Origin of the sequence: Streptomyces sp. CT34 (assembly GCF_000805335.1) — a bacterium.
Taxonomy (GTDB): Bacteria; Actinomycetota; Actinomycetes; order Streptomycetales; family Streptomycetaceae; genus Streptomyces.
Map to the genome: position 1 here is coordinate 6,704,589 of NZ_KN708638.1, position 57,540 is coordinate 6,762,128.

The window sequence follows — 57,540 nt, forward strand, 5'->3', positions numbered from 1 at the left end:
TCGCGGTGGCGGTCTCCGCGGGGGCCGGTTGCGTGCCGAGTTTTTCGGCGACGTATTCCTGCAGGTCATCGCGTAGCTCGTCGGGATTCCAACGGGCGCAGCTCAAGGGGTGCTGCAGCCCCGTCGGCGTGCGGTGACCGGCGTACTCGGCCAGTTGCCAGCCGTTCTTGCGCCCCACCGGCCCCAGCAGGCCGTGTACGTAGGCGTGCATCCGCCGCCGCAGGTCGGACCGAGAGAACTGGCGGCCGACCTGCATGAATAGCTCCTCCAGTTCCGCCGACCAGACGTCGGGGTGCACATCGTCTTGCGTGATCAGCGCAACGGCCCGCCGCACCCGAGGTCACGAACTACCCGAACCTGACGGGACGTCACCCAAGTGCACTCAGAAACACGGCTCTGGCCAGCAGTGGCAGCGAACTGCAACTGGGGTGTTAGAGGCAATGCCTGCAGGGGGAGAAAGTTGCAGACTTCGGCGCTCAAGTTGGTGTGCGCGCCCCTTACTTCAGGGATGAGCGCCCCTTCGCCGCGTCGTAAATCAAAGAACGACAAGGGGTTTTGGCCCGGAATTCTAGGCTTGGGTTTATACCCCTGGGGTCAGTGTGATTGAGAGTTGATTAATGATGTTCTGGTGCTGTTTCGATCAGGTGATCGGCGTCAGGGTCCGAGGTGGGAACGGAAGCAGGTGGCGGGCAATTGAAGAAATGTTCGAAGCGCATATCGGGTTGCGGTCTATATTCAGCCATGCATACTTAGGGCGGGCCTCATGCGCTTCTCAGCGTCTGCGAGGAGTTACAAGGGGAGGCGATGGAGAGTAATGGGCTGGTCTGGCTGACTCATATAGTGCAGCTCGATGTGGGCGCGGTGTTTCTTGTTTCGGGAGTGTCAAAAGTGACGTCTCCAAGGGCATTCGCGCACACGGTGAGGGAATATCGAATCGCGCCACGCTCGATCACGGACGTGGCGGCGGTCTCACTGATCGCCGCGGAACTCCTGATCGGAATGGCTGTGTCGACGGGTTGGATGCTGATGCTCGGACTTGGCGGCGCCGGGCTATGTCTGCTCGCCTTTGCCGTGGGCGTGACGGTCAATCTGCGCCGGGGACGGATCATCTCCTGCGGTTGCTTTGGCGCCCGGGGTGAGCGCATCGGATGGCGCATTCTCGCCAGGATCGGGCTGCTGGCGGTGGGGGTCGTCTTCGTGGCCGCGTCCAGTCTCTTGGCGGGGGTTCCACCACTACGGGTCGGGGAAATCCGGTCCGCCGAGTTGGTGGCGACGTTAGGACTGGCATGGGGCGTCGCGATGGTGGCCGGGTGGCTGCTGTATTTCCCTCAGCTCATTGCCGTGCTGCGCGGAGCGAAGCCGACGCATTGAGCGCGGTGTTTTCGGTCATCGTCATGCGATGTTCCTGGCCATCTGCCACATAGGCCATAGGTCATAGTGAATTCGGCATGAATCGAATCCGGAGGTGATCTGTGATGTCCACGGGGTTGCTGCTGTCATATCTGGCGCTGTGGCTGTTGGTCGTCTTCCAGGGGCTGGTGCTGCTGGGACTCACTCGCGCCGTCCACAAAACCCCGCAGACGGGCGCCGCGTCCGTCCCACCCAACGGATTCCCTTCTCCTGCCCCCGGGATGCGGACCGGACGGCCAATGCCGGATTTCTCTGCCGTGGATCTGTCCGGGCAGACGGTTGACGGCGGCGCTTTCACCGGACAGCGCCGGGTCATGTTGTTCACCAAGCCCGGATGTCTGCCCTGTTCGTCCGCGCTCGACCGACTGGATGCCCTGGCCGCCGAGGCCGGCGGCGAAGTGATCGTGGTCTGCGCGGCCGAGCACGAACCGTGCCGGCGCCTCGCCGAGCAACGCGGGCTGCGAACGCGGGTGCTCCTTGACCCCGACACCGCGCTGACGACGTTGTTCGGTGTGACCGCCACCCCGACCGCGGTATTCATCGCCGCCGACGACATCGTCGGAGGTTACCGGCACCTCGGCAGAGCTGAGGAGCTGACCCAGATCCAGTCGCTGTTGCAGCAGATGGTCCGGTTGGCGCCACCCCCTGGGCCGCCCTCGACCACAACCAAAGCGTGATGAACTCCAGCGGTCATCGTGACGAATCGACCGCCGGGAGCGGGGACCCGAACAACTGAGGAAAGGAGAGGCAGGCCAAGAACGACGTATCGAGCAAGCACCCACACCTCAAGAAGAGGACAGAAAAATGGAGAAGTTGACTGCAGGCATCGAACTGGCAGGGACGACCCTGCACCTGTTCTGCGGGCCAGCCACCGCCAACACCAACTACAAAGGCGGCGGGGTAACCGCAGTACCCGGGATCGTTCCCTTCGACGACGCGGCAAGCTATGTCGCCTGCGTCATCGACACAGGTATCACCGTCACCCGGACCTCGGACAGCGGAAACCTCACCACCAGCTGCGACTCGGTCACCGCCATCAACGCCACAGGCACCGTCGAATACGTGGGCACAAACAACACGTCCACCTACAAACTCGACACCATCACCGCGGTCAGTCTCTTCGGACAGCGAGGAGGGCTCGCATGTGGCACCGTCACAGGCGGCATGTTCGCGGGCGCGAACGTCTGTGAGCTCTTCATCCGCGCAAGCGACCAGATAGCGAACTGCATCACTCCTGGAGGATCCGTGACGCGGTCCTCTGGCGCGAACTACCTCCTCATCTACAGCACAGCGTAGGTAGGCGCCACCATTCATTGTCGGCGTGGTGGGCGGCCGATCACCACGCCGACAATCGACGAACAACTGGGCATTGGGTTCCGCATCTCCGGAAGTGGCGGACCATCGGCCAGGCCCGCAGGCCGTATGCCCCCGTGCCCGCCTCGGCCCCGCTCACGCCCGCTCAGGTGCCGGAAACACCTGTCGGCGTGGGCTGAACCTTGGTTCTGGATCACTTTCAGTGCCGGAGCCATCGTTTCGGCCGTCGTCGAGAACACCCTCCCGATGTGACGAACCCACGTCCGACACCGATGCTCTGTGATCACGAGAGACCTGTGCCCGCGCTGCCATCATGGCCGTCCGAACCGCTGTGCAACCAATTCGCCGTTCTGCTGCCGCAGCGGCCCGAGTTCGCTCCGGTCCACACGTTGAGATGCCACAGACGCCGCATCAGTGACCGGATCGTCGTCGACGACTGTTGCGAGTCCTTCGCTTCGGTTGCTTCTACCAGGCCATCGCGGACTCCGTTTGCTCGGCCGTCACCATCAGCAAACGCAGGGACGAGTGGATACGCCTGGGGCTGTTCGCCCGGCTAAAGCAGATCGCGCTCGACGCCTAGGACCGCGTCGTCGGTCTCGTACTGGACCGGATCGCCGTGGACGGCGCCATCACCAAGGCCCCCGGCGGCGGTGAAGCGGCCGGACGTTCACCGGTCGATCGGGGCAAGCCGGGGCATGAAGCGGTCGGGCATGACCGAGGGCTACGGTATCCGGCTCGGCCGCGTCGCGGTGGTGCACGCACAGGGCGGCGGGGCCGGGTCGCCGCCCGGCCCCGCGACGTCCAGCCGTCATACGGCGGTCAGCCGGCGCGCGGCACGGCCCGCCGAGCTCTCCTCAACAGGCGTATCCCATACGGCGCGAAAGCTCCTCACCAGCGGCGACGGTGCGCTTGACCACTTCGGGCAGCCGCTCGGCGTCGAGCCGGTACGCGGGCCCTGAGACACTGATCGCGCCGATGACCGAGCCGTCGTGCGCCCGCACCGGCGCCGCGACCGCGCGCAGCCCCAGTTCCAGCTCCTCGACCGCCACCGCGAAGCCCCGCTCCACCACCTCGGCCAGCTGATCGCGCAGTTCGCCCGGCGAGGTGACGGTCCGTTCGGTCAGACGCGGCAACTTCCGTGACAGCACGGCCTCTTGGACCGGCCGGGGCTGGTACGCGAGCAGCACCTTGCCGCTGGACGTGGCGTGCAGCGGGGTCCGGCGGCCGAGCCAGTTCTGCGCGGTGACCGACGCCGGTCCGCGCGTCTGCATGATGTTGACCGCCGCGTCGCTCTCCAGCACCGCGATGTTGACCGTCTCGCCCAGCTCGTCGGCGAGCGTCCGGCAGATCGCCGCACCCTCCTGCGAGATGTCCAGCCGTACGGCTGCGGCGCCGGCCAGCCGCAACACCCCTGCGCCGAGGTAGTACTTGCCGCGCTCCTGCTCCTGGGCGACCAGCCCGCGGTTCTCCAGCACACCCAGCAGCCGGAACGCGGTCGACTTGTGCACACCCAGCTCGTCGGCGATCTCGGTCACCCCGGCCTCGCCCAGCCTGGCCAGGATCTCCAGTACGGTGACCGCCCGGTCAACGGACTGCACCGCACTGACGGCACCTCTCGGAGGTCTCCCCGTCGGCTGCTTTCTCTCCCGCGCCTCCGTCTTTGCCGATTCCGTCATAGGTCGTTCTCACCACCCAGCTCGCTGCCACCGTCCAGCGACCCGATCAACGCCGACATTTCCGGGGACCGCTTGACGCGCTGGCCCCCGTCTGGATACTGCTGCGCATAACGCTCTGTCGTGTGGATTGCGAAACTCAATCATACGGAACGGTTACCGCTTTACCTTTCACTCCGCCAAGATCATTACTTGGAGCGTGCCCGGAAGATCGTGTAAGAACGGGCGCGGAATGGTGGTGTGAGAGGGCCGATGCTGGTGCAGGCACGGACCAGGCCCACACCCTCGTACGGCTCCGCGCCATCCAGGCCGCCCTGGTCTTCTGCGGCCTGTCGCACTGGCTGAAGGAGACCCCTCGGCTTCGGCTACACCACGCCCTCTCGACACCGCTCAGCTACACGAGCCGTACGGTGCCCGGCTGCTGGTACTGGTTGGCAGTGGCCGTACGGGGCCGGTGCTTGCGAGTTGCCGACGCAGGCGCTCGATCTCGTCGTGCTGGGCAACCAACCGGGATATAGCCAAGGTCTTGAACTCAGACAGCTCCGCCAGTTGCTCGTCGCGGGCAGTGATCCTCTCCTTCATCTCGGCGATCTCTCGTTTGAGCCGTTCGATCTGGGCGGCCCGAGGATCGACGATCTCTCCGGCGGCGTGGAGTTCGCGTAGCCGTCGCTCGAATTCCTCGGCGAGGTGCTGGTAGGGCCCGGGTCTGGGGGTGCCGTCGCGGTTCTTCTTCGGGTAGAAGCCGGTGCGGGTGATCCCGGCCATGGTGGCGAGCGTCTTGAGGTCGGCTTTGCCGCCGGGCGGGAGGCGGCCGGCCAGGATCCGTTCCATGGCGGCCCGGATCGCGGCCTCGTTGCGGGCCTTGTCCGTTTCGGTGAGCCGGGCCACGGTCACTCCTCCCCGGCCGGTGCGGCGGCGCTGGCGGCGTCGATTTCGGCGACGACCCGCAGGGCGCGGTCGCGTTCAGGAATCAGCCGCTGCTTCTCACCCCTGGCGATGCGTGGGCTGGCGATGAAGACGTCGATGGTCTGGGCCTGCCCGGCCCAGACAGGGCGGTGGCAGGGCTGGTGGGTCGCTTGCGGGCAGCGGGCCGAGTCGCACATGCCCACCAGCGGCTTCTTCACATCCGGGGTGCCGGCCATCCGCAGGCACAGTGCCTTGGCCGGGTCGCGGAACCAGCAGAAGTTCGCGGGTCCGACGTGGAGGGTCTTGGCCAGCTTGCGCAGGAGGTTCTCCAGGTGGCGGTCATCGTGGAGGATCTTCGGGTCGGTGCGGGCGGCGTCCTTGAGTGCCGTGTCGATGTGGGTGAAGGCGTCGATGAGGCTGCGGGCGCCGGGGCCTGCCGGCATGATTCCGGCCTGGGCGTCGCGGAATGCCTGGACAGTCAGCTTCAGGTGTTCTGCTTCCTCCGCGGCCTCGATCTCCGCGTGGAAGAGGCGCTGCGAGCCGCCGGGGCGCGAGGCGTAGCCCTCGGTGGTGGCCACGCTGATGTGTTTCAGCCCCACTTTGGCCGCCAGCAGACCGCCGGGCCGGTGCGCGATCGACAGGGCCAGCGTACGGCGCAGCATACGGGAACCACACGGCCCGCTGGGGATCACCGGCATCCCCCAGCGGGCGCGCAGCCCGGTGCGCTCCAACCAGGCCCGCAAGTTCCCCACCCGCACGGTGAAGTCGACGTTGCCGAACAGCGCGCATCCTCGAGGCCGGCTCACGAGTCGTTCTGCGAGCGCGATGGCGCCGTCGACTTCTTCGATGACCACCCACTCGTCCGGGACTCCGCCGAACCGCTTGTTCTTGATAACCTTGCCCGATAGCCGGAAACGGCGGCCTCCGCCGGTCACGGTCCGCGCGGGATTGCGGCAGCCCACCTCCAGCTCAAGCAACTCCGAGGAACGCATCCCCGAAAGCGCCGAGGTCACCACGGCGCAGGCGGTAAGAACGTGGCCCACCGCAGTGCGCAGGTCGTCACCGGCCAGCGGTGCGGTCCACGGGATCAGCTCGTTGTCGCCGTAGCGCGGAATGCTCGGTGCGTTGCGCGCCCACGGGCCGGCGAAGCCCACGGCCTCGGCCACGTCCAACAGGACGGGCCGCAGATGCGGCTTCGCCGAATCGGCGATCTTCCGGAAGCCTGCCAGACTCACCAAGTGTCCCCAGGCCAGGGGCCGCAGCGGATCGCCACTGCGGTCGGAGTGCCGGGCGAACTGGTTGGCGGCGACCTTCGGCAACGGCTCCGCCCGTTCGCGGAACTGCTCGCACAACACTCTCAGCGCGGGAACGTCAGCGATGCGCGCCACCGACATCCTCGCCCGGACTTCCTCGTGTGCGAGCCGTGCCTCCACCACATCGGCGAGGCGCGGGCCCACCACATTGACCAGGTACAGGCAGGTCGCCAGGAGCGGCTGCAGAAGCTCGTCGGGCACGGGCTGCACGGAGTTCTCGCCGCGGTTCTTCACGCCGGTCACCACCGAAGAGGGACGCCCGTCCCACGGGACGAACCCCTCCTGGTAGGCGTCGGTGGACAGCAGCTCGGCATAGAGGGTAATCACCTGCATCGCCTGAACGACGATGGTCACGGATTCGGGGTCCAGACGCCATCGCGACAGCCCCAGGGAGGGGGAGGACCAGGACTGCTCCTCCAGATGCCGTGCGCACATCTCCTGCGTCACCTCGTCCAGGCGGCGGATCCCGCAGCGGGTGAGGTAGTTGAACCACAAGGTCAAGTAGAGGAGATAGCGATAGCAGGTGCGCGGGCTGCGCATGGTTCGCGGCGCGTGCGGGCACTGAACGACCGCATCGTGCTGGGGTGCCAGGAGTGCGAGGAGGATCTCCTTGGCCGTCACGCGCCAGGCGGGGTTGAGGATCTGGGTGAAGTCCCAGTCCAGTTCGTACGGTTGGATCTGTCGGTGGGCGTCGGCCAGCTGCATGCGCCAACGGTCCTGGTCGAAGATGACGCGCGGGGCACCGGGCACCAGGCGCAAGCCGGCGACATGGCACACGTCGGCGCCGGCGAAGGCGGAGCGGGCCCGGCGCGGACCGGGAACAGTTATCGGTCGGGGCATCATGCGCTGATCTCCTCGGGGCGCAGGGGCAGCTCGGTGTCGTCGTCGGCCACCTCCAGGCGGGCTCGATCGACCGCGGTCTTGGACAACTGGGTGAGCTTGGGCAGGATCTCGTTGTCCAGACGGTCGGCGTACGGGCCGAAGCTTCGAAGGAACTGGTCGACGGGCATCTGCCGAAACTGCCGGGCGAAGAACGCCTTGAGCCGCAGCAGGTTCGCTCCGTGGCGGGGCAGGAACAGCGCGAGCGGGCACAGCAGGCACACCCAGGGCCGGGCCGGGCACGGCTTGCCCTTCGGGCCGTGCAGCCCGGCCAGTTGGTCAGCACAGGCAGCGGTGAACACGTCGTGTTCGCCGCCCAGCAGTTCGGCCAGTGCAGCCGCGTCCAGTTCCAGGCGCCGGACCGCTTCGGGGAAGGCGTTGGCCGCCTCGGCGGCCGTCTGGCTGGACAGCACGACCGGGGGCAGGGCCTTGCGCAGCACGTCCGCCTGCCCGTCCTCGATGATCGACTCCACGGCAGCCAACTGCGCGGGCGTTGTCGGCGTCACATAGTGGTCGCCCTCCGTCCGGGAGGTGTGATTGGGGTCGATCGTCGTCCGGCCAGTCCAGCCCCGTCGCGCCAGCCGCTCCTCGTAGGTGGTGCGGATCCGGCTGCGGTTGATCTCCAGCCGCTCGCACCGGTCATCGACCAAGTTCATGTCCCGGATGAAGGCACGCTGCGGCTGGTTATTCTTCTGCAACCCCAACACCCCGTTGACACCGTGCGGTTCGCAGGCAATCCACAGAGCCTGGCGCAACCCCTCGGGCGCGAACCGCCGCAGAGGTTCGGCGTGGGCCAGCCACCACTGAAGCAGCCGAGCCGCCTCGCGCGGCGGCGTGGCGCCCTCCGGTCCGCTGCGGCCCTTGTAGTAGCTCAGCAGGATCGTCGAGTCGCCGGCCCACTCGACATCGCCCAGCTCCAGATCAGCAATTCCATCCGGGACGATCCCGCTGTACATGCCGAACAGCAACCGATACGCCGTCTGCACCCGCGGAGTGGGGAACAGCGCCTCACGCACCCTGCGCAACGCCGCGTACGTCCCGTCGGGACCCTCGGCGCGTCTGCGCACGTAGCCCTTGATGTACTCCCGGTACGCCAACCCGGACATCGGGCCATCGCGCAGCAGGAGGTAAGCGATGTCGTCCTCGCTGTGCCGCCGGCTCTCGCGCGGGTCCTGTCCCGCCTCGGCCGCCTTGAGCATCTGGCTCTGCCGAGCCCGGCTGTCCTCGATGACCCTCCGGCAGGCGGAGTGCATCCGTTCCCACTCGCCGTCGCTGTACGCCTCGTACGACCCAACCGGCGGGTGCGGCAGGACCGCGTGCCCCTCCAACAGCGCCCTCACCTCTGGTCGCAGACAGTCATTCTCCTCATCCATGGCCTTCAGTACGATCCGGGTGCCGCACTCGCACTCGTGCGTCCCCGCCATCCAGTACCGCAGCAACAGCGCCTTCGTGAGGCCCGCCGCGGATCCGACGAAGCCCATCTTCGCCAGCTTCTTGACCATCTGCCGTACCGAAGCGGCATACCGCCGTGCGGTGTTCTCCGCTCCGATGCCGCCGTGCGGATGGGCGCATCCGGCCAGGCCCACCGCGAGGTCACGGGCGAGTTGCGGGTTCGGCAGCCCAGCCAAGTCGGCTGTCCACGTGCTGCCGTTGCGCAGCACGAACCGGACCGCCAGGGGCTCCTCGATCACGATCGCGGGCATCAGGAAGCCCCCTCGTCCGCTACCGCCTGCGGCACGTCGAGCCCCATGCGTTCTGCGGTCTCCCGATATGCTTCGCGGTAAATCCGGGTCACGTCCAGGCGCGCGATATAGACTTCCGTCGAAAGCACGCTGAAGTGGCCCAACAAGTCTCGCAGCACCAGCATCGGTTCGTGCTTGGACAGATACAGCGCGAGCGCGGCGTCCTCGTCGGCCGCAAGGACCAACTCGGCTGCCCGCTGGTAGTGGCCGGTAATCAGCTGCTGCAGCGTGGCCATCGCAAAGCAGTGCCTCAGCCGGTGCGGGGAGACCGTCGGGAACCGAGGCTCGAACCGCTCCCGGATCCGCGCCGCCGTACGGCGGAAGACCGTAGCCCAGTCCACGAACGGCTTGCCCGAGGACTGCAGGCCCACCAGCGGCGACTGGCCCTCCGGCGTGACCAGGCACAGCCGCTCGCGCAGCGTCAGCTTCCGCCACGATCGCCGCACCCCGTTGATCGTGGCGCCCTCCCAGTCCGGCGCCTCCACGAGCAGCGGCTCACCCAACCGCCACGGCGGCCGCCACACGAACCCCTCGGCCGACGCCGCCCGGTCCAGGTCGATGTACTGGTGCATGCGGGCCAGCGGGTCGTACTGGACCCACGTCGTCCGGTCCTTCTTGCCCTTCGTCAGCGCCCGGCCCAGCGGGAACAACACCGGTAGCGACGACCGGCGCCGCGGCAACGGCGGCACCTCGTAGATCGTCAGATGTGTGAACTCCTGCCGCCGGGGGCCGCTGGACAACACGAACTCGCCCATCGCGGCATTCCGCGCACACTCACGGCCCCGGAAGACCCGGTCCGGAGAACCGTCGGGCTCAAGGCCCGCCAGAGCGCGGACGAACAGGCCACAGAAGTCCTGCTCCATGTACTTGATCGAAGTGTGCGGCCGCGGGCTCCGCACCCGAGCGAGGTTCCGTTCGACGTCCACGAGGACGCCATCGGCGACGCGCTTCCCCATCCGGTAGGTGAACGGGATCGACTGCGCGAACCCTTCGGCTCGTGCCCACTTGTAGAAGGCGGACAGGTGACCGACATGGAGGTTCCAGGTGCTGCCGTCCCACCGCTTCTTCAGCGGACCGGCAAAGCGGTCCTCCGCATACATGCTCAGCGCGGCACGCAGCTCCCGCCGCCCGCCCAGCGGGTGAACTCCACGCTCCTGGAGGTAGGACATCCACTCGCACAACGTATTCGCGTGGTTCCGCCAAGTCCGTTCCGCCGGCGCTCCGTCGAGCGGGAGCTCCCGGAGCCACCGGTTCGCGACCATCGCTGGCCGAGGTACCCCCGGGGCGTCCTCGAAGCGAAGGTCGTCATCGACGATGACGGGCATCCGGTCACGGATCAGCGGCTGCCGATCAAGATCCCAGGACTCCCACCCTCTCGCAGAGAAGTTGATCAGGTGCATGACGTTGGACCCTAGGTATCCGACATGACCTGCTGCAACAGACTGCCGCGCTCTCTGCGAGAGGGGTGTACGGAGAATGGGACACGCTGATTAAGCAGCGACTTCGGCCTTGTTGGCGATCGGTGAGCCGGCCATGACCTGGAACGGTACGGCCCCGTCGAGGTGGTGGCGTAGGGTCTGGGCGAGCGCTTCGCGTTCGTCATCGGTGATGCGGTCTGCGGTGGTGTCGGCGACCATTTCGACCGTCGCGTGGAGCAGGTTGTCGCTCAGCGGGGTGATCGGGTAGGGCTTCATCGCCTCATGGCATGACCTGACGAGCTGCGCGAGGTCCTGGTCCACAGTGAGGTCCGGGACCAGGTAGGCATGCAGGACACGGGCGCCGTCACGCCAGGGTGATCCTTGGAACTGGGGTACGAATTTCCTCACGGCTGACTCCCTTCTGCCCGTGCGCCGACATGTTGCTCGGCGCCCTGGTGCCCCTGGCCGAGTGGTACCTCGGCGAGGACGGTCCAGGTGTATCGGTCCCGCCAGGTCTGCTGTTGGTCCACGAGGAAGACCCGCTTCACGGTCATCCTGGCACGGGGAGGTCGGAGTTTGGTGAGTGCTCGGGAGAGTTCGTCGTGGTCCCATTGGGCGCCGCTGTACGCGAGGCTCATGTGTGGCCAGAAGCTGTCGTCCGGGGCTGCCGGCATCGCCTCCGGGCCGACGACGCCTTCGGTGGCGCGTCGCAGGCCCCAGAACAGTGCGGAGATCCGGTCTTCGGGATAGATCGCGAGGGTGACGCCGTTGTGGATGGCCTGAGTTGGCCCGATTTCGATGTCGAACGGATCAAAGCCGCGCAGCGCCGACTGGCCGGCAGCGGCGACCGCGGCAGCTTGGGCCGGAGTGAGTGAGCCGATGGAAAGCAGGGTCGAGTGCAGCCACTCGACGGGCACCGGGCTCAGTTCGGGGTGGCGGCTGAGGAGCTCGGCGTGAGCGCGAGCGTAGCTGTGCATGGCGGGCTGGTCGTCGAACAGCAGATGCCAGTGTGCGCGACGCTCGCCTGCCGGCCAGTGATGCGTTGCCCAGAAGTCCCTCATCACGCACCACCCTCCACCTTGCTGGGGTCCACGTCCACCCAGATCGGGAGATGGTCCGACCCCGCTTCCGCGGCTTTGCTGCGGTGGACTCCGTAGCGCACGAGTGCGGGAGCTGTGGGGCGGGTGGCGAGGATGAGATCGATGCGGCGCGGCCCCCAAGGGTCCGGGTCGCCCGTGCCGTCTTTCCAGTGGCCGACGGTCGGGTGCGGGGGGACTCCCAGGTGAACTGCAGCGTCGACCATGAAGCCGCGGCGGAGGAGGGCGTGGGTCTGTTCCCGGTCGGCCAGCTGTTCGCCACCGATCGTGTCAGGGATTACCTGGTATTCGAGATCGTCGTGGTCCTGGTCGAGGTAGGGCTCGGCGTCGTAGTAACGCCGCACCCCACCCTCGACGACCGTTGCTGCAGAGGGGGCGTTGAAGTCACCGATGGCGAACCCTGGCTTCGCCCCGCCGGTTCGCCGGTAGATGCCTTTCACCCGCAGAGCCTCATTGGCGCGGAAGTCAGGACGGAAGGGGTCACCGTGGTAGGAGCCCACCGTGACCGGTTCGCACGCTCCAATGTCGAAGCGCGCGGTGGCAAATCCGTGCCAGAAATCGGGTGCCCCGTAAGGCCGGTAGCTGCCCGGCACGACACTTACCGCATCCGCGTTCCACAAGAGCGCCGTATACCAGGGGCGATGGGAGTTCGCGGCCATGGCGGTGCCGTACGGGTACCCGGGCGTGCTTTCGACGGTCGCGGTCAGTCCGCAGTCGGCAGCGAATGCCTTGATGGTCTCAGCGGCCGTCTCGTCCCACTCGTGCTTGGCGGTCGCGCTTTCGTCGACCACTACCTCCTGAAGGCCGAGGATGTGCGGGCCGATCTCGTGGACTGCGGCGACGCGTGCCTGCCAGGCGGCGCTGCCACGCGCATCGAGGTTGAGTTTGTAAGCGTTCAGGTTCGCGATACGGATCAAGGTTATGCCCCTCGTGCGTTGTTGGGGTCTGGTGTGGTGCGAGGTCTGCGTTCGCCGGATGCGGGTGTGTGCCTTGTGCGGTGAGCACCATGTCCTGCTGGCCCAGGGGCCGGTAGGGCTCGCCGCCGACGCTCTCAGACGGCTTGGCGCCCGACGAATTGCTTAGGGCCAGCCGGTGTCTAATGTCACGAGCCACATGAGGCCAGCAATCCACCGGCAAACAGTAGGAGGATCAGAAACAGGAGCATGAATGTCGCGGTACGCATCGGCGGGTCCGGCTTGGGCGGGTCCGGCGGGACATGGCCGTGAATGTGGTCCGCGCGCAGGCAATCAGGGCAGTTGGGATGGTGCAGCATCGCAAATTCACCTCCCTATGCCGAGGAGGGCCATCTGTTGTGCCCCGAGCGTGAGTTCCTCCGCGGTGGTGCGCGGTACCGAAAGAGCGAAGAGGAGGTTGTAACTGCCGTGTCTGGTCATTGGTCTTCCTGGTCGGTGGTCATGCGCGGGTGAGCCAGCGGTGGCGTTCGGCATCGGTGACGATGCGTTGGTGGTGGTCGATTTCCAGGCGGGCGAGATGGGCGTAGTGATCGACGACCTCGGCACTGAGGGCCTCGCGCACGATGGGGCTGTGCCGGAACGCCACCTGGGCCTGCTTGAGGGTGGAGGGCAGGGGGGTGCCGCCTGCGCCGTAGGCGTTGCCGGTGTGGGCAGGTCCGGGGGTGAGTTCTTCGGTGATGCCGTGGTTGATCGCTGCGATGGCCGCGGTCACGGCGAGGTACGGGTTGGCGTCCGCACCGGGCACTCGCACCTCCAAGTGCAGGTTTTCACCGTGGCCGACGACTCGGATCGCGCAGGTGCGGTTGTCGTATCCCCAGGTGAAGGCGGTGGGCGCGAACGAGTCGGGCACGTAGCGCTTGTAGGAGTTGATGTTCGGCGCGTACAGCGGGCCGAGTTGGGGGAGAGCGTCGAGGAGGCCGGCGACGGCGTGCTCGGCGAGTGTGGACAGGGCGCCGTCCGGATCGGTGAGCACGCTGGTGTCGTTCTTCCACAGCGAGAGGTGCAGGTGCAATCCGCTGCCGATCCCGGTCTGCGGCGCAGCCATGAACGTGGGGGTGAGCCCCATTCGCGTTGCCAGGGCGCGTGCGGCGTGCTTGAAGACCAGGTGCCCGTCGCAGGCTGCGATCGGCTCGCCGTAGGGGAAGGTGACTTCGACCTGTCCGCCGGCGCCTTCCGTTTTGACCGCCTCCACCGGTAGCCCGGCCCCGGCGAGCTCGGCTTCTAGGCGGCGGAAGAACCGGAGTGCTACCGGGGTGTGGTCCAGGGCGTAATCGAGGTTCTCGGCGGTCAACGGCGTCATGTCCTGGTCGCCGGTGCCCCGGTAGAGCACGAACTCGGTCTCCAAACCGGTCTTGACGTGCAGGCCGTGGGCGGCGAGGCGGGTCAGTTGCCGGCGCAGCATCTGCCGCGGCGCTACCTCGATGCGTTCCCCGTGGCGGTCGGCGACGTCACCAAGGACCAGCGCGGTGCCCGGCATCCACGGCACGAGCCGGAGGGTCGAGATGGCCGGGGTGACCGCAATGTCCTGGTAGCCGGTTTCCCACGAGGCCAGCGTGAAACCATCCAGCGGCGTCATGTCGACGTCGGTGGCCAGCACGTACGCGCACATCTCGGCGCCCTGGCGGGCAACACGTTCGCAGAAATGCCGCGCGTTGTACCGCTTGCCCTTCAGCCGGCCCTGCAGATCGGGGACGGCCACCATCACCGTGTCGATCCGCCCTGAGCTGACCAGGGCCCGCAGACGTTCGAGGGTCAGGCGCGCATCGGCACCGTTGTCGGAGTTGGCTGCCGGCATCACACGATCTCCTGATCGAAGCGGTCGGTGGAGCGGTCGAAACTGCGGGAGGGCACGTCATAGGCACGCTTGCCCGCGGCCCGCCACCAGGCCCAGGCCAGCACCAGTACGGCGATCAGGGCGACCGGGGCATAGTTGAAGGTGCCGACGGAGACCGGGCTCGTCTGGGGCAGGCAGAACAGCACGGTGACGAACACGACCCAGGCCACGGCGACGACGCCGACCGTCACACCCCACCGGCCCAGGTTCCAGGGGCCGGGCCGGAAGCGGGCGCGGTGCTTGACGCGCAGGTAGATCGGGATGGCATAGGCGGGGGTGATCCCGATGACGTTGATGCTGGTGATCGCCGCGTACGCGCTCGGGCTGTACAGACTTGGCGCGGCGAGCAGGGCCGCGGCGCCGACGGCCAGCCAGACCGCGTTGCGGGGCGTGCCGGTGCGCTCGTGCACCCGCCGCCACAGCCCCGAGCCTGGCAGGGCCCCGTCCCGGCTGAACGCGAACACCATCCGGCTCGCCGCGGCCGTCTCGGCGTTCCCGCAGAACAGCTGGGCGACGATGACGACCAGCAGCAGCGCTTTTGCGCCGGCCACGCCGAGGGCGTCTAGAAAGATCTGGGCGGGCGGCACCCCGGTCGCGGTGGCGCGGGTTGCCGCGTAGTCCTGGATCGCGAACGTCAGACCGGCCAGCAGCGCGAACCCGGCCGCCCAGGACCAGGTGATGGCTCGCATGATGCCGCGCGAGGCGCTGACTTGGGCGTTGGTGGTCTCCTCCGACAGGTGCGCGGAGGCGTCGTAACCGCTGAAGGTGTACTGGGCGAGCAGCAGACCGATGGCCGTGACGTACAGGGGGCTGGACCAGCCGGTGTGGTTGGCGAATGAGCCGAAGACGAAGCCGGGGGACTGGTGGTGCGCGGGCACGAGGGCAAGGACGCCGACGATTAGCGCGACGCCGGCCAGGTGCCACCAGACGCTGATCGAGTTCAGGATGCTGACCAGCCGGACCCCGAACAGGTTCAACGAGGCGTGCAGGGCAAGGATGATCAGGTAGATCGCCATCGTCTTGCCCGCGGTTGGCTCGAAGCCGAACTGCAGGTTCAGCAGCGCTGCGGTGAACTGCGCGGCGCCGTAGTCGATGCCGGCGATCGCGCCCAGCAGCCCGAGGAGGTTCAGCCAGCCGGTGTACCAGCCAGCCTTGCGCCCGCCGAGCTTCTCCGCCTGGAAGTACAGGGCGCCCGAGGTGGGGTAGGCGGACGTCACCTCCGCCAGGCCGGCCCCCACGAACATCACCATTACACCGACTGCGATCCAGCCCCACATCATCACCGCCGGGCCGCCGGTGGTCAGGCCGAAGCCGTACAGCGTCATGCAGCCGGACAGCACGCTGATGACGGAGAAGCTGATCGCAAAGTTGCCGAAGGGACCCATGCGGCGGGTGAGCACCGGCTCGTAGCCGAGTTCGCGCAAGTACGCGTCATCCGGGGCGCGATGGGAGCGTGCGGACCGGCGGTGCTGGGCTAAGCGGAACACGAAACCTCCAGGAAGTGAAGAAGAGGGGTGAATGCGCTGAGTGGTGCCCGTGGTGGCGGTGCTGGGCAGGTCACGGACAAGGGGGGCCGGCGCGCGGGGCTTTCCTGTGCGTGTAGGCGAGCGATTCGCGGCGTGCCCGCAGCATCAGGTCCTGGCCGCCGTCGTCCCCCAGGAGCCGGTCCTCCACCGAGGACCATGGCTCGTGAGCCGCGTAGGGCTCCATAGCGGTGAACACCTCCGCCGCTTCTGCGAATTGGTGACCGGCCCACAGCGCATACGCGAGGTGACTGAGGTCGGTCAGCGACCGGAGAGCGGGGTCTGCGGTCTTGAACCAGTGGTGGAAGGCGTTACGGGTGTAGGAGTGCAATGGGTCTTCGGCCCACTGCCGTCGCCACAGCGGGTGCACCTTGCCGCGCTGCATCTGCTGGCGGCACTGTTCGACTTGGGCGTATGCCGGTAGCAGGAGCAGGGGCGATTTGGCCGGCGCCCAGGACGCCACCCACCGTCCGAAGTCGAAGACGGCAGCCAGCCCCCCGGAGGCGGGGCCGTCCCGGGAGAGCAGGGCCTGCAGGATGCGGTGGAATGCCTCCCGGTTGAACGGATCCCGACGGTGCACCTCTCCCAGCAACTCCCACGGCCCCGGCGGCAGCATCGGCTCCCTTGACGGCACACGGTGCTCCGGACGCATTTGACGCACGTCGATCTGCGCGAGGGCCAGCAGGCACACCCACGGGACCGGATCGTGCGGAGCCCGGTATGCCGCCATCTGCGCCGCATGCCGGCCCCGGGTCTCGAACTCGTAGACGATGGCGTGGTGTTGGCGGTGAGCGCGCAGGGCCCGCTCCACGATGACCCGGGCTCGCATGACCTGGGCGTCGTAGCTGTCCGGCTCCTCGGCCAGCCACACATCCATCACGTCGCTCCCGGCAGCAGCGACCGCCAGGACCTGCGTCCGGGACGTCCTCAGCGCCAGAGACCTCGTGGTGGACAACAGGTTCCGGGTGGCCGACCACCGTCCGGCTCGCAGCTCTACCAGGGCCACGCGCAGGTCATCATCGCTGCCTGCCGGGTCATACACGGGATACATCAGCACTCCTCGGGCCGACTCGGGACGTCGCGCTGTCTCGCCGCTGTGTCCGAGATGTGCGCCCTGCTGACCGGCATTTTGAGTGCTGCCTCGATCAGGCCGATGTGGCTGAATGCCTGTGGGAAGTTGCCTATCTGGCGTTTGAGCTGGGGGTCCCATTCCTCCGCGAGCAGCCCGAGGTCGTTGCGGAGCGAGAGCAGCTTCTCGAAGAGCGTGCGGGCCTCCTCCACGCGGCCGATCATTGCTAGGTCGTCGGCGAGCCAGAACGAGCAGGCCAGGAAGGCTCCTTCGTCGCCTTCGAGGCCGTCTACGCCTTGCGCGTCGCTGGCCGTCGGGTAGCGCAGGATGAGGCCGTCCTCGGTGGACAGCTCGCGCTGGATGGCCTCGATGGTGCCGATGACGCGCTTGTCGTCCGGCGGCAGGAAGCCGACCTGCGGGATCAGTAGCAGTGAGGCGTCCAGCTCCTGGGAGCCGTAGGACTGGGTGAAGGTGTTGCGCTCCTTGTCGTAGCCTTTCTCGCAGACGTCCCGGTGAATGGTCTCGCGCAGGTCCTTCCACCGCTCCAGCGGCCCGTCCACGTCCCCGGACTCGATCAGCTTCACCGTGCGGTCCACCGCGACCCAGGTCATGACCTTGGAGTGCACGAAGTGCCGGCGCGGCCCGCGCACCTCCCAGATGCCCTCGTCCGGCTCGTTCCAGTGCTTCTCCACCCACGCGATCAGCTTCAGTTGCAGGCTGACCGCGTGGTCATCGTGTGCCAGGCCGGAGGCGTAGGCGACGTGGAGGGCTTCGGTGACCTCGCCGTAGACGTCCAGCTGGAGCTGCCCCGCGGCGCCGTTGCCGACCCGCACCGGGCGCGAATCCTCATACCCGGGCATCCAGTTGAGGTCGGTCTCGCCCAGCTCCCGCTCGCCGGCGATGCCGTACATGATCTGGAGGTTCTCCGGGTCGCCGGCCACCGCCCGCAGCAGCCACTCCCGCCAGGCCCGGGCCTCTTCGCAGTAGCCGGTGCGCAGCAGCGACGACAGGGTGATCGCCGCGTCGCGGAGCCAGGTGAAGCGGTAGTCCCAGTTGCGGACCCCGCCGATGCACTCCGGCAGGGACGTCGTCGGCGCCGCCACGATCCCGCCGGTCGGCGCGTACGTCAGCGCCTTGAGCGTGATCAGTGAGCGCACCACCGCGTCCCGGTAGGGCCCGTGGTAGGTGCAGTGCTCGACCCACTCCCGCCAGAACTCCTCGGTCGCCTCCAGCGACGCCTCCGGCTCGGCCAGGGCCGGCGGCTGGTGGTGCGAGGGCTGCCAGCTGATCGTGGACGCGATCCGCTCGCCCGGTGAAACGGTGAACTCGGAGACCACTGTTCCATGGTGGGCGGTCGCACTGGCCTGGGCGTCCAGCCATATGGCGTCGGGGCCGGCCACCGCGAGGGCCCGGCCGTCAACCGAGCGGATCCACGGCACGACCTTGCCGTACGCGAACCGCATCCGCAGCTCCGACCGCACCGGGACCCGGCCGCTGACGCCCTCCACGATCCGGATCACCTGCGGCGCGCCGTCGCGCGGCGGCATGAAGTCGATCACCCGGACCGTGCCGCTCGGAGTGTCCCATTCGGATTCCAACACCAGGCTGTCGCCTCGGTAGCGGCGGCGGTCAGCAGGCTGAGGGCTGGCGCCGGGCCCATGGGCCGGGCCGATGCGCCAGCAGCCGTGTTCCTCGGTGCCCAGCAGCGCCGTGAAGACCGCCGGCGAGTCGAAGCGGGGCAGGCACAGCCAGTCGACCGAGCCGTCCCGGCATACGAGCGCGGCCGTCTGCATATCGCCGATGAGCGCGTAATCCTCAATGGGCATGGACATGGGTTTGTGTCCGATCGTCGTGCGGGAGCGTTCCGCGGGGAGGTACGGCGGCAAGGAACCGCTGGGTGACGCGGGCTTTGCTGTGGTGGCGGGATTGTGCGTAGGCAGCCTGCGCCGTCTCGCAGTACACGCGGGGGGACGCGAGGAGACCGTGGGCGAGGTCCAGCAGGGCGCGAGGCCCGTGGTGCGGTTCGGCCAGCAACGCCTGTCCGCGCTGCGCGGGACCAACGAGGTAGGGCAGGTGCCCGCGCCGGTATCCGACGACGGGAACTCCCACGGCCATGGCCTCCAGAGCCACCATCCCCAGTGAGCTGGAGGTGGTCGGCGCGATCACGACCGCAGCCCCCGAGAGCCACATGGGAACGGCATGCCATGGCAGCTCTCCGCGCCAGTGCATGTGCTCGGCCCGTTCCACCTGGCGTCGGCAGGCATCCGCCAGGGCGACGCCGGCCGGTCCCGACTGCAGGTAGTGCGTTGCTGCCGCGACACGCACCACGCACGAGCCGACGGCCGCCCTTCGGCGCCGTGCCGCCTGCAGCAGGGCGACCACGCCGTCGAAGGTGTCCCCTACCGCGCTCAGAATGCGAAGGTCGCCCCACTGCAGGCGGCACAGGACGCTGGCGGGCCTTGGTTCGGGCGGTTCGTGAAGGAGAGCGTGGGGAACCACACGCCACGTTGAGGTGTCCCAGCCGCGTTGGTGTGCCGCGTTGAGGACCGCTGCGGTGGAGGCGAGCACGATGTCGGCCCATCTCAGCGCCATCGCGTCGCGGTCATCGGGCAGCTGGTCCACCGCCAGCACCCGGCACACCCCGGCGGGGAGATCCATGTGCAGCCGGCCCAGGCCCCACAGCGCGTCGGTGAACAGCACCGTGTCGGCGTTGTGCCGGGCGATCAGCGACCGCAGCTGACGCTGAAGACCCCACGCGCCGCCGCCGATTGCCTCGCGGAGCGCGTCGGGCGGGCAGGGCAGGCTGACGGGCAGGTCGATCTGCTCCACAACCACGCCCTCAAGCCTGGGCCCGAGCATGGGCGGGGCCGCGGTGACGATCACTGCCCGGTGCCCGGCCCCCGCCAACCCGACGGCCAGAGCCGCGGTGGCTTTCGCGGAACCCGAGGCCGCGTTCATCTGCCAGGCCAAGCAGATCAACAGCACACTCCGGCGACCGCAAGCGGCAGCCGATCCGCCCTGGCGAGGCCGGGGAAACACGGCGACGGAATCCTCCGTGCGCTGCGGGGGCTGCCAGGGCCGACGTGGGTCACGGGCGCGACGGGGGAGCGGTGAGGTCATCGCGGACCGGCCTTCATCGCATCCGTAGCAGGCGTGTTCCCGCTCGGTGCGGGCACGTCGGCGTACTGCGCGGCCTGGATCCGGTAGCCGTCGCGGAAGATTCCCGGGCCGTCCCACTCGTCGGATATGAGTTCCGCGAAGGTGCCGGATTCGACGACGCGGCCGTGGTGCAGGACGTGGATGAGGTCGGCTACCCGCACGGACCCCAGCCGGTGGGTGATCAGGATGATGGTCTGGCCGTCGCGGGCAAGGGCGCGGATCTTCTCGAAGAATTCCTGCTCCGACCGTGCGTCGAGTGCCGCGGTGGGTTCGTCGACGATCAAGATGTCGCCGCGCCTGTAGTGAGCGCGGCTGATCCCCAGTCTCTGCCACTGTCCGCCGGAAAGCTCGTGACCGCCCTTGTATCCGCGGGCCAGGAGCGTGTTGAGGCCGCTCGGCAGCTCCTTGACCAGTTCCTCCGCACCCGCGTACGCGACGGCCTCGTCCAGCCGTTCCTGGCACAGCGGCTCGTCGGGTCGGCCGAGGCCGATATTCACCGCGGCGGTGAACGGCCAGTGGTAGAAGTCCTGGTCGACCAGAGCGATACGGGAGACCAGCTCGTGCCTGGAGGCTGTGGCGATGTCGACGTCGTCCCACAGGATGCGGCCGGAGTTCGGACGGTACAGGCCGCACAGCAACTTGATCAGCGTGCTCTTCCCGCTCGCGTTCTCCCCGACGAGCGCGACAACCTTCCCGGTGGGAATGGTCAGATTCGCCCCGGCCAGTGCAGGCTTCTTATTGCCTTCTTTGCCCTGGTAGGTGAAGTGGACGTCTTCCATGGTGATCAGGGCCGGCGCGGCGGGGAGCGCGTCACCGCCCTGGGGGATGGCGCGCTTGGCGGCCTCCTCGCACATCCGGTGGAGGTCGGCGATGAACAGGCTCTCTTCGTGTGCGGAGTTGATCTGCAGTACGAGGTTCTGCAGGCTTCCCGCGCCGCTGCGGATGGCGAGCACGGCGGTGCCTCCCACGGACAAGGCCATCGCTCCGGACCACACCAGAGCGGTGAGGGTTCCGTATGCGGCGATGGATGCCAGCCCTGTCCAGGCTGCTGCGAACAGCCCCGTGCGCGCTGCCAGGGTCGCCAGACGCTTTTGTTCGTTCTCCTGGTCCCGCGACATCGAGCGGTAGTGGTGCAGCAGGAAGCCGGCCGCTTCGTGGACGCGGATTTCTCGGGCGGCCTCCTTGGAGATCAGCAGGCGGCTGATCAGCTGTCCGGCACGCGCGTACTGGAGAAAACTGTGAAAGGAGATGTAGCGGCGGCGCGCTACGGCCAAGGCAGCCCAGCCGCTCGGCAGGGACATTCCGATCAGCATCGGGAAGAGCAGGGGATGCAGCACGGCGAGAACCCCCGCCATCGCGATCAGCGACAACGCAGCGGAAACGATCGCTGTGGAGTACCTGACCATGCGACGGGCCGCGCCGGCACCGTACTGGGCGCTGTCGAGAAGCCGGTGGAACTCGTCATCCTCGATGGCCTCAAGCTCGACGTTCGCGGTCTGCGTCAGATACATCTCCGTCGCGACCCGCTCTACCTTCGGCTCCAGCCGCCCCGCGCCGGCCGTAGAGATGGCCTTGAACAGGGCACCGGCCGCCGCGCAGATTCCGGCTGCGGCCAGGGCAGGGGCTGCCGCGGACAGCCGATCGGGGACAGCGCCCTGGCCCATGACGTGCGCGAGAGCCCGGTTCACGGCGACCAGCCCCAGAGCCTGACTTCCCCCGCGACCGACCTCTGCGACCGCCACCCTCCGCAAAGCGCGCGGATCCGCCTTCCGGGCCAGACCGACGGTCAGGCCCAGCAGATACGGCAGCCGGGTCGCCATCGCCCCCAACTTCAGTTGGAGGAAGGCGTCCTGGTGGGAGTTCCAGCCCAGGTCGTAACGCAGCTGCCCGCCGAACAGCAGCCGCTCCGAGGGCGATTCGTCTGCTGTCGCCGTCCCGGCTGCTTCAGCGGCCTTTCGGCTCCACCTCACGGTCGGCTCCCTTCGGCGGGCGTCTCGCAGACCTGTGCGGTAGCCGGGCGCTGTTGCTCCAGGGGGCCGAATCGCCTCCGGCCCTGCGGGCGGGATTCCGGGCCGGACATGGGCTCCTCACGCAGCGGTCGATAGGGCAGGGAGGCATGAGCAGGTTCGTGGCGGAGGCTGCTGTGCGACGGGCGTCCGGAGAGCGGGTTGGCCTGCTGCCGGGTCTCGGGTCGGCTGTGCGGCGGACGCCACAGCGGCCTCGTTTCCGGCCGGTCCCCCCACAGGACCCGGCCGGAAACGAGGGGCTTGAAGGGGCCGCGATTGCGGCATCGAGCGGATGGCGCCACCAGGTCGACCACCGCGCTGGGACACAGCGTCATTGCGACCGCCGTTGTAGCCGCATCGATGAGGGCGGATGCGCACGAGCTGTGCGCCGTGGCGCTCGCATTCGAGGCGAGAACGGGCGGCGTCCAAGCTGCGCAAGGCATGTTCACCAACGCACTCCGTCCGCCAGCAACTTCAAGGCGATTCGGGCGCGTTCGGTGATCTCGGGGTCGCGGGCACGGACACCCTGAACCAGCCCGTCGACGGCAGCCATCGCGGCCAGGGCCGGCAGCACCTTTCGCTCCGGATCCGTCAACTCACGCCTATACCCGGTGAAAAACATCTGCCTCAGCCGCGGATATCGCACCCACGGGCCGACGGCCAGATGAACGAAATCGTCGACGGCCACCGCAGGCCGCGCCTGCCCAAAATCGAGCAGTGCAGCGCAACCTGTGGACCTGTCCCACAGAAAGTTGCCTTCCTGAGCATCGCCATGGACGAACGCCGTGGGGCACCCCTCCAGCTGGGGCAGCTCCCTGACAAGGCCAAGGACCAGCTCCTGCTCGGCATGCGAGAGGAGGTCACCGGCAGCAGCCACGCCCTGCCCCGCGGACGCTGTCCGTGCGCGCACCTCTGCCAGCACATCCACCGAGCCGCGGGGGACGACCGGCCTGTCATGAAGCTCACGCAGCAGATAGCCCGCTTGGCGGTGCACCCGGATGTGGTCGTTCATATCCAGCACGGCCGGTGCCACTGCCTCACCGGGCAATGCGGTCAGGAGCATCGCCAACTCGTCGGGGTCAGTCGCCTGGAGACGTGGAGCGCGACCGGGACCCAGAGCTGGTACCGCGAACCTGTAAGCGTGGACTTCGCGGTCGTAGGAGGCTTTGGTCGACGCAATCTTCAGGAAGAACCGGGTACCGTCCGTGCAGGTCAACTCCCATACCCTGGAGTTCGCGCGGCTCCGCGAGGCATCCAGCACGCCCGTGATGACGCCCAGCACACACGAGGCCCAATCCAGTACACCGCCCGGAATGCTCGTCCGCTGCGGGAGAGGGGGAATCTTGGTCATGATGCCCACCCCGCCTCAGGGGAGCGCCTGGCGAGTGCATGTCGAGTGTGTGAGGCGTACGCGGCACTGGGAGCACGGAGACTGTGGAGCACGTCGTGGTTGTGCTCCAACACGAGGTCCGCGCAGAAGGCGAGGTGACGGCACATAAGGACTCCTGGGAAAGGAAATTTCAACGAGTGGTCCGCATTCGAGCCGGAGCGGACGGGGGTGGTCAGGCAGCTGCGACTACAGGCCGCGGTCTTGACCGGCCTCCGCCACCTGCCGAGCCAGAAGGAACTGGATCACCCGGTGGTACGCCTCTCGACTCCCGGGATCACGCCGGTTGACCTCGTACAGCAACTGCCACGGGCCCGTCGGCAACATAGGCTCAGGAGCCCGCTCACGATGTGCCCGCCACTCCTGCCGAACATCGACCTGAGCCAGTGTGAGCAGACACAGCCACGGCACAGGATCACGCCACTCATGACGGGTCGCCTCCATCGCCGTGGCCCGCGCCCGCTCCTCCAGACTCTCAGCAGCGCCGTGCTGTTGACGGTGTGATCGCAGCGCCCGCTCCACCGACACCCGGGCTAGCATCACCTGCGCGTCGTAGCTGTCCGGCTCCTCGGCCAGCCATGCTTCCGTCACATCGGAGCCGGCCGCCATAATGCCGAGCGCCTGCGTGCGAAAACTCCTCAACGGCCAGTTCGAACCCGTCTCGGCCAGGAGATCACGCATCGCTATCCAACGGCCGACCTGCAACTGCTTCATGGCCGCACGAAGCTCATCATCCGTGCCCGCAGGGTGATAGATCGGCTTCATCAGGAAGTGGCCTTCTCCGCAGGTCCCCGTCGTTCCTGTCGAGTCTTGCGAAGCGCGTTGCGTAACGCCTCGGGCGGAGTCAGGGCGCGTGGGGCCGGCGGGGGGACATTCCAATGGAGCCCAGGAGGGGCTGTAGCGGACGCCGGCGGGACCACGACGTGGCACCGCCGCCCGAGCGGTACCGTCCCGGGCTCGTTCCACGAGTCGGCGGTCCCCACGGGCACGAGGAAGTACAGCCGTGGCTCCGGCCCTCCACTGTCCAGGATCACCGGACCAATCCGAGGTTGGCTTTCTCTGAGGAGCTCGATGGCGCGTTGACCAACGACCTCGGGCACGCGTATGGCATCCCACCACTCGCCAGCAGAGCAGAGTTCAACCTCGTGGCCTATGGGCATCCACCGGGGCTGGCAAGTGCGGGCTGCCGGATTAGTTTCCGACATGGCAATGGTCTCCTCACTACAACGTGTGAGGAGACCATGTCACCCTGCAAGCGCAGCGCGCGGACAGATTGTCCGCAGGAATTTTCACCCAAGTGCCTTGACAGGGACTCAGGTTGTGCTTACGCCAGCCCAACTGCCGAAAGCCGAGAGCTCGTTGGACGGGTGAGCGTCCATGCGCAACAAGGCGGCAGTCGTCTCTCGCACTGACGGGTGGAAGCGCGTGTGATTGGGGGCGATCTTGCGGGCGCGACGAAGGTCGCTGAACGCTCCGGCCCGGTCGCCAGCCGCCAGCTTCGCGGAGGCGACATCGATGAAGTGGTGGCTTGACCGCTCCCCAACCGTGGTCGCAGGAGGGGCCCACTCTCCTCCAGATGTGGGTGCCCACTCGGTGAGTCGGGCCAGAGCTTGCTCCGTATCTCCCATATCGATCATCGCGTGCACGTCGTGAATGCGGATGTTCGTCGGACCGAATGACGTCTCGTAGGCCAGCGAGTCACGGTTCCCGGCCATCCGGGCCACGTCCTTGGCCTCCCGGAGGTACTCGTTCGCGCGGTCTGGTTTGTTCTCGCGAGCTTCCAACACTGCGAGCTTCAGCACCAGTGCGCCATCCACTGCGAGTGCGTCGTTGGTGAACGAGCGTTCTGGCTGAAGCCTCTCCAGCTCTTCCCGCAGTCCTAGGAGCTTACGGCGGGCCGACGTGTATGCCCCCTGGCGCAGCATGGCGCCGGCCACCAAGTATCCGGAGGTGACCTGCATCAACGGATCGCCGGACCGCCTTGCGGCCCAATTCACGCACCCCAAAGCGGTGTTCGACAGGTCGTGGTGCCCCAACTTATGAGCCAGCGAATTCGCTGCTCGGTAGGCGCGAGCAAGGTGCCAGAAGGCCCTGCTTTGATCCTCGACGCGCCCTCCCAGCGCCACGTGAGTCAGCTCTGTGATGATCGCTGGCAGGAGGGGGCCCATCGGCGCGTAGCGAGCGTCTCTCCGCAGGGCCGAGATCTGGTCGACCTCTGAGACGAGCACCGGGAGTGGCCTCGGGCTCATCTCCATGTCGTCGGGGCTGTCGTAACAGAGTAGGACGCGGCGCAGCTCGGGAACCACTGCATGCACACCGTCTTCAGCTTCAGGTTCGCCGTAATACGGCTGACCGGTCAGAACCTCAGGTCCGAAGTGCAGAGCCTTGGCGAGTGCCAAGATCAGCGACGGCGAGGCTTTCCGCTTACCGGACTCAAGTTTCTGTACGTAGCTTGGAGAAATCGCGACCTTCTGTGCCAGTTGTCCGGCAGACAGCTTCCGTGTCCTGCGAGCTACACGGAGACGGTCTCCTAGTGTCACGGGTTTGGTCATCGGCGGATCGGTCCCTTCGCGATGAAGCACTTGGTTCAGAGTACGGACTTGTTCCTGCCCTGCGAACGGGAGTGTCAAGTGTTGACGCGGTAGCCAGCCCGGCATGTCTGGTTGGAAGGGCGGCTGGCGTCGAACGCCGCGAAGCCCAGCCCATAGCTAAAGGGGTATATAGCAATAAATAGTGGCAATCTGGGCGAGGGTTGAGTGCGGTACGCACTGAGATGTCAAGGGGCGTGGAGGCGATACCTGTGGACAGTCTGTCCGTGCACGTTGCTCACAGAGTGCAATCTTGCTGTTGCGTCTCGCCAAATCGAAGTGACAAGTGCCCCTCCTGCGCGGAGCCTGGTGCGGCCAAGTCGACCGCACGAGGGTCGGCAAGCTCGCCGTGCTGGCTGCTGATGCATGCAGCACAGGTGCATGCCAGCGGCCGGCACGAGTACGCCCATGTCGGACCTGCCTCGATAGACCAAGGAGACTGCCATCTTGGCGTTACCGAAGGCCGATCATATGTCTACGGGAAACCCCAGGCGATGTGAACACTGCAATTGCCTGCTGAGTCGCTATAACGAGGAGCAGTACTGTGCGGAATGCAGCCGTAGCAGTCGACCGCTGTCGCGAACTCGCCCCGGCGTACCCGCCCACGTGTGGGAGTTACCGGAAGTACGACGAGCTTTAATCCAGCGTGACTTCGGACTCATGTGTCGCCTCATCCGTCGATTCGGCGGACTTCGACAAGAAGACGTTGCGATGGCCACCGGTCTGAGTCAGGCGTTCTTGTCGTATCTCGAATCCGATACCCGCAGGCTGACCAATATCGACAGGATCATTCAACTGCTCGACGGGCTGCAAGCTCCTCCAGAGCTCACCGGGCCGATGCTACGGCCCTCCATCTGCCCGATGCAGCCAGCGTGGCTATCAACGGTCGCGGCGGAAGAAGATTGACAGAGGCGCGTGCCGAACTGACACTCGGGTGTCTCCCCGGCTGACATGGTGGATGTGAGGGTCTCGCCGGGGCAGTTCGCCCAGGCTCGTACCAACTGGGGTGACCAGGCGCCCAGCGGGGTCCGCTAACCAAGCTGTATTCACGACCCGTGTCTTGTCGGGGCTCGGCTACGTGTCCATGCGGACCGACGGCATCCACGCATCAGCAGCTGTGCGTCGAGGGCCGGCCCGTATAAGCCTCGACGGGCGGGTCAACGAAAGCTGGCGTCTCTCCGACATGGCGCATTCGGGACAGCTCCTCGGAGTCGGCGGCCAGGGCCCGTCGCACGGACACGCTCACAGCGACTTCTCCCCTCCATGAGTAGGTTCTTGATTGCCACCGCTGCCGCGCGCTCCGTATCCTGCTGGGCAACGCGTTGACGGAGACGAGTAGCCCGGGATCACGCGAGCAGAGAGAGCCGCCGGCAGCTGGGAAGACGGTCTCACGCCCCGAGGCGAAGACCCTCCTGAGTGCGGGGAGGAACGACCCCGTCTGGTGGTCCCATGCCCCGCCGGCTGGCCCCCGTCATCGGGCCCGAATGAGGCCGCCAGCGCCTGGCGGCGAAAGTGCGGTGGCACCGCGAGTTGCCCTTCTCGCCCGCACTCCCAAGGGATCATGACGATGTCCTACCTTTGGAGGACCGCAATGATCCACAGCCGCGTATACGTCTCTGACCTCCGAGAACACGTCGGCAGTACCGTTTCCGTCTGCGGATGGGCGAACACACTCCGTCTGCAGAGCAGGTTGCAGTTCGTCATCGTGCGGGACAGCACCGGCATGGTGCAGGTGACCCATAAACGCGACGGCGGGCTGCTGGAGGAACAGCTCGAAGCACTCACCCCCGAGTCCGCAGTCAAGATCACGGGTCGTGTCATCGATGCCGCCCAGGTCAAACTCGGAGGACTGGAGATTGTCCCCGAAGAGGTCGAGGTCCTGAGCCTGGCAGCTACGCCGCTGCCGATCGACGAGCACACCGGCATGGAGCAGCGGCTGGACTGGCGTTTTCTGGACGTGCGCCGCCGTCCCGCCGCCCAGATGCTGTTCGCTGTTCAGACCACCCTGGAGCAGGCGATGCGCGAGTACGCCTACGTGCAGGGCGCCACCGAGATGCACACCCCCAAGCTCATGGGCACCGCCTCGGAGTCCGGCGCGGAGGTCTTCAAGCTCGGCTACTTCGACCGATCCGCCTACCTGGCGCAGTCGCCGCAGTTCTACAAGCAGATGGCGATCTCGGCCGGTATCGAGAAGGTCTTCGAGATCGGGCCGGTCTTCCGGGCCGAGCCGTCGTTCACCTCCCGGCACGCCACCGAATTCACGGGCGTGGACGTGGAGCTGGCCTGGATCGACGGTGTCGAGGACGTGATGGTGTTTGAGGAGCAGCTGCTCGCTCACGCCATTGGCCGGGTGGCTGACGTGCATGGTGAGGCGATCGCCGAGCAGTTCGGTGTCGAGGTCACCGTCCCCACGACGCCGTTCCCGCGGCTCACGATGGCCGAGGCGCACGAGATCCTGCGGAAGGGGGGCTGGGACCCGTCGGGGATCAAGGAGGACCTGGACCCGGAGGGCGAGCGGAGCGTCTCGGCGCACATCCAGCAGGCGACCGGCCACGAGTTCGTGTTCATCACGCACTACCCGGTGAGCATCCGGCCCTTCTACCACATGCGGCCGGCTGACGACCCGACCGTGACGCTGAGCTTCGACCTGCTGTGGAAGGGGCTGGAGGTCACCACTGGCGCGCAGCGTGAGCACCGGTACGACGTGCTGCTGAAGCAGGCCGCCGAGAAGGAGATGAGCACCGAGCCGATGCAGGACTACCTGAACGCGTTCCGGTTCGGGTGCCCGCCGCACGGCGGTCTCGGCATGGGCCTGGGCAGGGTTCTGATGGTGATGCTGGGCCTGGACTCGATTCGCGAAGCCACGTTCCTCTTCCGCGGGCCGAACCGGCTCACGCCATAACCGGCTGTGAGTTGCGTCCCGCGACACGGGCTCGTGCCTCGTGTCGTGGGACGCGGCTGGCGCTAGGTGGCCGACCTGTTGGTGGGCCGAAGGGATCCCCGCAAACCCTCATCCTGCGGGACGTCGACCGTACGCAGCTCTACCCAGGTGCGCAACGGAAGCGATGCCCACTACGGAGAGGCCATCGAGCGTGGTGATCGCACAGGAAGGGACACCGTTCTGCATCAACTCGACCGGCACCGCCGGGTCGCCGATCAAAGTACGCAACAGATCCACGGTGACTCCGCCATGCGTCACGAGGGCAAGAGGACCCGGCTCTCCGGTCAAGTCGACCAAGCAGGCGCGCAATCTCTCTGCGGCAGCGTTAGAGGAGTCACCGGAGGCAGGAACGAAATCCCTGTCCTTCACCGAGGTGCCCCAGTCCGCCAGGAAGTCCCCGAGGGTTTGGGTCCCGTCCCAGCTCATCCTCTCGCGCAAGCGGGTGTCCTCTTGAATACGCAGGCCGGTGCTTGAAGCAATGAACGATGCAGTCTCGCGAGCGCGCCGCAAAGGGCTGCTGAAGACCGCGTGCACACCAACACGTTGGAGCCAATCGGCGGTGCTGGCGGCCTGTCGTCGTCCCCGCTTAGTCAGCCCTGGGTCACCGGGACGCCGTTCCTTCTCTGCGTGCTGCACCAGATAGAAGACGGTCATGATCACACAGTGGCCGACACGGCACGGCGGCAGCCACTGAAATACCTGCGGCACCGGGCCAACACCACCATGGTCGTCGCTCCAGGCACAGGGTCTGAGCACCGCCGACGCTTGGCGCTCGTAGCAACTAGGTCCCCTGTACGAGCAGGTATCCACCGGGCCTATGGAAGCCGGACACAGTGTCCGTCCCTCTCCAGACCCGAGATCGGATGCTGAGCCCAGCACCACCTGCCTGAATCCTTCCTGATCCCGGTATTGGTCGGGTGACCAGTCTTAGCTCTGTGTGGTGCCGGGTGCGGGGCAGGCTGAGATCCCCCGAGGGAGACGAGAACAGGACGGGTGACGGGAGGACAATGAACTGCTTTGCGCGCCAGGCGGGTTCTGCTTATCCAGTCACAGATGGAAATGGTCTCGTCTACCTGTTCGTGATCCTGCATATTGGGAAGCCGCACCAGCGACGGTCCTGCCGTTGCTCCGGCACTTTTTGAGTCAACTGCGTTGGGAGGAAGGTCAGCAGTGAGCATTGGGGGCTGTGTGTTCTGCGCCATCGCTCGGGGAGAGGCGGAGGCCAGTGTTGTCCATGCGGACGAGACGGTACTGGCGTTCATGGATCTCCAACCTGTGACCCAGGGACATCTCTTGGTCGTTCCCAGGTTCCACGCTGTTGGGCTGGAGGACCTGGATACCCGTACTGGAGCGAGAGTATGGGAGGTAGCACACCAACTCGGGCGGGCGCTGCGTCGCTCGGATCTTCGTTGCGAAGGCGTCAACCTGTTCCTCGCTGATGGCGAGGCGGCCTTCCAAGAAGTCTTCCACGTGCACCTTCATGTCTTCCCTCGGTTCAAGGGTGATGGATTCCGATTGGAAGCTGAGTGGCGAGTGCGTGAGCGGCATGAGCTCGATGCCGCAGCAACAGCTGTGCGTCGAGGGCTGGCCCAGATTGGGGATAAGTCCGTATCCTGACGAGTTGCCGCAATTTCTTGCTCTTCTGTGCTGTTGTGTGAGCTGGGCCGTAGGACTCGGTACTGGCGTTGGTGATGGCGCCATTGAAGGCGCGGGGCCTCGGCAGCCGGGCAGGCCGCGGGTCGACGGTCCCCGACGGCAGTCGAATGCTGATCCTGGATCGGCTCTCGAAACAGTGTGGATTCGTATCACGCCAGCGATATCACGCTTGTTATGTGCCTGCCATCGCGAAGAGCGGCACCCTAGTCGTCGTACGGCCTCCGAGTGAGCCGTCGCCTGAGCCGGGCAGTCGCCCTCGCGCGGGGAGAGGACTCTCTCCCGATGCAGGGGAAGCGCCCGCCTGGTGGGCGACGTTCACTTCCAACAACCCAGAGGAGGGCTTGGAAATGCGCACGCATGTGCCGTCCAACGAGGTCACAGCCGAAGGCTATGCGCCGATCTACCACGACACGAGGAACCGCCTGGAGGCGGTCTTCGGCGCCCGTGACGGTCAGCACTGGCCGGATGGTGAACAGACCTGCTCCAACTGCTACAGCGTTGCCCCGGCGGTCGCAGAGAAGTAGCGGCACCACCGTTGTTCCACGGGCCGGCCGCAGCACGCGCTGTGCTGCGGCCGGCCCTCCCCAGCAATTCGTGCAAACCTAGATCACGAACGGGAGTGAAGGTGGAAAAGAAGACACTGGTGGCCGAAGCCGGCTCGATCGTGGACAAGTGCCTCGCGGCGAAACCGGACATGGAAGATGACCTCCGCAAGCGCCTGGCACTGCTGGAGGAATACGACATGGGGTTCCTGCTGCTGGGCCTGAGCCCACGCCGGCTGCTCCGTGACGGCCGCCTCTTCGACAACGAGCAGGTCCTGCCGCTGCTGCTCTGGTTCGGACAGTGGGACAAGCATTGCCGCTACTGGACCAGCGAGGTCATGAGGCAGTGGCTGGTGTTCAACCCTTCCGCGGGCGACTTCGAAGGCGTCACGGATGAGAAGGCGATCCAATTCCGCGACTACTTCTTCGAGAAGTACGCAATCCCGCTGATCGAGGAGTTCCGGCAGTACGTTGCCCTGACCATGCTCTTCCCCGCCGAGCACAACGCGCCGTCCGGGCCCGTCGACATGGTCTGGCACTCGTTCATGCTCAACACCGAGCAGTACGAGGACTTCAGCCGCCGTATCTGGGTCGGCGCTGAGCACGTGCCACCGGAGGTTCCGGAGGAGGACTACGCGACCATGCCGAGCCTCAAGGGCTAGCGTTGCAGACCTTGCCGGAGATCGATGCTGCCGCAGCCAGGTTCCACGAGGATGGATACGTGATCCTGCGATCCGTCGTCGCCAGGGACCTGGTGCGGCAGCTTCGCGATCTGATCGAACACCGATATCGGGACCCGGCCACCCACGCGGCGGGACCCGGCCTGGACCTGGTGCGGGGCGGCGTGAGCCTGATGCGCATGTTCGAGTACCACCAGGCGTTCCGCGACATGATGACCTTGTCTCCCATCATTGACCTAGCGGAGGCGTTGCTGGGGCCCGACTGCCACGTTGTCGCACAAAACGCGTTGCGGACACCGACGGGGAAGGGCATCGTCAACTGGCACATTGACGGGGAGCTGTTCAATCCGCTGCTCGCGCATCTTCGCCACATCCCGAAGGACGCACTGCCGGTGCCGTGCTTCAGCCTCAACGCGATGGTCTTGCTCAGCGACACACCCACCGAGGAATACGGACCTACGCAGGTCGTTGCGGGAAGCCATCTCTCCGGGAGAACACCTCCCCGCAACCAGACGCTCCCCGACGGGGCCAGGGCGACGACGCTGTTCGCCCGTGCGGGGGATGTCTACCTCGTGAACAATCAGACCTGGCACCGCGGTGCACAGAACCGTTCCAGCCACACCCGCTACCTCCTGACCACCACCTACGGGCGGCGGTTCATCAGCCAGCGGTTCTACCCCTTCCTTAATTACCGCATGCCAGAGCATGTTCTGAACGGGGCCTCAGAACGTCTACTCCGTCTCTTGGGCCAGCATGACAAGGGTCCTTTTGGCTGAAACGCGCCCGCCAGCTCCATGCCCGCTGGTGGCAGGGCGGTGTGGCGAACTTCGTAATGTGCCAGCGCCACACCGCAGTTGCCTCTAGATTGGGGACCTATGCACGCCGCCACCTCTGTACGACCGGACTGGAGCAGTTTGCCCGCCCGGGTGCGCGCCTACGCTGAGAAGCAGCTCGGCGCCGGCGTCACCAAGGCGATGACATGTGGCGCAGGCTACACACCGGGTCTTGCATGCCGGCTCCAGCTGGCCGACGGGCGGCGCGCATTTCTGAAGGGCATCGATGGCGACCACCCGTTCGCGCCGCAGTACCGGTCCGAGGTGGAGATCACGCCCCTGATCCCCGAGGGCATCGGGCCCAAGGTGCTGTGGTCCACGACCCCCGAAGAGGGGGCAGGCTGGTGGTTGCTGTGCCTGGAGGACCTACCCGGAGGGAACCCCACCCTTGCCCCTGGATCCGCCGCCACAGCAGCAGTGATCGAAGCCGTCGAGAAAGCGGGCAAGGCGCTGACACCGGCTCCTCTGGCCGATGCCGAACCGATCACCAAGCGCGTCGGTTCTTGGCTGACCGGCTGGGCCAATCTCGCCGCCAGTCCCACGGATGACCTCGACCCTTGGGCCGTGCGAAACCTTGACCGCCTGGCCGAGGCCGAGCCCTTGTGGCAGTCCGCAGCAGGCGGAGAGACATTCATCCACTGGGACCTCCGCCCGGACAACTTCGTCCTGCGCGCCGATGGCACCGCCGTCATCATCGACTGGTCCTATCCGCACAAGGGCGCCCGGTGGATTGACCCCGCCGTCCTCATCCCGCAGCTCATCATGGCCGGACACACCGCCAGCGAGGCCGAGAAGGCCGTAGCCCACCTGCCGATGCCCTCACCAGAGGTGCTGACGTCTTTCGCCATCGCACTGTGCGGCTACTGGGAAATCAGCGCCCGGCGCCCCAACCCGCCCGGAGTGCCGTTCCTGCGCGAGCACCAGGCCCGCGCGGCAACTGTTGCACGAGCCTGGATCGCTCACCGAACGCGCTGGGCCTGAAGGCCCCACCACCCCTTGTCTTGGGCCACCCACGTTGGGCTGGCTCATGCCCACCGTCATTTCTGACACCCGAGGAGACCCGTGATGTCCGTTCATCACCGCGACCAAGCTGGAGCCGAGTCCGTGTTCGTCCCGGCCGGCACGACGTGCGGTGATGCCGTGACAACAGCAAACCTCACCCAGCACGGGCCAAACGCCGCGGTCGTCGTGCGTACCTCGGACGGCGCCCTCAAGGACCTCAGCTGGGCGCCAGACGTGGACACGAAGGTCGACGTGGTGCGCATGTCGAGCCCCGACGGGCTCGCTGTACTGCGACACTCCACCGCTCACGTCCTCGCCCAGGCCGTGCAGGATCTCTTCCCCCACGCGAAGCTCGGCATCGGTCCGGCCATCGCCGACGGCTTCTACTACGACTTCGCCACCGACACTCCCTTCAACGCCGACGACCTGGAGCGCATCGAACAGCGCATGCGGGAGATCATCAGCGCCGGACAGCTTTTCCAGCGACGGGCCGTCGCCTCCGTTGAAGCCGCAAAGTCAGAGCTGGCGGAGGAGCCGTACAAGCTGGAGCTCATTGACCTCAAAGGCAGTGCGGGGATCGACACCAGCGAGGTGATGGAGGTCGGCGAGGGCCAGCTCACCATCTACGACAACCTCGACGCCAAGAGCGGCAAGGTGTGCTGGTCCGACCTGTGCCGCGGCCCGCATCTGCCGTCGACCCGGCTCATCCCTGCCTTCAAGCTCACACGGAACGCTGCTGCCTACTGGCGTGGCAACGAGGCGAACCCCCAGCTCCAGCGGATCTACGGAACGGCCTGGCCCACCCGCGACGCGTTGAAGGAGCACCTGTTCCGGCTTGAGGAGGCTGCGAAACGGGATCACCGTCGCATCGGCGAGGAACTGGACCTGTTCGCCTTCAGTGAGGAGATCGGCAAGGGGCTCCCCTTGTGGCTTCCGAACGGAACGGTCATCCGCGACGAGCTGGAGAACTGGGCGCGGGAGCAAGAGCGGGCACTGGGCTACCAGCGAGTCTCCACCCCACACCTGTCCAAGGACGCCCTGTACTACCTGTCCGGACACCTGCCCTACTACACAGACGACTTGTACGCGCCCATCGAGATCGAGGGAGAGACGTACTACCTACGGCCGATGAACTGCCCCCACCACCACATGGTGTTCCGGGCCAGGCCACACAGCTACCGCGACCTCCCCTACAAGATCGCCGAATACGGCACCGTGTACCGATTCGAGCGCAGCGGCCAGCTCTACGGGCTCATGCGGGCCCGCGGCTTCACCCAAAACGACGCCCACATCTACTGCACGCTGGACCAGGCCAAGGACCAGTTCCTTGAGGTCATGCAGATGCACGCGGACTACTACCGCACCCTGGGAATCAGCGACTTCTACATGGTCCTCGCCCTTCGCGACCCCGCGAACACCAGCAAGTACCACGACGACGAGCAAATGTGGCAGGACGCCGAGCGCATCACCCGGGAAGCCATGGAAGAGTCCGGCATCCCCTACATTGAAGATCCCGGCGGCGCAGCCCACTACGGGCCCAAGGTCGACTTCATGTTCAAGACGGTAACCGGCAAGCCCTATGCCGCCTCCACGAACCAAGTTGACCTCTACACCCCACGCCGCTTCAACCTCACCTACACCGCAAAGGACGGCACTGAACAGCCCGTCGCGGTCATCCACCGCGCACCGCTCGGCTCCCACGAACGGTTCGTCGGCTTCCTCACCGAGCACTTCGGCGGCGCCTTCCCCATCTGGCTCGCGCCGGAACAGGCCCGCGTCATCCCCGTCATGCCCGATCTCCTTGACTACGCCCACAGTGTTCGAGAGGCACTGTCCAAGGCTGGCCTGCGGGTCGACGTCGACAGCAGTGACGCCCGATTGAACGCGAAGATCCGTAAGGCTGTGACCAGGAAGATCCCCCTGACCCTCGTCGTAGGCCGCCGCGAAGCCGAAGGCAACAGTGTCACGGTCCGCTACCGCTCCGGCGAAGAACAGACGCTCTCCCTGCCCGCATTCATTGAACAGGCAGCCGAGCTGGTGCGAACCAAGAGCTTGGAAGGCGCCGGACATTTCCGGTCCAACTGAGCCTTCCAGTAAATAGTTTGTCGGCTGGCCGAGCCACAGCAACCATCCTGATGGCCCGGCCAGTCCGCACTTCTTCCAGCTTTCGGGGGCTGGCCCGCCTTCCCACACGAGCGACGGGATCTTGATCGCGATCCGGTCAGGCGGCGAACTTGGCTAGGGCCGCGTCGATTCGGGCCAAGGCGCGATCTTTGCGTAGGACCTCCAGGGACTCGAAGAGGGCAATGCCGATGATGCGGCCGGTGATCGCGACGCGGACGGGTGCCTGGGCCTTGCCGAGCTTCAGGCCGTGCTCCTCGCCGGCAGCCAGAACGGCCCCCTTCAAATCCAACGGATGTCCTACGCGGCACGCGAGAAGTCGTAGACCGCGAAGTCGGTGACCGGGCGGTACCCGATCCGCTGGTAGAGGCCGTTGCTGGTGGGGTTGGCCAGGTCCGCGAACAGCAAGACGTCCGCCGCGCCTGCGGCCAGCGCGGCCCGGCTCACTTCGACCGTCGCGGCGCCTGCGTAACCGCGGCCGCGCAGATGCGCCGGGGTGTAGACGGGGGCCACCCGGATCTGGCCGGCGACCATCGGAGTCACGCCCGCCATGGAGACCGGGGTACCGTCCACGTTCTCCCAGAGCGTGACGCGTCCGTAGGCGATGCGCGTGTCGGCCCAGGAGCCGGGGTCAGCGGGGCCAACCGCTCCGATGGCGTCGACGAACTCGCGGTACCAGGTGATGAGTTGCTTACGGTCGTGCTCGCAGGCGACTCGCCCCCGTCCCTCTGGGAGCGGCTCCGGTGGCGTGAGCGTGCCGAGACGGTACAGGCGCTCCCGCTCGTGGAGCGTCGGCGTCGCGCCTGTGCGCTGCCCCCATGCCTCGGCGAAGGCGGTGGCGGTGTCGTGGTCTGCAGTGACACCGGGGAGGAGGGGACTGAGGCCGGCCAGGTGGGCGGCGAGGGAATTGGCCTCGTCGAGGGTGAGCGGGGTCAAGATGAGGCGGCGGGGCGGGGTGCGGAAGAAGGCCGCACTCACCTCGCCCGCCCGCTCCAGCCAGCCGAAGATGGGGGCTTCGGTGCCGTACGTGTCAGCCCCACGCGTGCGCAGTGTCTCGGTCACGGTCAGCGGGATGGTGTGCAGGGCGGGGCGGGAGCGCAAGAAGTCTCCGGCGCGGGCAAGGAAGTCGTCGACGTCTACGGTGAGGTGCCAGTCATCCGGGCGCATGCCTCATAGTCCCTGAACTCGGAGCACACGCTGGTAGCGAAGCTCGGTGAGCGTGATCTCGTCGTAGGAGTCGTCTTGAATGGCGCCGTCGGCTTGATAGCCGGCCCGCTCGTAGAAGCGCCGGGCTCGTTGGTTGTCAGAGAGAACCCACAAGGCCGACGCTTCGAAGCCCTGACTCTTCATCTGAGTGTGAGCCTCCTCCAGGAGCCTCCGGCCGATGCCCTGGCCGATCAGATCCGGCGACACGTACAGGGCATAGACCTCACCAACCTGCCCCGGACCAGACATCTCACTTCGACACGGCCCGAAGCAGATCCACCCCACCGGGCCGCGTTCATCGAGCGCCACAAGATCTCGTGACTGCCGACGGGGTTGAGAGAACAAATGCCTCCGGTGAACGGCATCACCCTCGACCGTCATTGCATCCAGGTACGTCTGGGGAACGATGCCGGCGTACGCCGCCTGCCATCCCCGGACTCGGATCGTCGAGACGGCCGAGATGTCAGCCCCATCCATCTCCCTCACATGCACCATCGCGCCACGGTAATGCCATAGGTACCTGAGAATGAACTGCTTTACTTCGCTGCCGAGCCGTCGGGATTGAAAGCGCCTGCTGAGGACGATCTACGCCTCAGGCTGGCGCACACGGCCAGCACGAGTACCCGAGAAACCAATCACACCAGCCCTTTGACTGGCGTCTTCAAGTTGGCGGCGACTCACTGGTGATCACCCGACCGGCAGGGACAGGTCAGCAGCCGCCAGGCGCTCGTGCAGTTCGCCAAGTGCCGTGCGGTTGCTGTCGAATCGGAGCGCACTGTGGGCTGCCTGGAAGTCCAGCCACTGGATGTTGGTGTGCTCGTGGGAGATTTTGACCTCTACGCCGGTCAGGTCGGCGGCAAACGAGTGCTCTGGGACGACGTAGGTTCCGGTGGGCCAGATGCCGCGATCGCTGAAGAACCGCGCCGGGATGCTGGCTGTGGTCTGCAGCGGGTACAGCGGTACGGGCTCGTCGAGACCAAGCTCTTCACTGACCTCGCGTACGGCGGCTTGTACCGGGCTCTCACCGGCCTCACCACCTCCAGCCACGGGCTGCCAGACGTTCATGTCCTCGCGCCGTAGGACAGCGAACTCGGTCTGAGCGCCAACTGCGCGGAAGGGGAGGACAAGGACCTGGAAGGGCGCTCGGGGCATGCAGGGCTCCTCAACTGGCGATCGAGTTAGACCTGGGTTTGGTCGACCAGGCCACGCTGTTCTTGACGCAGATGGTGTCGGCGCTCATGGACCTCTTCCACGGTGTATATGGCATCGGCGAGTTCTGCTGGTCCATCGTTTCAAGTCCGGCATGCCCGCACGAGCCCACAAAGGCGTTGCAGGGGGAGGGAGCGCAGCTCAGGATGGACACGTGACCCAGATCCGCACTGCATCGACAGACGACGTTGCCTTACTCGCGACCCTCAACGCCATCGTTCACGACCTGCACGTACGGCACCGACCCGATCTGTTCGTCGATTCTCCGGAACAAGAAGCGTTCTTCAAGGCCCAGATAGCCGATCCGTCCGTTACTGTCCTCGTCGCAGACGGGGCAGACGGCAGGGCTCTCGGATACGCCATCGTCCGAGTCATCAACCGGCGCGGCAACGCGCTCATAAGGCCAGACACGGTCATCTCGCTAGACCAGATTGCCGTGGTACCTGACGCTGCTCGTACTGGAGTCGGCTCAGAACTCCTGGAAGCCGTACGTGAAGTGGGACGGAGCGCAGGCTGCCGACGCCTGGTAACCGATGTCTGGGACTTCAACGAGGAGGCTCGGGCATTCTACGAGAGCTCCGGTTTCAGGCCAATGAATCACCTCCTGGATCAGCAGCTCTGATTTCAACGTGAAACCCTGACCTCCCGGGACAGGCAGCTGCTTCCGGCAAATAGATCTCCCTGAGCCGCCTACCGCCCGACGACACGAAGTTTGAGCTCAATAGCCGACAAGCGTGCGGATTGTCCTTCTGCCCCCCGGCAGCAGCCGCGTTGACGCTCCGAATTCCAGAGGCGAACGGCTCTGGCACGGGGAGGAAACCCGTCGCGCGGTGGCGGGTCTTCCGCCACGCTTGCTGCATGCCGAAGATTCTCACCCCACGTCTTCCGTACACCGCCACCGCCGTGCGGCCTCGCTGGACCGAGCTCCCTCAAGACGTGCGTGGGCTTGTCGAACGCCACCTTGGTAGTGCCGTACAGCCGGGGCGAAGCGTGGGGAGCGGCTTCACCAGCGGGTACGCCGCCGTCATCCGAGGCGCCCATGGCTCCCAGTTCGTCAAAGCAGTGAATGCCTCGGCCAACGCTGTGGTCGCCGACAGCTACCGTCGGGAGGCACTGATCAACGAGGCCCTCCCCGCGCCCGTGCCGGCACCTCGTATCCAGTGGAGGGAGGAGCGCGACGGATGGCTCGTCCTGGGCTTCGATGCCATCGACGGCCATATGCCGGTAGCCCCGTGGCGGGCAGACGAGCTCACCGCCACCCTCGACGCGTACGCGCAGACCGCCGAGGCACTCGGAGCCCCTTCTGAACGACTCCGACAGATCGGCCTGAAGCCGCTCGGTGACGGAGGCGACTTCGACGACTGGCGTACCCAAGCCTCCACCGGCCCCGGCGCGGTCACCCTCCCCAAATGGGTACCCACGGAGAAGGTCGACGTACTGGCGAACTTGGAAGCGGAGTGGCGACAATCCGCGGCTGGCAACGCGGTCCTGCACAACGACCTGCGTCAGGACAACGTACTCATCGACGCGCACGGCACCGCATGGATCTGTGACTGGAACTGGCCCTGCCTGGGGGCAAGTTGGTTCGACCTCGTGCTGCTGCTGGCTACCGCGTTCGCCGACGGCCACGATGCGACCGCGCTTTTTCACGCCCATCCCACAGCCCGAGGCGTGGACGGAGAACAACTTGATGCTGTGCTCGCCGCCCTCTCCGGTTTCTTCCTGGTATCTGGCGCGCACCCACCGGCGGACTGGTCTCCGTACATTCGCCAGCACCAGACCTGGTGCGGTGAGGTCACGCTGCGGTGGCTGGCCGACAGGCGCGGATGGTACCTGTGACCACAGCAGACAGATGCTGTGTCCACGCACCCGAAGACCAGCTTCCGGCGGCTGGCGCCAGGACCTCGCACGGCAGCCACTTCCGCAGCACCTCCGGCACGGGAACTGTGCCGTTGGGCTGCTGATGCTGTTCCAGGATGGCCGGCAGCAGGCGGCTCGTGGCCAGTCCCGAGGCGTTCAGGGTGTGGACGTAGGCCGGCTTGCCCTGGCGGGGACGGTAGCGAATGCTGCCGCGCCGGGCCTGGTAGTCGCGGGCGTTCGACACCGAGCTGACCTCGACGTACGTGCCCAGGCTCGGCAGCCACACCTCGACGTCGAAGGTCTTCGCCATCGCGCCGCTCATGTCGCCCGCAGCCAGGCGCGTGACCCGGTAGTGCAGGCCGAGGTCGGCGACCAACTGCTCGGCCTTGCCCAGGAGTTCGTCATGGGCGGCCTGCGCCTGGTCGGGTGTGGTGAACTGGAACATCTCGACCTTGTTGAACTGGTGCCCACGCAGCGTCCCGCGATCCGCAGCCCGGTGGGCACCGGCCTCCTTGCGGTAGCTGGGCGTGTAGGCGAAGTACCGCCGGGGCAGTTCGGCCTCCCGTAGTGTCTCGTCCCGATGCAGGTTGACCAACGCGGTTTCCGCGGTCGGCAGCAGAAACCTTGCGGGACCGCGCTCTTCGCCCTCCAGGGTGAACACCTCGTCGGCGAACTTCGGGAACTGCCCTGCGGTGTATCCCGCCTCGTACGTCAGGATGTGTGGTGGCAGCACGAACTCGTAGCCGTCACGGACGTGCGCCTCGGTGAAGTAGTTGAGCAACGCCCACTCCATCAGTGCGCCGTTGCCGCGGTAGATCCAGAATCCGCCGCCCGCGAGCCTGGTACCGCGCCGGTGAGCGACGAGCCCGAGCCCGGCGGCGAGCTCCACGTGGTCCCTCGGCGGGAAGGCGAACCGGGGTGGCTGCCCGATGGTGCGAACGACTTCGTTGTTCTCCTTGCCACCGGCCGGTACGTCGTCGTCGGGAAGGTTCGGCAACGGGTCCAGGAAAGCGCGGTGGGCCTCCTCCAGCTCTCCCAGCCGCTGCTCGGCCTCGCCCAGCTGCCCGATGAGCGCCTTGGCTCGGGCATGCAGGTCCTCGACGGCCTTACCAGCGCGCTGCCTGCGAGCGATCTCGCCCGAGCGCGTGTTCCGCTCGCCGCGCAGCCTCTCCACGTCCCTGCGTACATCGCGCAGCTCGTGGTCCAGACGGAGGAAGGCGTCGATGTCGACATGGACGGCGCGCTTGGCCAGCGCGGCACGCACGTACTCGGGTTGTGTGCGGATGAGGGTGATGTCCAGCATCAGCTGGTTCTCCCATTCGACCAGGCCCTCGGCGAGGGCGTGATCCCTTGGGGGCGCGGGCGAGAAGGGCAACTCGCGGTGCCACCGCGCCTTCGCCGCCAACAGCGTGGCGGCCTCGTTCTAAACCCTGTGACGGGGGTCGGCCGGCGAGGCATGGGGCCACCCGTTGTGGCCTTTCCTCCTCGCACTCGGGAGGGGATTCACTCCGGGACGCGAGGCCGCCGTCACAGCACCAGGCGGCTCTCTCGGCTCGCGGGACCCGGGTTACTTGGCTCCGTCATCGCGTTGCAACCGAGAGTAAGGGGCGACTCTCACACGGGCCAGCGATTTATCGGCCGACACACCTTCGAGCCCTGTGTGATGTAGGTCTCGTAGGCCGGTCAAGGCTTCCGGCGATTCCGCCTCGCGGCACGGCAGCAGGAGGAGGGGTCCAGCTCGGCGTGCGACCCAGCCGTGAGGTGCCCGAGCTACCTGGTTCAGCTACAGGGATCAGTCGTACAGGCGCCCCAGCAGGGCGCCCTGGCCGGACTGCAGGACGTGAGCGGCCTCCAGCGGGATCCAGAAGCACTCGAAGTGCGTGGGCCCCTGCTCCCCGTCGTGATCCTCCTGGCTCATCCACCGATCCGGAGTTGGCTCGGTCAGCTCCAGGTGGAAGACGTGGCGGTGCTGCAGTTCGAACCGGTACGGGCTGAGGTCGTACTCGGTCTCGCCGAGCTTCCTCATGACCTTGAAGCCCTTCAGGCCGGTCTCCTCCCTGGCCTCGCGCAGCGCCGCCGCCTCCGGCGTCTCACCCTCGCGGACGCTGCCGGCCGGTACCTGGATACCGACCTCCTCGTAGCTGTAGGCGGTGTGCCGGAAGACCAGCAGCATTCCGTCGCGCACGACGTAGCACAGCACCTTCTCCTTGGTGACCCTCTCGGGCACGGAAATACCCCCTTCATTTGTCGGAACCGGTCGCGCGCCCGGCGGCGCCTGTCACCAGTAGAGCTGATCACCTCAACGGGAGCCCGCAAACCGCATGAAGGGGTTCATATAGGCTGCTCGCTCCGTCTGTTGCCGCCGCATTGATCTGGGGAGTTCCCTGTGACCGTAGCGACCGAACCGGCCGTCCCGCCCGCCGACGAGACGTCGGAAGAAGAGAGTTTCTGGGACGAGAGGGCGTCGTCCGGCAGTGAGGTCGTGGCGGGCGCTGCAGACGACCTCGTTGTCCGGGATGCCCGCGAGTTCGGGGCGTACGCGCGGACCGGCGGCTGGGCGTTCGCGCTGAAGGTCGCGCGCAGCGTGCGGCCCGGCGGGCAGGCCGCGGGGGAGACTCCGAAGGTCTCCGCGAAGGAGTTCGCCGAGCTGGCCGGGTGCTCGCCGGAGCGCGTGATGCGGTTCTACAAGGCGTGGGACATGGCCGCCGATGACGGTGTCGTCCCGCAGTTCGAGGCGCTGGCCCCCGGTGAGGACATCGAGCTGCCGGATGCCGAGGTGTGGCTCTCGTACTACAGCTCCCGGAACAGCGCCACGTCCGTCCGCGGTACCGCGATCACTGCTGCGGCCGAGGCCGAGGGGATCCGGCCGACCAAGGCCCTGGAGGTTGCGGAGAACCCCACCGCGCTGCGTGCCGCGATCCTCGCCGACCCCTCTACCGCCGGGGCCGCCCGGGCCGGGCTGCTGGATCGGCTCAAGGAGGATCCGGCCCTGCAGGCGGAGTTGGCCCGCGACGTCCTGCGGACCGACGGGCTGAAGAAGGCGGTGGCGAACGAGAGCCGGGCGGCCGACCGGATCGGATACGTGCGCCAGATCGTGGAGAACGGTCAGGTCAAAACCCCGGCCGGACAGACCATCGAGGCCCCCGTCGAACTGCGTGCGGAGGCCGAGCGGCACCTGTCCCTCCTCGATGAACTGGACGATGACGAAGAGGTCGGTGAGTGGGTCACCGAGGCGTACGACACGGTCAAGGGCCTCGTGGTCCAGGCCGTCGAGGCCGATCCCGAACTGCGCGTCCAGGAACGCCGGACCAAGTTCTACAGCAGTCTGCAGAAGGCGACGAAGGTGTTCGAAGAGCTGACCTTCGACGACGCCGACGACATCTACGAGGACGACATGGTCCAGCGGCTGGAAGAGCTCCAGCAGGCCATCGCCACCTGCATCACCGCCCTCCGCAAGGCGGCCCCCGAACGTTGAGCGGCCGCTTTGTACCCGACGGTTGGGCGCAGAGTAGGCCGTGCGTTACAGAGTCGCCTTGCGGTGGATGTGGAGCAATGCTCGGGCCCTGATCGCGCTCGCTGGCCCCGGGCCCACACAACAGATGAGCCTGGGGCGAACTATTGTGTGTCAGCGCACAGTTCGTGCCGATGCTCGCTGACCGAGCTACCTTGCGGCCCCACCATGTCGGTAGCCGGACCACAACCTAGAACCGTCAGACACGGCTGGCCGCAACCACAACTGCTGTCTCGGCGAAGAAGAAGCGTCCCTCGGCTGCGGCCTGCTGCACCGCTGCAAACCACTCCTCGACCTCGACGGTGTCCACCTGCCCGCAGCCCCGGAGGGCGGTCGCGCGCAAGGCGCCCCGGATGTCCCCGACCCTGCGCGCTGCATGACCTGCGAGTTCAGTTGAATGGGTCACCAGCGTCTCCACATGCGTCCTGGCCAGCTGGGAAGCCGCCACAAGCCCTGGCAGCTTGCGGCCCATGCGCCCGTCCGAGCTGTCCATCCACGCCGGCGCATCATCCGCGAAGGCGTGCAGAATCTTCCTGTCCAGCCCTGCGGGCGGCCCGGAGATGATGAGCGAGTCGAAGTCCGAGTGGGAGAACACCGCCCGCCCGCCAGGCCGGAGCACCCGCCACACCTCGTCCAGGAGCAGGGACGGCTCGGGCAGGCATTCCAGAAGGTTGGAGGAGATGACCACGTCCACGCTGGCGTCTTCGAGCGGGAACTGTTCCCGCAGGTCTGCGGCAGCCAACTTCACCGGCCCGGCGTGGCGTTTCAGCCGCGCCCGAGCCTTCGCCAACGACTCGCCAGCGCGGTCGTATCCGATGAGCTGCGCTTGCGGATAGCGTTTGGAGAAGGCGCCAAGGGCCGGGCCGGCCCCACAGCCAAGGTCCACTACCGAGCCCTGCTCGGGAATCTCCGCCAAGTTTACGAACCGGTCGTGCAACATGTCGTTCGTCTCGAACATGCACGCCCTCCTCTGGAGCGACGAGACGGTGAGTGCTCACCTTAGGAGCCGGACCCTCTCTTCGCCTCCGCATATCGCGAGGTGCCGTCGACCTCATGACTCATGTAACTGTGCTTCAGGCAGGTGGGAATAGTCCCTCGGAGCACCTTTCCTCGGCGCATCGCGACTCTGCGTCGGAGGCGGGTCGATGAGCCCGAGGGGTCGCAGGTGCTAAAGCTTGCCGGACTCGAAGAGATATCACCGTTGTGATGTGCCAAGCACCAAGAACCATGACACAGTTAGCGGGTCCCTACGGGTAACAACTGCCTGCTCGCTCGCTATTGCTCGTAGCGAGAGGCCGTGTCATGACCGCCCTGCCTGTCTGAATCCCCCCGTTGAGGGCGGGCAGGGCTTCCCCCCTTCGGTCCCGATCTCTCGACGATGCCGTAAGGAACACCACGCCGACCCTCAGATGGTTCGGGCTCGTCGGGCAGAGCATTTGACGGCCTCCACCCTGCGCTGGGGCGCACAGCTCGGCCGCCCACCAGGGATGTCCGACTCATCCCGTAGAGTCACCCTGAGCAACAAATTCGCACACCCGTACCGCAACGAGAACTATGGGGGCATCGACGCATGGTCGAGTTCCACAAGCCCGACGAGTCGCAGCCTCAGCCTCCCCACGGCGCGACGCCTGGAAATGACGCAGGTCCTGGCCTGTACGGACCAGGACCTGGATGGGGGTCAGGCGGGCGGCCCGGCTACCCGCACCCGGCACAGCCGCCGTCGACCGCAGCCATGTGGACCCATCTCTCCGCGCTGCTCACCATCACCGTCGGCGCGAGCTTCTGCTGCGGCCTCGGCGGCATCCTCGGCTGGATCGCCCCGATGACCATCCGCAACAACCCCCGCAACCTGCATGACCCACTCGTCCGCCATCACGGCGCCCAGGCGATGAACTTCGGCATCACCCAGGGCATCATGGTGGTCTTGGGCTTCATCATGTACCTCAGCGGCGTCATGACCCTCTCCCTCACCACGGTGGACCAGCGCTCCGAACCGGTCGTCCCGCTAGCCCTCCCGATCGTGCTACTGAGCGTGCTCGCCCTGCTGGGAGCATTCGTCATCACCGGCATCGTTTTCGCCATCATCGGCACCGTCAAGGCCAGCCGCGGGCAGATATGGTCCTACCCGAAGTTCGTCGCCTGGCCGATGGTCAAGGCGTAAAGCAAATCCGGGGAGACTCGCCTTCGGCGCGATTGAAGACCAGCAACTCCGGAGGAAAACTATCCTCGATTTGCTAGGTGCTAAGAAGAAGCCCCTCATGCGAAATGAGGGGCTTCCGTCTTATTCAGGTGGATTAGCGAGCCTTCTGGTACGCCTCGCGAATGTCAGCCGGGACGCGACCGCGGTCATTGACCTGGTAGCCGTTCTCCTTCGCCCATGCCCTGATCGCCGCGGTGTCGTCACCACCGACAGCGGCCTTCCGGGGCTTACGAGCCCGGCCGGTCTTGCGGCCGGCCTTAAGGAAGGGATCAACGGCCTCAAGTAGCTTGTCGTAGCTGTCCGGGCCGAGGTCGATCTCGTACGCCACGCCATCGAGAGCAATGGTGTGCGTTGCCGCCTCTGAGGTCTCTTCGCCCGTGAGGTCGTCTGTGTAGATGATGACGGTCTTCTGTGCCATGGCTGAAAGTGTAAATGCTTCTGCTGTTTTCCGTCTCCACGGTTGATCGCACGGCGAACTTCCGGTAAATGAGAGAGCCAACGCTGATTGTGATGAGTACGCCACAACGTCCCAGCAGGTCCTGGAGGACGTTGTGGATCACGAGAGCGAAGCGCGCCAGCAGTGTGAGGTCTGGTCAGCGATCGTGGCCAAAGAACTCATCCACAACTCTTGACGACTGCTCGGCTCGGTGGTGGTACCAGACCTGGTGGAAGGCCGCGAAGTAGGGCGAGTCCTGGTCGACGGGGCCGAGGGCGCGCAGGACCGCGTCACCGCGTGGGTCGTCGCGCACGAACAGCCCGATCGCCGCGGAGATCCGTACGGCCTCGGCCTCGTCGTGGAGGGAAGTGGCGAGAGTGTCCGAAGGGGCGGGTGAGTCGGCGAGCGCCTTGCATGCCTGCTCGCGCACCGCGGGGTCCGTGTCCCGGGTGCACTCCAGGGCGGCAGTCACTGCCTCGGCCTGTCCCCTCGTTACTGCCCGGGTCAGGCCGGAGAGCGCCGTACGCCGTACCTGCGGGTCGCGGTGCCGGATGAGGGCGTACAGCGACTGCTCGGCCCGGGCATCCATGGCGTTGGCCAAGCCGGCGGTGAGGGCGCGCAACACCCGCGAGTCCTCCTCCCGGACCGCCCAGGCAAGGAAAAGTTCGACGATCGGCCGCTCGAAGGAGTCGTCGTCGCTCTCGTCGAAGAGAATGGCAAGGTGGAGCACTTCCGCACCGAAGTACCGCTCCAGCGGCTCCGGGCGGTCCCGCAGGTCGGCGGCTGCCGCCCACACGGCGGGGTCGTGGCGCTCGTGGAGCGTGAGCGTCGTGGAGGCCCAGACCGGCTGGTTGACGTCCGGCTCGGCCAGAGCGCGGCCCATCAGCTCTACGAAGGACGGCTTGACCCCGTACTTGGGCTCCAGCTCGGTGAGGATCGCGGTGTGCCCGTTGCGGACCGTCAGGTCACCGAGCGACAGTTCCTGGCAGTCGTTCTCCCAGCCGTCCCGCGCCGCCTTGCGCACGGCCGGGCCCGTCGCCCCGCTCCTGCGGCGCAGTTCGGCCTCGATGCCCGTCACATGCCAGCGCCGGGCCAGCGCCAGGGCGTTACGCCCCTCGGTGTCCTTGAGGCTCAGATCTGCTCCATGGGCGATGAGCTCGGATGTGATCTCTCAGGCGCCATGGTCGATCGCACGCAGCAGGGGCGTACGGCCCTCAGGAGCGGCGCGATTGAGCTGGATCGGGTGGCCCGAGGACATCAGTGCCTCGACGACCGGCAGGTCGAAGGCTTCCACCGCCAGGGACAAGGCCGAGATGCCGTGCTCGTCCACGGCATTGGGGTCCGTGCCCCCGTCCACCAGCGCCAATACCGCCTTGGCGTCTCCGCTCCGTACCGCGGCTATGAGCGGATCCTCACCCATGTGTTCCCGTTCCACCTTTCGTCTTGTCCCGGGTACGGTCACAGTGCCGAGCCGGTGATGAAGCGCCATGTCAGCGCGCCGAAATCGAGTGTTGCATCTGCCGAGACCACCATTTTGGAACGCTCAGTCACATCAGTGGCCTCCGGGAGAAGATCGACGCCGTCTGCGGGCGTCTGCCCTGGTAGGTCGAACCGCCGCCCGGCTGGACAGGGAGTCGGGGTGGTCCTACGAGAGCAGCCTGTCGGGCTCCCCGGGCCTGCTGGAGCGTTACCAGTAGTCCTACCGGCACGACATGAAGGAGGCCCGGTCCGTGTTGGACCGGGCCTCCTTCGCGTGGGGCTCCGGGCGACTTCACTTGGTTGAGCGTGGGAGAGCTTCGGTCAGGGCTCTCTGGACGAAGGCCCGTACGAGATCGGCGGCCTCGGCCGCGGCGACTTCCTTCGTCCAGCGAGTGCTGTGGCAGGCCAACATGAACCGGTACACGTCGTTGGTGTGCTCCAGCTCCCAGACATCGGGGTGGTTCCAGCAACATCCGTGTCGCTCGGTCTCTTCCAGATGGTTGCGGATCACGTCGATGCGGAAGCGGCGGGGGAGGGTCTGCTGCTCCAGGCACGCGCGGCACTCCAGGAGGTGCAGCACACTTCCTTCCCGGCGGAGGAATCTGACCCCTTTGCCCTCGAAGGTGTTGCAGCTGGCGCACAGTGGGCCTCGCACGTAGCCGTGGTCGTGGCAGTGGTCCCAGGTGAACGCCCGGCTCTGGCCGCAGAGCCGGCACAGGTAGTCGTCGGCGCGCATGGTGCGCCGTAGTGACTCATACAACGCGCCGCGAAGGTGGCCTTGGTAGCCCTGGTAGGCCACCCCTGAACATGGCGGGCATAACGTGACGTAGCCGTTGGCGGTCGGAGTCCGCCAGTCGCCCAGTGGAGGCCCCTGGGTTCCGCAGCCGGAGCAGATGCGGGCCTGGCTGACCAGGTCCGCTTCCAGGTGCTCCCAGCGGTCCAGCAGCTGCACGTAGGCGCGGGGGAGAAGCCAGTGTTGGCCGGACCAGGACAGTAGTCCGCGTGGCTTGGTGCCCGCGATGTTGTGCACGTGCGGCATGTCGCTGCGGGCCTCGATGAATTCAGTCATCGTCAGTCCGCCTGGCAGGCCGTTCTCTCCGATCTTCCGCCAGTCCTCGTCGTACCGGCGTTCTCGGTATTTCTTGTGGAAGGCGGCGTCGTACATCCAGGACCTCAGCTGGCGACGCCAGTCTGGGCGGCCCCATTCCTCCCGGCCGAGGTGGTCGCGGTACTCGGGAAGTTGCACCTCTACGAGGTCGGTGAAGTCGATGGGGGCTTCTGCGAGGGCACGGCCGGCGCGGCGGACGTCGCGTTCGTCGTACGTCCAGCGCGCCTTGTGCTTGTAGCCGCGCAGCGCCACGTCGCCGATGACGATGTGGCCGTGGTGGCGAAACAACTTGGTGCGGAGTAGGACGTCCGGCATAAGGGGGAGAGCACAGTTCCGGGTGAGGTCGGTGAAGGCGGCGTGGGCTGACTTCGGGCTGATGAGCATGGCCGGATGATGGCAGCGAGCTCTGACATCCGGCGCTGACCCTGGCAGCCGGTGGAGCGGGGTGCTGGTCCCGATGGCGTGCGAAGGTCGGAAAGGCGCCAAGCCAGGCTGGAATCCAGCCAGTTGGATGACTGTTCTTCCGCTGAGCATGACGTGGAACGCGAGACTCGCTCAGTCAGCGTGATCCGCCGGCTCTATGGTCGGCCGAGTCTTATGAGGGGTTCGCTTGAGTACGCACCATTACGTCCGAAGGCGCAGGCCGCCGGGTTCGTTCGACGCGGCGGCGGGTCTTTCTATCCTTAGTGTGCTGGCCACGATGTGGGTCTTCGGCGGAGGCCGGGACAGCGGTAAAGGCAGCGGGTGGTCCGTGCCGATGTGGTTGTGGATCGTGCTCACCGTGCTCCTCACCCTCATTGCTGCAGCCCTGTGCTACTTCCTGTGGGCCCGGGGCCGCAAGGAGACAGCCGCGCTCAAGGCGGCGGAGGAGACCGCTGAGCAGCAGCGGGAGCTTCATGCCCAGCAGCTGAGCCAGCTCAAGACCGTGACACCTCTGGCCACGCTCTTGGAGCTGAACCAGACGCAGATTGATGAGTATCACCGCATTGCCACCGATCAGGCAGATCGTTCGTTCCGGTCCTCTCAGCGGGCCATGGCGCTGGGGCTCCTGATCATCGTTGGGTGCTTCGCGGCCGGCTTGTACTTCACCGGAGGGGCGACGAAGGTTTTCGTGGCGGCGATCGCGGGGGTCGCTGCGGCGTTGGCTGCCTTCTTGAATCGTACGTATCTGCAGATGTACGGGCAGACCCTCAGCCAGCTCAACCGGTACTTCGAGCAGCCGGTCCTGACCGGCTACTACCTGACTGCCGAGCGGCTTTCTCAAGGGCTGAAGGATGATCCGGAGAGCGACATGCGCCGTCGCATCATCGATCAGGTGCTGGAGGCCAGTGCTCGGATGAACGGCGGGTACGGGTCCGCCGACTCCGCGGCGCGTTCGCAGGAACCGGAGACGTAGGGGGATTTCATGGTGAACAGGCATGCCCTCGCGTATGTGCGCGGCCTCGATATCGCTGACACGATGGCGCGGCGGGTGTTTTTGCTTTTGGTGGAGCGCACCAATGCTCCGGGTGACCGGTACCGGTTCGAGGATGTCCCGGAGATCACGGGGCTGGAGCTCCAGGATGCGGACATTCCGGTCCTCGCAGGGCGGCTCGGTCTCGATGTGGAGCGTTCCGCGAGCAGCTGCGTGGGCTGAAGCAGCACGTGCGGATGGACGTGTTCGAACACACCGATGGCGTCTGGGAGATCGTCTACGGGCGCCGAGGAACTGCTGGCGAGGCATTGATGGGCCGCTCCCGGCGGGTTGGCGCTACTGTCACAGAACTCCGACAGCAGATTTCTGCCTTCTCCGAGAAGGCGCGTAATGCCTTGGACGCACCGGATGGCACCTTCCCGTGACGCAGCTCCGCTGACCGGGTTCGCGCGGGCATGCTGGCGAGCCAACATGCTGTTGAACGCCCGAACTGCTACCCAGTTGGTCCGGGCAGTGCCTGCCCACCTTCCTGCAGCTTTCTACGGTAGGCCGGATGACTCTCAGGGGGCTTGCCTGGAGCTGGCAGTGAACGCTAACTACAGCGAGTGCTGCTTGGCCGCTCTGCGACCGTAGTTGTGCATCGGTACATACACCGCATCCACGGAGTTGCAGCGACCCAGCAGGAACGGACTCCACGCCATGACCACGTTCGTGGCGTTGCAGGTTTCCTTATGTGCTGGTTTGCGGGCATCGGGGAGGCTGGCTGCCGGCGCGGGCCTGTCTGATTCCCGAGGGATTGGGCACCGCGGGCGGCGGCGGGGGATTCCCGTTAACTGCATTGCCAGGTGAACATCGCTCGGTCAAAGCGGTGTTCGGCCAGATCTTCCGGACGTATGAGCCAGTAGAGGGTGCCGCAGTCGCCCCACATCATGTCGGCGTCGTCATCGGTGTCGAACTGAGTGAGCGGCACCCAGTGGAGTGCTTGTTCCTTGATGCGGGGGTCATTCCAGGGTGGATTGCCCAGTGCGCCGTGGGCAACTTCGGATTCCACATCGTCCTGTACCGGGTTGGCGTGGCCTCCGACGCGGTGCGTGGTGCCCTCGAAGTGGTCCCACAGGGATTCTTGGAAGTCCTCGTCCCACAGCGGGTGGCTCTCGGGCATCGGTGCGAACTCCTGGTAGACCGCAGGGTGCCAGAGGTACGGTGCCGTCGTCTCCACACGGGCCGTTAGTGGCACCTCGGGATACGGCTGGATCCCTTCCGGCGCTGCCCGCTCGACGACGCAGGCGTCCCCGGGTATGTACAGCACGCGCGCTCCCGCCCAGCTGTCGGGTTCGTCGGGCGCGACCATTGCGCAGCCGTCATCCAACTGCCCATCAAAGAAGAAGAAGGCCAGTGTGCCGTCCGTCGGCAAGGTGATGTCGAGCGCGGCGGAGGGGAGCATGGAGCAGTTGAGCGAAGCAATAAAGGAGAGGGGGCCGTGCCCCTCCCACGCCGGCCACTCCTCGTTCTCCGGCAGCTTCGGCAGGCCGCCGAGCTGGCCGATGACGGGGCCAGCATCCGTGTCTACCGACTTCTCCAGGCGCAGCCCTGGCCGCAGCAGGCCGATCCATCGTTCGGCGATGTCTGCGGGCAGGTGGGTGCGGGCGAGCGCGTGCAGGGTCTCAGTGGTGCTCTGCGTCATGGAAATGATGATGCACGGACCCACTGACAACACGTCGTCCGCGCCCGTGAGCCCGCACAGGCTGAAGAGGACTTGCGTTCCTCTTCGAGGTAAGCGCGTGGGCTGGATTGTGGGATGCCGATGCTGCTCTTTGAGGCGGCCGTGGTTCTTCGGTTACACGCAGCCCTCGCTCGTCGCCCGGTCCTTAAGGCGGGTGGCTACTGTGGACATGCAGGGCTCCTTGCTTGGACCTGGGCACTCAGTGGCCAATGACCCGGCAGGGCCGTGCACACGACGGGCGGGGGGAAAGTGCGCCATCATGCGAGAGTGCCTCGTGGCGACGGGGTGTGGCGTCGGTGACCGAGAAGACATCGACGAGTCTGAGGCAGCGGACGACTGAGGCGACGGACGGGAAATGGCACGGGATTACGACAGCCAGCTGCTGGAGTCGGTCGCGGTACGCCGACGCAGGATGCGAGATGCCCTGTTGTTCGGCGCGCAGCGGGGGCGGCGCACGGCTGACGAGCGACTCGGGAAGGTGTTCGCGGGGATCGCGATCACGGCTGTCCTGTGCGCGGGGTGCGTGGGATGGTCGTTCCTTCAGCACACGCTGGCCAAGCAGAAGGCCGAGCAGACGAAGCAGCAGCGTCAGGTGCAGCAGTACGAGCGGCCGGCAAAGCCGGAGAAATCGTAGAACTCCGCAGATCCAGAATGTTTTGCTGTATCCCACCGGAAAATGCGCGATGGATTCTCGTAACAGGAAGCAGAGTTCCCTGAAGCCGGGCAGGCGGGGGCTGGCAGGATGGGCATGTCCAGTTGACCCAAGAGTCCTCAACACCGCGATGATAGGTTCCCGTAAGTGGTGAGCAGAACAACGACCTCCCAGGCGCAACTAAGCCGAGTGACCTTGATCGGCGAGCGACGCCGGGCCGACATCGTCCTGCTCTCCGACACCCCAATCGGGCAGCTACTCCCGGACATCCTTCAACTGCTTGACGACCGGTCTGCATCACAGCCGATGACCCGGCAGTTGATGACAGCCGACGGCTCCGTCCTGCCGCACGACAGCACGCTGGCGTCGGCCGGGATCACCGACGGCGCCGTGCTCCGGCTCGTCAGGATGCACTCTGCGCCGCCCGCCCCGCTAGTACACGACGTCACTGACGAGGTGGCTGACGATCTCGATCTGCGGGCTTGGCGCTGGCGTCCCGCTACGCGCCGAGCCAGCGCGGGCATAGCGTCCATCGCCTTCATGGTGATCGCTGCGCTGCTCGCTCGCAGTGAGTTCGCACTCGGTGCCCTGACCGGTGTTCTGGTAGCTGTCACGGTCGTGCTGGTGGTTGCTGGTGCGCTCGTCGCCAAGATCGGGCGCGGCAACCGGGGCCTGGCGGCGGCGCTCCTGCTTGCCTCCGGTGGACTCGGGATTCTCGCCGCGTGGACGGCTGCCGATGCGTACGGCTGGCCGGGAACGGCGCGGCTCGCTGCGGTTGCGGGCGCGCTGGTGGTGACGCTTGCGGCCCTCGGCTACTTCTCACCGCTCGGTAAGGGCGGGCTCGTGGGCGCGGCGACGATCGGCGTGCTCGCCCTCGCATGGGAGGCCGTTGCCGCTGTTCAGAATGATCCCTCCCGGCTCGGCGCGGTGATGGCAGTCGTGTCTTTGGTGCTGCTCGGCGTGCTGCCGCGGCTGGCCCTGATGGCCTCGGGGCTCACCGCGCTCGACGATGGCCGCGCGGGCGGCGTCTCTGTCAGCCGATATCAGGTGGGTACCGCGCTGGCGGCGACGCACCGCGGTCTTGCCCTGTCGACGATCGTCACCGCGGTCTCGGCGACCTTCGCCGGCTGGCTGCTCACCCAGGCCGAGAAGCCGACCGTGTGGACCGTGGCCTTGGCATCGCTCGTGATCGTCGTGCTGGTATCGAGGGCGCGGGCTTTCCCGCTGGTCGCCGAGGTCGTGGCGCTGCTCGCTGCCGCGTCGTGTCTTGTGGTGCGCCTGGTGGTGTTGTGGATGGAGCATGCAGGGGGCGCTGGACCGCTCGTCGTGCTGTGTGTGGCAGCGGTGCTGCCGCTGCTGGTCTTGGCAGTGGAAGTGCCCGAGCATGTGCAGGTGCGGCTGCGGCGCGTGGCTGATCTGGTCGAGTCCGTGGGCATGGTGGGGCTGTTCCCGCTCGCCTTTGGTGTGTTCGGTGTGTACGGGCAGCTGCTCAACCAGTTCTGAGTCGATGTGCAGGCGCTCCCGGGCGGGGCAGCAGGGTAGAGGTGAAGGGCAGGTATGCCGAACGGAAACGGCTGGCAGGGCGATGTCCTGCGCGACCTGACAGGCGGCGCCCAGCCGGGCACGCACAGGCCCGGCGACCAGGCGTACCGCAGTTCCGCGCAGAGCCCAGTTCTGCCGACGCAGAGTTTCCCGGCGTCGGGGGGTGGTACGCCTCAGCACGAGGGCGTCTCGTACCAGGGGCGCCAGTACGGGGAGCAGCAGACGTCGGCAGTCTCCCCTCAGCAACCCCAGCCGCACCGTGTTCCCGAATCCCAGTCGGTTGTGGACGACAGGCTGGTCGGCGTGGTGCGCCGCAAGCCGCAGCACGGTGAGTCATTCACGGCGCGTGCCGTACGCGCTGTCCGCGGCGCTCTTTCCTCGTCGGCCGCGCGTGAAGTAGCCGCGGCCACCCAGATCGCCGGGACGCTCCAGCAGCCTGTGACGACGGGTCGACAGATCGCCGTCACCTCCATCCGGGGCGGCGCCGGGAAGTCCACCGTCGCCGCGCTGCTCGGCACCACATTCGCGCACTACCGCCAAGACCCGGTCCTCTTCCTGGAAGCCGATCCGGCACTGGGCTCGCTGCCGCTGCGGCTCGGTGCCCAGACGCTGCGCTGGACCACCAGCGATGTCGCCGACATCGTCAAGCCGGACATGTCACTGCTCGACGTCACCGGCTATCTCGTCCAGCTCCCCAACAACGCCTGGCTGCTGCCCGCGAGCCAGGGCCAGATCGGCGCAATGCTGGACAGCCGCGCGTACGAGCAGGCCGTGGTGGCGCTGCGCCGCTACTTCGGGGTGATGGTCATCGACTGCGAGACGCTGCCCGCCGAAGTCGCCCGGGTCGCGCTCGCCGCCGCCCACGGCCGTGTTCTGACCACCCCGGCCACGCCGGAAGGCATCACCAGCACGTACTCCGTGCTGCAGTGGATGCAGGGGTTGCCCCGGCAGGTGATCGCCGGCACGGCCGTGGTGCTCACCGAACTGGTGCCGCACCAAGGAGTCGACCTCGACGAGGCTACCCAGCAACTGAAGTCCACCGGGGCAAGCGTCCAGGTCCTGCCGTACGACCGGCACTTGGCGGCCGGCGGACCGGTCCACACCGAGTTCCTCGCTCCGCCGACCAGGCAAGCCACCGCGCGCATTGCTGCGGAGGTCTTCCAGCTCTCCCAGAAGCGTTACTGACCGATGCTGTGCCCGATCGTGAATGACGGACGACGACGATGAGTACTCGACTGATCCACCGCCCGGCCCGGACCACCCGGCCCCCAGCCGCCTCCGAGGCGCGCATCATCGAGGCCCCGCCCAACCTCCCCGAGGGGAAGGCCGGCAACATCGCGATGTCGCTGCTGCCCGTCGCCGGCGTCATGTCGTCGGTGGTGATGATGACGGTGGTGCGCAACAGCCAGTTCGCCGGGCTGGGCGCGATCATCCTCGTCGTCACCGTCATCGGCTCCGTCGCGCTCGTCTTCTCACAGCGCGGCAAGGCCCAGCGCACTCGCCGCACCCAGCGCGAGGCGTACCTCGCATACCTGGAGGACTTGCGCGAGGAGCTCGCTGCCGACGAGCGCGGGCGTCGCGAGCGCGCCGAGCTCCTCAACCCGCCGCCACCCGCCCTCTACGACATCGTGCGGGACCCGGCTCGGCTGTGGGAGCGCCGCCGCACCGACGGCGACTTCCTGAGCGTACGGGTGGGCACCGGTGAGATGCCGGTGCGCGAGATGCAGGTCGCCCAGCAGGGCTCGTCGGTCCTCACTCCGCCCGACCGGTTCATGCTCAACGAGGCGTCGGCGCTGATGGGTCGCTTCCGCACCGGCACCGATCTGCCTCTGACCGTCCCGCTCGACCGCGTGGGCAACATCAGCGTCATCGGACCGCGCGAGGACTGCCTGCGCGTCGCACGCGCCCTGCTCGTCCAGGCCGCCACGATGCACGCCCCCGACGATGTGGCGATGGCCCTCGCGGTGCCCGGCGAACGGCTCGCCGACTGGGAGTGGGCCAAGTGGCTGCCGCACCTCCTGGACACCGAGCAGCTCGACGGCCCCGTCGCCGCCCGCCGAATAGCACCCTCCGCCCTCCAGCTCGCCCGGCAGCTCGGCCCGGAACTGCGCCGCCGCGCCTCCTACGCCGCCGAGGTGCGCCGCGGCCTGTCCGGCAACGACGCCCTGTCGATGACCTCCCGGCTACTGGTCGTCGCCGACGGACACGGCGACGACGCCGTCGACCTGCCGCGTCCCGACGAGGCGGTCGGCCTGCGCGAGATGGGGGTCACCGTCCTGCACCTGCTGGAGCAGCGCGTGCAAGAGCCGGGGCATGTGGGGGTCCGGATCACCATCGATGGCGACCAGGTGGTCATCGAGGACCTGCGCGGGCCCGAGCCGATCGGTGCCCACGGCACCGCGGACGACGTGACCATCCCGTTCGCCGAGGGCCTGGCCCGGATGCTGGCGCCGCTGCGCCTGTCCGCCGAGTCGCTCGCCGACGCACCCTTGACCGGGCCGATCGACTTCGCAGACATCCTCGGCATCGACGACATGGCCCGGCTCGACCTCCCACACCTGTGGGCACCCCGGAGCGAGCGAGCCTTCCTCCGCGTGCCGATCGGCCTCAACGACGCGCACGAGCCGGTGCTGTTGGACCTGAAGGAGTCCTCCGAGCTCGGTATGGGCCCGCACGGACTGTGCGTCGGCGCCACCGGCTCCGGTAAATCCGAACTCCTGCGCACCATCGTCCTTGCCTTGGCGGCCACGCACCCACCCGAGGACCTTTCCCTCGTCCTCGTCGACTACAAGGGCGGCGCGACCTTCGCGCCGTTCGCCAACCTGCCGCATGTTGCCGGCGTCATCACCAACCTGGAGAACCAGGCGGGCCTGGTCGAGCGCGTCCACGCTTCCCTTGCTGGCGAGGTCAAGCGGCGCCAGCAGGTCCTCAAGGACGCGGGCAACATCGCCGACATCGGCCACTACACCGCGCTGCGCGCCAACGGGCGGCCCGACCTGGAGGCGCTGCCGCACCTGTTCGTCATCATCGACGAATTCGGTGAACTGCTCACCGCCAAGCCGGACTTCATCGACCTGTTCCTGTCCATAGGCCGCATCGGCCGCTCCATCGGTGTGCACCTGCTGCTGTCCAG

Annotated in this window: 53 protein-coding genes and 2 pseudogenes (1 of these 55 cut by a window edge); 23 read left to right on the top strand and 32 right to left on the bottom strand. The window is 66.7% G+C overall.

Going from position 1 to position 57,540, the window contains the following annotated elements:
• The coding region (locus RZ84_RS37210) for a transposase (RefSeq protein ID WP_241777906.1) at positions 1-298 on the bottom strand (298 nt) is incomplete at its 3' end.
• Between the two features lie 506 nt (positions 299-804).
• On the opposite strand from RZ84_RS37210, the gene RZ84_RS35280 reads away from it, so the two are divergent.
• The 4 genes and pseudogenes from RZ84_RS35280 to RZ84_RS29300 form a co-directional block, all read left to right on the top strand.
• Complete coding sequence (locus RZ84_RS35280) at positions 805-1,371, top strand: MauE/DoxX family redox-associated membrane protein (RefSeq protein WP_078894310.1); 567 nt, start codon at positions 805-807, stop codon at positions 1,369-1,371.
• Between the two features lie 104 nt (positions 1,372-1,475).
• Complete coding sequence (locus tag RZ84_RS29290; protein ID WP_043267197.1) at positions 1,476-2,087, top strand: peroxiredoxin family protein; 612 nt, start codon at positions 1,476-1,478, stop codon at positions 2,085-2,087.
• Between the two features lie 127 nt (positions 2,088-2,214).
• A complete protein-coding gene (locus RZ84_RS29295; protein WP_043267199.1) occupies positions 2,215-2,706 on the top strand; it encodes a hypothetical protein in 492 nt (163 codons plus the stop codon).
• A gap of 314 nt (positions 2,707-3,020) precedes the next feature.
• Positions 3,021-3,470, top strand: a pseudogene (locus RZ84_RS29300) (IS5/IS1182 family transposase); the annotation flags it as partial.
• A gap of 108 nt (positions 3,471-3,578) precedes the next feature.
• Here the strand turns inward: RZ84_RS29300 and RZ84_RS29305 are convergent.
• The 18 genes from RZ84_RS29305 to RZ84_RS29385 all read right to left on the bottom strand — a co-directional run bounded on the left by RZ84_RS29305 (position 3,579) and on the right by RZ84_RS29385 (position 26,286).
• Entirely contained in the window at positions 3,579-4,322 is a 744-nt protein-coding gene (locus RZ84_RS29305; RefSeq protein ID WP_043267201.1) for an IclR family transcriptional regulator domain-containing protein, read from the bottom strand.
• 465 nt (positions 4,323-4,787) lie between these two features.
• Positions 4,788-5,285: a DASH complex subunit SPC34 gene (locus RZ84_RS29310; protein WP_043267203.1), complete on the bottom strand. Its 498-nt coding sequence runs from the start codon at positions 5,283-5,285 to the stop codon at positions 4,788-4,790.
• A 2-nt stretch (positions 5,286-5,287) separates the two neighbouring features.
• On the bottom strand, positions 5,288-7,459 hold the full coding sequence (locus tag RZ84_RS29315; protein WP_052230228.1) for a hypothetical protein: 2,172 nt from the start codon (positions 7,457-7,459) through the stop codon (positions 5,288-5,290).
• On the bottom strand, positions 7,456-9,198 hold the full coding sequence (locus tag RZ84_RS29320) for a hypothetical protein (RefSeq protein ID WP_043267205.1): 1,743 nt from the start codon (positions 9,196-9,198) through the stop codon (positions 7,456-7,458). The genes RZ84_RS29315 and RZ84_RS29320 overlap by 4 nt, the downstream gene beginning before the upstream one ends.
• Positions 9,198-10,637: an integrase gene (locus RZ84_RS29325; RefSeq protein WP_043267207.1), complete on the bottom strand. Its 1,440-nt coding sequence runs from the start codon at positions 10,635-10,637 to the stop codon at positions 9,198-9,200. Before RZ84_RS29325 ends, RZ84_RS29320 begins: the two co-directional genes overlap by 1 nt.
• Positions 10,638-10,727: 90 nt before the next feature.
• Positions 10,728-11,063 (bottom strand): hypothetical protein, encoded by a 336-nt coding sequence (locus RZ84_RS29330; RefSeq protein WP_043267209.1) that lies wholly within the window; start codon positions 11,061-11,063, stop codon positions 10,728-10,730.
• A complete protein-coding gene (locus RZ84_RS29335; RefSeq protein WP_043267211.1) occupies positions 11,060-11,716 on the bottom strand; it encodes a 2'-5' RNA ligase family protein in 657 nt (218 codons plus the stop codon). The genes RZ84_RS29330 and RZ84_RS29335 overlap by 4 nt, the downstream gene beginning before the upstream one ends.
• Positions 11,716-12,669, bottom strand: a complete 954-nt coding sequence (locus tag RZ84_RS29340; RefSeq protein WP_043267213.1) for an endonuclease/exonuclease/phosphatase family protein — start codon at positions 12,667-12,669, stop codon at positions 11,716-11,718. Before RZ84_RS29340 ends, RZ84_RS29335 begins: the two co-directional genes overlap by 1 nt.
• 185 nt (positions 12,670-12,854) lie before the next feature.
• Positions 12,855-13,025, bottom strand: coding sequence for a hypothetical protein (locus RZ84_RS40150; protein WP_206743097.1), 171 nt, complete (start codon positions 13,023-13,025; stop codon positions 12,855-12,857).
• Positions 13,026-13,165: 140 nt separating this feature from the next.
• The gene (locus RZ84_RS29345; RefSeq protein ID WP_052230229.1) at positions 13,166-14,521 is read right to left on the bottom strand and encodes a glutamine synthetase family protein; all 1,356 of its coding nucleotides are present in this window, start codon (positions 14,519-14,521) and stop codon (positions 13,166-13,168) included.
• Positions 14,521-15,984, bottom strand: coding sequence for an amino acid permease (locus tag RZ84_RS29350; protein ID WP_241778101.1), 1,464 nt, complete (start codon positions 15,982-15,984; stop codon positions 14,521-14,523). Before RZ84_RS29350 ends, RZ84_RS29345 begins: the two co-directional genes overlap by 1 nt.
• A 133-nt stretch (positions 15,985-16,117) precedes the next feature.
• The gene (locus RZ84_RS29355; protein WP_052230230.1) at positions 16,118-17,134 is read right to left on the bottom strand and encodes a hypothetical protein; all 1,017 of its coding nucleotides are present in this window, start codon (positions 17,132-17,134) and stop codon (positions 16,118-16,120) included.
• Positions 17,134-18,984 (bottom strand): glycoside hydrolase family 15 protein, encoded by a 1,851-nt coding sequence (locus RZ84_RS29360; RefSeq protein ID WP_052230231.1) that lies wholly within the window; start codon positions 18,982-18,984, stop codon positions 17,134-17,136. The genes RZ84_RS29355 and RZ84_RS29360 overlap by 1 nt, the downstream gene beginning before the upstream one ends.
• Positions 18,968-19,987, bottom strand: a complete 1,020-nt coding sequence (locus RZ84_RS29365) for a glycosyltransferase (protein ID WP_157878939.1) — start codon at positions 19,985-19,987, stop codon at positions 18,968-18,970. The genes RZ84_RS29360 and RZ84_RS29365 overlap by 17 nt, the downstream gene beginning before the upstream one ends.
• A 281-nt stretch (positions 19,988-20,268) precedes the next feature.
• A complete protein-coding gene (locus RZ84_RS29370) occupies positions 20,269-22,131 on the bottom strand; it encodes an ABC transporter ATP-binding protein (protein WP_241777908.1) in 1,863 nt (620 codons plus the stop codon).
• A gap of 631 nt (positions 22,132-22,762) precedes the next feature.
• Entirely contained in the window at positions 22,763-23,668 is a 906-nt protein-coding gene (locus RZ84_RS29375; RefSeq protein WP_043271173.1) for a phosphotransferase enzyme family protein, read from the bottom strand.
• Positions 23,669-23,893: 225 nt separating this feature from the next.
• Complete coding sequence (locus RZ84_RS29380) at positions 23,894-24,469, bottom strand: hypothetical protein (protein ID WP_052230234.1); 576 nt, start codon at positions 24,467-24,469, stop codon at positions 23,894-23,896.
• A 548-nt stretch (positions 24,470-25,017) separates the two neighbouring features.
• A complete protein-coding gene (locus RZ84_RS29385) occupies positions 25,018-26,286 on the bottom strand; it encodes a helix-turn-helix domain-containing protein (RefSeq protein WP_241777909.1) in 1,269 nt (422 codons plus the stop codon).
• 666 nt (positions 26,287-26,952) lie between these two features.
• Here RZ84_RS29385 and RZ84_RS29390 point away from each other — a divergent pair.
• Entirely contained in the window at positions 26,953-27,198 is a 246-nt protein-coding gene (locus RZ84_RS29390) for a helix-turn-helix domain-containing protein (protein WP_043267221.1), read from the top strand.
• A 685-nt stretch (positions 27,199-27,883) separates the two neighbouring features.
• Positions 27,884-29,194 (top strand): aspartate--tRNA(Asn) ligase, encoded by a 1,311-nt coding sequence (gene aspS / locus RZ84_RS29395; RefSeq protein ID WP_043267223.1) that lies wholly within the window; start codon positions 27,884-27,886, stop codon positions 29,192-29,194.
• A 108-nt stretch (positions 29,195-29,302) separates the two neighbouring features.
• On the opposite strand, the gene RZ84_RS35645 is transcribed toward aspS, so the two are convergent.
• Positions 29,303-29,887, bottom strand: coding sequence for a histidine phosphatase family protein (locus RZ84_RS35645; protein WP_063772782.1), 585 nt, complete (start codon positions 29,885-29,887; stop codon positions 29,303-29,305).
• 534 nt (positions 29,888-30,421) lie between these two features.
• Here RZ84_RS35645 and RZ84_RS37220 point away from each other — a divergent pair.
• The 6 genes from RZ84_RS37220 to thrS all read left to right on the top strand — a co-directional run bounded on the left by RZ84_RS37220 (position 30,422) and on the right by thrS (position 36,031).
• Complete coding sequence (locus RZ84_RS37220) at positions 30,422-30,850, top strand: HIT family protein (protein ID WP_241778102.1); 429 nt, start codon at positions 30,422-30,424, stop codon at positions 30,848-30,850.
• 386 nt (positions 30,851-31,236) lie between these two features.
• Positions 31,237-31,413, top strand: a complete 177-nt coding sequence (locus RZ84_RS39280) for a hypothetical protein (RefSeq protein WP_157878940.1) — start codon at positions 31,237-31,239, stop codon at positions 31,411-31,413.
• A gap of 101 nt (positions 31,414-31,514) precedes the next feature.
• Positions 31,515-32,093 carry a hypothetical protein gene (locus RZ84_RS29410; protein ID WP_157878941.1) on the top strand — a complete coding sequence of 193 codons (579 nt, stop codon included), beginning with the start codon at positions 31,515-31,517 and terminating at the stop codon, positions 32,091-32,093.
• 11 nt (positions 32,094-32,104) lie between these two features.
• Positions 32,105-32,887 carry a phytanoyl-CoA dioxygenase family protein gene (locus RZ84_RS29415; RefSeq protein ID WP_157878942.1) on the top strand — a complete coding sequence of 261 codons (783 nt, stop codon included), beginning with the start codon at positions 32,105-32,107 and terminating at the stop codon, positions 32,885-32,887.
• Between the two features lie 99 nt (positions 32,888-32,986).
• The gene (locus RZ84_RS29420; RefSeq protein WP_078894316.1) at positions 32,987-33,925 is read left to right on the top strand and encodes a phosphotransferase family protein; all 939 of its coding nucleotides are present in this window, start codon (positions 32,987-32,989) and stop codon (positions 33,923-33,925) included.
• A gap of 84 nt (positions 33,926-34,009) precedes the next feature.
• Positions 34,010-36,031 (top strand): threonine--tRNA ligase, encoded by a 2,022-nt coding sequence (thrS, locus tag RZ84_RS29425; protein WP_043267230.1) that lies wholly within the window; start codon positions 34,010-34,012, stop codon positions 36,029-36,031.
• A gap of 136 nt (positions 36,032-36,167) precedes the next feature.
• On the opposite strand, the pseudogene RZ84_RS29430 reads toward thrS, so the two are convergent.
• The 4 genes and pseudogenes from RZ84_RS29430 to RZ84_RS29445 all read right to left on the bottom strand — a co-directional run.
• A pseudogene (locus RZ84_RS29430) lies at positions 36,168-36,353 on the bottom strand (glutamate--tRNA ligase); the annotation flags it as partial.
• A gap of 14 nt (positions 36,354-36,367) precedes the next feature.
• Positions 36,368-37,234 carry a GNAT family N-acetyltransferase gene (locus RZ84_RS29435; protein ID WP_043267234.1) on the bottom strand — a complete coding sequence of 289 codons (867 nt, stop codon included), beginning with the start codon at positions 37,232-37,234 and terminating at the stop codon, positions 36,368-36,370.
• 3 nt (positions 37,235-37,237) lie between these two features.
• Complete coding sequence (locus RZ84_RS29440; protein ID WP_043267237.1) at positions 37,238-37,768, bottom strand: GNAT family N-acetyltransferase; 531 nt, start codon at positions 37,766-37,768, stop codon at positions 37,238-37,240.
• A gap of 192 nt (positions 37,769-37,960) precedes the next feature.
• Positions 37,961-38,425: an NUDIX hydrolase gene (locus tag RZ84_RS29445; RefSeq protein WP_043267239.1), complete on the bottom strand. Its 465-nt coding sequence runs from the start codon at positions 38,423-38,425 to the stop codon at positions 37,961-37,963.
• A 211-nt stretch (positions 38,426-38,636) separates the two neighbouring features.
• Between RZ84_RS29445 and RZ84_RS29450 the strand changes: the two genes are divergently transcribed.
• Together RZ84_RS29450 and RZ84_RS29455 are read left to right on the top strand one after the other, a co-directional pair.
• Positions 38,637-39,104, top strand: coding sequence for a GNAT family N-acetyltransferase (locus RZ84_RS29450; RefSeq protein ID WP_043267240.1), 468 nt, complete (start codon positions 38,637-38,639; stop codon positions 39,102-39,104).
• A gap of 236 nt (positions 39,105-39,340) precedes the next feature.
• Positions 39,341-40,321: a phosphotransferase family protein gene (locus tag RZ84_RS29455; protein ID WP_043267242.1), complete on the top strand. Its 981-nt coding sequence runs from the start codon at positions 39,341-39,343 to the stop codon at positions 40,319-40,321.
• Here RZ84_RS29455 and serS read toward each other — a convergent pair.
• Together serS and RZ84_RS29465 are read right to left on the bottom strand one after the other, a co-directional pair.
• Positions 40,278-41,747: a serine--tRNA ligase gene (serS, locus tag RZ84_RS29460; protein WP_241777911.1), complete on the bottom strand. Its 1,470-nt coding sequence runs from the start codon at positions 41,745-41,747 to the stop codon at positions 40,278-40,280. The genes RZ84_RS29455 and serS overlap by 44 nt on opposite strands.
• Positions 41,748-42,134: 387 nt before the next feature.
• Entirely contained in the window at positions 42,135-42,569 is a 435-nt protein-coding gene (locus tag RZ84_RS29465) for an NUDIX hydrolase (protein WP_043267244.1), read from the bottom strand.
• Positions 42,570-42,728: 159 nt separating this feature from the next.
• Between RZ84_RS29465 and RZ84_RS29470 the strand changes: the two genes are divergently transcribed.
• A complete protein-coding gene (locus RZ84_RS29470) occupies positions 42,729-43,817 on the top strand; it encodes a hypothetical protein (protein ID WP_043267246.1) in 1,089 nt (362 codons plus the stop codon).
• A 235-nt stretch (positions 43,818-44,052) separates the two neighbouring features.
• Here the strand turns inward: RZ84_RS29470 and RZ84_RS29475 are convergent, their stop codons facing one another.
• Positions 44,053-44,811, bottom strand: coding sequence for a methyltransferase domain-containing protein (locus RZ84_RS29475; RefSeq protein WP_052230238.1), 759 nt, complete (start codon positions 44,809-44,811; stop codon positions 44,053-44,055).
• A 774-nt stretch (positions 44,812-45,585) separates the two neighbouring features.
• Between RZ84_RS29475 and RZ84_RS29480 the strand changes: the two genes are divergently transcribed.
• On the top strand, positions 45,586-46,014 hold the full coding sequence (locus RZ84_RS29480; RefSeq protein ID WP_052230239.1) for a DUF4870 domain-containing protein: 429 nt from the start codon (positions 45,586-45,588) through the stop codon (positions 46,012-46,014).
• 133 nt (positions 46,015-46,147) lie between these two features.
• Here the strand turns inward: RZ84_RS29480 and RZ84_RS29485 are convergent, their stop codons facing one another.
• The 4 genes from RZ84_RS29485 to RZ84_RS29500 form a co-directional block, all read right to left on the bottom strand.
• Complete coding sequence (locus RZ84_RS29485) at positions 46,148-46,471, bottom strand: histone-like nucleoid-structuring protein Lsr2 (protein WP_043267250.1); 324 nt, start codon at positions 46,469-46,471, stop codon at positions 46,148-46,150.
• A gap of 175 nt (positions 46,472-46,646) precedes the next feature.
• The gene (locus RZ84_RS29490; RefSeq protein WP_157878943.1) at positions 46,647-47,567 is read right to left on the bottom strand and encodes a HEAT repeat domain-containing protein; all 921 of its coding nucleotides are present in this window, start codon (positions 47,565-47,567) and stop codon (positions 46,647-46,649) included.
• Positions 47,568-47,660: 93 nt separating this feature from the next.
• Positions 47,661-47,909 carry an ankyrin repeat domain-containing protein gene (locus tag RZ84_RS29495; protein ID WP_043267254.1) on the bottom strand — a complete coding sequence of 83 codons (249 nt, stop codon included), beginning with the start codon at positions 47,907-47,909 and terminating at the stop codon, positions 47,661-47,663.
• A 351-nt stretch (positions 47,910-48,260) separates the two neighbouring features.
• Positions 48,261-49,460, bottom strand: coding sequence for an endonuclease domain-containing protein (locus RZ84_RS29500; RefSeq protein WP_043267256.1), 1,200 nt, complete (start codon positions 49,458-49,460; stop codon positions 48,261-48,263).
• A gap of 304 nt (positions 49,461-49,764) precedes the next feature.
• Between RZ84_RS29500 and RZ84_RS29505 the strand changes: the two genes are divergently transcribed.
• From RZ84_RS29505 to RZ84_RS39285, 3 genes are read left to right on the top strand one after another with little or no spacing between them, the layout of a single operon-like run.
• Positions 49,765-50,472 (top strand): TRADD-N-associated membrane domain-containing protein, encoded by a 708-nt coding sequence (locus RZ84_RS29505; protein WP_157878944.1) that lies wholly within the window; start codon positions 49,765-49,767, stop codon positions 50,470-50,472.
• Between the two features lie 9 nt (positions 50,473-50,481).
• Positions 50,482-50,712 carry a hypothetical protein gene (locus RZ84_RS29510; RefSeq protein ID WP_043267260.1) on the top strand — a complete coding sequence of 77 codons (231 nt, stop codon included), beginning with the start codon at positions 50,482-50,484 and terminating at the stop codon, positions 50,710-50,712.
• 14 nt (positions 50,713-50,726) lie between these two features.
• On the top strand, positions 50,727-50,915 hold the full coding sequence (locus RZ84_RS39285; RefSeq protein WP_157878945.1) for a hypothetical protein: 189 nt from the start codon (positions 50,727-50,729) through the stop codon (positions 50,913-50,915).
• 404 nt (positions 50,916-51,319) lie between these two features.
• Here RZ84_RS39285 and RZ84_RS29515 read toward each other — a convergent pair whose 3' ends face one another.
• Positions 51,320-52,174 carry a YwqG family protein gene (locus RZ84_RS29515; RefSeq protein WP_043271185.1) on the bottom strand — a complete coding sequence of 285 codons (855 nt, stop codon included), beginning with the start codon at positions 52,172-52,174 and terminating at the stop codon, positions 51,320-51,322.
• 394 nt (positions 52,175-52,568) lie between these two features.
• Between RZ84_RS29515 and RZ84_RS29520 the strand changes: the two genes are divergently transcribed.
• From RZ84_RS29520 to RZ84_RS29535, 4 genes are all read left to right on the top strand, one after another.
• On the top strand, positions 52,569-52,847 hold the full coding sequence (locus RZ84_RS29520; protein WP_043267261.1) for a hypothetical protein: 279 nt from the start codon (positions 52,569-52,571) through the stop codon (positions 52,845-52,847).
• A 165-nt stretch (positions 52,848-53,012) separates the two neighbouring features.
• A complete protein-coding gene (eccD, locus tag RZ84_RS29525) occupies positions 53,013-54,368 on the top strand; it encodes a type VII secretion integral membrane protein EccD (protein WP_043267263.1) in 1,356 nt (451 codons plus the stop codon).
• A 54-nt stretch (positions 54,369-54,422) separates the two neighbouring features.
• A complete protein-coding gene (locus RZ84_RS29530; RefSeq protein WP_043267265.1) occupies positions 54,423-55,592 on the top strand; it encodes a MinD/ParA family ATP-binding protein in 1,170 nt (389 codons plus the stop codon).
• Between the two features lie 38 nt (positions 55,593-55,630).
• Positions 55,631-57,540, top strand: partial view of a type VII secretion protein EccC gene (locus RZ84_RS29535; protein ID WP_043267267.1) — the 5' portion only. 2,065 nt of this gene lie beyond the right edge of the window; the window shows 1,910 of its 3,975 coding nt (coding positions 1-1,910); its start codon is at positions 55,631-55,633; the stop codon falls past the right edge of the window.

Coding starts and splice junctions, on each gene's coding strand:
- RZ84_RS35645 (WP_063772782.1), bottom strand. CDS start 29,887: ATGACCGTCTTCTATCTGGTGCAGCACGCAGAGAAGGAACGGCGTCCC.
- RZ84_RS39285 (WP_157878945.1), top strand. CDS start 50,727: ATGGACGTGTTCGAACACACCGATGGCGTCTGGGAGATCGTCTACGGG.
- RZ84_RS39280 (WP_157878940.1), top strand. CDS start 31,237: ATGCGCACGCATGTGCCGTCCAACGAGGTCACAGCCGAAGGCTATGCG.
- RZ84_RS29390 (WP_043267221.1), top strand. CDS start 26,953: ATGTGTCGCCTCATCCGTCGATTCGGCGGACTTCGACAAGAAGACGTT.
- RZ84_RS29320 (WP_043267205.1), bottom strand. CDS start 9,198: ATGCCCGCGATCGTGATCGAGGAGCCCCTGGCGGTCCGGTTCGTGCTG.
- RZ84_RS29515 (WP_043271185.1), bottom strand. CDS start 52,174: ATGACGCAGAGCACCACTGAGACCCTGCACGCGCTCGCCCGCACCCAC.
- RZ84_RS29480 (WP_052230239.1), top strand. CDS start 45,586: ATGTGGACCCATCTCTCCGCGCTGCTCACCATCACCGTCGGCGCGAGC.
- RZ84_RS29295 (WP_043267199.1), top strand. CDS start 2,215: ATGGAGAAGTTGACTGCAGGCATCGAACTGGCAGGGACGACCCTGCAC.
- RZ84_RS29445 (WP_043267239.1), bottom strand. CDS start 38,425: ATGCCCCGAGCGCCCTTCCAGGTCCTTGTCCTCCCCTTCCGCGCAGTT.
- RZ84_RS40150 (WP_206743097.1), bottom strand. CDS start 13,025: ATGCTGCACCATCCCAACTGCCCTGATTGCCTGCGCGCGGACCACATT.
- RZ84_RS29380 (WP_052230234.1), bottom strand. CDS start 24,469: ATGAAGCCGATCTATCACCCTGCGGGCACGGATGATGAGCTTCGTGCG.
- RZ84_RS29495 (WP_043267254.1), bottom strand. CDS start 47,909: ATGGGTGAGGATCCGCTCATAGCCGCGGTACGGAGCGGAGACGCCAAG.
- thrS (WP_043267230.1), top strand. CDS start 34,010: ATGTCCGTTCATCACCGCGACCAAGCTGGAGCCGAGTCCGTGTTCGTC.
- RZ84_RS29520 (WP_043267261.1), top strand. CDS start 52,569: ATGGCACGGGATTACGACAGCCAGCTGCTGGAGTCGGTCGCGGTACGC.
- RZ84_RS29325 (WP_043267207.1), bottom strand. CDS start 10,637: ATGCACCTGATCAACTTCTCTGCGAGAGGGTGGGAGTCCTGGGATCTT.
- RZ84_RS29375 (WP_043271173.1), bottom strand. CDS start 23,668: ATGACCAAGATTCCCCCTCTCCCGCAGCGGACGAGCATTCCGGGCGGT.
- RZ84_RS29475 (WP_052230238.1), bottom strand. CDS start 44,811: ATGTTCGAGACGAACGACATGTTGCACGACCGGTTCGTAAACTTGGCG.
- RZ84_RS29360 (WP_052230231.1), bottom strand. CDS start 18,984: ATGTCCATGCCCATTGAGGATTACGCGCTCATCGGCGATATGCAGACG.
- RZ84_RS29530 (WP_043267265.1), top strand. CDS start 54,423: ATGCCGAACGGAAACGGCTGGCAGGGCGATGTCCTGCGCGACCTGACA.
- RZ84_RS29510 (WP_043267260.1), top strand. CDS start 50,482: ATGGTGAACAGGCATGCCCTCGCGTATGTGCGCGGCCTCGATATCGCT.
- RZ84_RS29290 (WP_043267197.1), top strand. CDS start 1,476: ATGTCCACGGGGTTGCTGCTGTCATATCTGGCGCTGTGGCTGTTGGTC.
- RZ84_RS29370 (WP_241777908.1), bottom strand. CDS start 22,131: ATGGCGACCCGGCTGCCGTATCTGCTGGGCCTGACCGTCGGTCTGGCC.
- RZ84_RS29335 (WP_043267211.1), bottom strand. CDS start 11,716: ATGAGGGACTTCTGGGCAACGCATCACTGGCCGGCAGGCGAGCGTCGC.
- RZ84_RS29315 (WP_052230228.1), bottom strand. CDS start 7,459: ATGATGCCCCGACCGATAACTGTTCCCGGTCCGCGCCGGGCCCGCTCC.
- RZ84_RS29355 (WP_052230230.1), bottom strand. CDS start 17,134: ATGTATCCCGTGTATGACCCGGCAGGCAGCGATGATGACCTGCGCGTG.
- RZ84_RS29420 (WP_078894316.1), top strand. CDS start 32,987: ATGCACGCCGCCACCTCTGTACGACCGGACTGGAGCAGTTTGCCCGCC.
- RZ84_RS29345 (WP_052230229.1), bottom strand. CDS start 14,521: ATGCCGGCAGCCAACTCCGACAACGGTGCCGATGCGCGCCTGACCCTC.
- RZ84_RS35280 (WP_078894310.1), top strand. CDS start 805: ATGGAGAGTAATGGGCTGGTCTGGCTGACTCATATAGTGCAGCTCGAT.
- RZ84_RS29435 (WP_043267234.1), bottom strand. CDS start 37,234: ATGCGCCCGGATGACTGGCACCTCACCGTAGACGTCGACGACTTCCTT.
- RZ84_RS29485 (WP_043267250.1), bottom strand. CDS start 46,471: ATGGCACAGAAGACCGTCATCATCTACACAGACGACCTCACGGGCGAA.
- RZ84_RS29455 (WP_043267242.1), top strand. CDS start 39,341: ATGCCGAAGATTCTCACCCCACGTCTTCCGTACACCGCCACCGCCGTG.
- RZ84_RS29500 (WP_043267256.1), bottom strand. CDS start 49,460: ATGCTCATCAGCCCGAAGTCAGCCCACGCCGCCTTCACCGACCTCACC.
- aspS (WP_043267223.1), top strand. CDS start 27,884: ATGATCCACAGCCGCGTATACGTCTCTGACCTCCGAGAACACGTCGGC.
- RZ84_RS29440 (WP_043267237.1), bottom strand. CDS start 37,768: ATGGTGCATGTGAGGGAGATGGATGGGGCTGACATCTCGGCCGTCTCG.